Below are 56,131 nucleotides of genomic sequence, written 5' to 3'. Positions count from 1 at the left end.
TGGCGGCACCAACGGTGCGGTGCCGGTCGACAACGTGATCGGCAAGGCTCAGCTGATCGTCCTGCCGCCGACCCGCTGGCAGAGCATCCCGGAGCCGAACCCGCAGACCACCGCGCTGGGCGCGCCCGCCTGGCAGACCGGGGTGCCGTTGGGCGTCGGTTTCGCCGCGGCGTTCCCGACGCTCTGGCTGGGTCGTAGGCTCGTCGGTGTGGTGAAACAGCGACGGTCATCGGAGTGACGTCGACGTGACGGTGGCGGCGTTCCGGCCGCCGAGGTCGGTGATCCGGCGCAGCAGCGGTAATTGGGCCCTTCAGAGCGCGTTGGACCGCCGCGGCCTCGGGCCGGTGGCAGGTGTGGACGAGGCCGGGCGCGGTGCGTGCGCCGGCCCGCTCGTGGTGGCGGCGTGCGCGCTCCGCCCGGGCGACGCGCGGCGGTTCGACGGGCTGACGGACTCGAAGGTGCTCTCGGAGGCCGACCGGGAGCGCCTGTACGGCCGCATCACCGAGCGTGCCCTGAGCTGGTCGACCATCGTGATCTCGGCCGAGGACGTCGATGCGCTCGGCATCCACGTGGCGAATCTGGAGGGCATGCGGCGGGCGGTCGCGCAGCTGACCCCGCACCCCGGCTACGTGCTGACCGACGGCTTCCGGGTGTCGGGGCTCGCGACGCCCAGCGTGGCCGTCGTGAAGGGCGACCTGGTCGCGGCCTGCGTGGCCGCGGCGTCGGTGCTGGCGAAGGTGACCCGGGACCGGATGATGACCGCGCAGCTGCACACCGAGTTCCCGGACTACGGGTTCGACGAGCACAAGGGGTACAGCACGCCGGTGCACTCGGCCCGGCTGAAGCAGTTCGGCCCCTGCGTCGAGCACCGGTGGTCCTATGCGAACGTGGTGGCAGCGGCGCAGCGGCACGGGATGCGCTCGCCGCGAACCGTGACGAGCAAGCCCGGGTTGTTCGATGCTTCCGACAGGGATGTGGTGGACAATGAGGCGTTGTAGTCCGAACGGCAATGCAGAAGGGCTCGCACAGCGATGAGCGCCGAGGATCTCGAGAAGTACGAGACCGAGATGGAGCTGCAGCTCTACAAGGAGTACCGCGACATCGTCGGGCAGTTCACCTATGTCGTGGAGACGGAGCGGCGCTTCTACCTGGCCAACGCGGTGGACGTGCAGGTGCGCAACTCCGACTCGGAGGTCTACTTCGAGGTGGCGATGTCGGACGCGTGGGTGTGGGACATGTACCGCCCGGCGCGGTTCGTCAAGAACGTGCGGGTGATCACGTTCAAGGACGTCAATGTGGAGGAGCTGGACAAACCGGACCTGCGGCTGCCGGAGAGCGGCCCGTTCGGTTCCTGATCCCGGTCTCGAGGAAGCTCGGGCGGCCCGAAATCCGGCCGCCCGAGCTTTTTCATGCGCGCAGGCCGGTCGGTCGTGGCGGCGCCGCTGATCTTGCAAATTGCGCAGTGGGCAAAGCGTTTTTGGTTCGGAAGTGTGCCGTCCCCACTCGTCGGGGTGAGCCGAGTTGTCCACAGGGGATTGATTAGTCCACAGATTCCGGAATATCACTGGATATCGGCTTCGCTTCCGGGCACGTTGGATTCATCGACGTGCCCGGAACCGTTGGCGCAGTTGGCGAAAATCGCTCACATGCGCCCGGGGATACCGGCACGGGAAACCTGAATCCCGAACCGAGGAGGAAGCCGTGCGCCGGAAGAAGGTCGTGGGCCTGCTGTCGGATGACGACACCAGGGGCCGCAGACACGCGTTGGGAATCGAAGGGGAGCGGCTGGCGGCCGTGCTCCTGGAACGCCGCGGTCTGACCGTGCTGGACCGGAATTGGCAGTGCCCGCAAGGAGAACTCGACATCGTCGCCACCGACGGCAACACGGTGGTGTGCTGCGAGGTCAAGGCCCGTTCCGGCGTCGACTACGGCGGACCGGAGTACGCGCTCGTGCCGGAGAAGATCAACCGGATCAGGAACGCGGCCCGGTCCTGGCTGGCCGCGCGCCGATTGGTGGGTTGCCGGGTGCGGTTCGACGTCGTGTCGGTGCTGTGGCCACCGGGCAAGCGCCCCCGCGTCAAGCATCTCGAGGGGGTGTTCTAGATGGCGCTGCGGAAGACGTGGGCGGTCGCGCTGTTCGGAGTGGACGGCGCGCTCGTCGAGATCGAAGCCGACGTGCGCAAGGGGGGACTGCCATCGGTGCAGCTCCTCGGGCTGCCCGACACGGCCCTGCAGGAATCGAAGAACCGGGTGCGCGCGGCGATCCAGAACTGCAAGGAGGACTGGCCGGCCAGCTGCGTGACGCTGGCGTTGTCCCCGGCCGCGATGCCCAAGACCGGCACGTCGTACGACCTGGCGCTGGCCTGCGCGGTGCTGGCCGGGGCGGAACTGGTCCCGCCACACCGGCTGGCGGGCACGGTGTTGTTCGGCGAGCTGGCCCTGGACGGGCGGATCAGGCCGGTCCGCGGGCTGCTGCCGGCGTTGCTGACGGCGCGACGGGAGGGCATGCGCCGCGCGGTGGTGCCGGCCGGCGGGTTGGCCGAGGCGCATCTCGTGGAGGGCATCGACGTGCTCGGCGCCGACCACCTGCGGGACGTGGTGGCCTGGTTGCGCGACCTCGGCGAGCTCGACCGCCGCCCGCCACCGGACGCCGAGCCGCCTGCCGAGGACGATGCGCCGGACCTCTCCGACGTGCTCGGCCAGCCCGAGGCGAGGTGGGCCCTGGAGGTCGCCGCGGCGGGCGGTCACCATCTGCTGATGGTCGGGCCGCCGGGCACCGGCAAGACGATGCTGGCCAAGCGCCTGAGCGGGCTGCTGCCGAGCCTGACAGTGCCGGAGGCGCTGGAGGTCACCGCGATCCGCTCGATCGCTGGTGACCTGTCCGAGTCGGCGACGCTGATCCGGACGCCGCCGTTCGTCGCGCCGCACCCCTCGCTGTCGATCCCGGCGCTCATCGGCGGCGGCACCGGGTTGGCGAGGCCGGGTGCGGTCAGCAGTGCGCATCGCGGGGTGCTGCTGCTGGACGAGGCCTGCGAGTTGGGTGCGAAGCGGTTGGAGGCGTTGCGCACGGCGCTGGAGGAAGGCGAGGTCCGGCTGGCGCGGCGCGACGGCACGCTGCGCTACCCGGCGCGGTTCCAGCTGGTCCTGGCGACGAACCCGTGCCCGTGCGCGCCGGCTCGGGACCTCGACTGCCAGTGTCCGCCGCAGGTTCGGCGGCGCTACCTCGGCAAGTTGTCCGGGCCCCTGCTGGATCGGGTCGACCTGCGGGTCCGGATGCGCCCGATCACCGCGATGACCGTGCAGGCAGGTGCCGAGCCGGAGGGCAGCGCGGTGGTGCGCAAGCGGGTGGAGAACGCGCGAGCGGCGGCCCGGCAGCGGTGGTCCGCGCACGGGTGGCAAACGAACACGGAGGTGCCGGGGCCGGTGCTGCGGCGCGAGTTCGCGCTGCCCGCGGCGGCAACGGCGTTGCTGGACCGCGGGCTGGAGGTCGGCGCGATCACGGCGCGCGGTGCGGATCGGTGCCTGCGCGTCGCCTGGACGCTGGCCGACCTGGACGGCCGGGATCGACCGGATGCGGAGCACGTGGCTGCGGCCTTGGAGTTCCGGGACAGGAGGGCGGCGTGATGGCTCGATGGGCGTCGATGGGGGAGCGGTCGAAGCGGGAACTGCTGGTAGCCAGGGCCTTCCTGGGCGCCGTCGCCGAACCGCCGGCTCCGGCGCTGGCCAGGTTCGTCACGGAGTACGGCCCTTGCCGCGCGGTCGGCCTGATCCAGCGCGAGAAGGCGCCGGCGGATGTCACGGCGGAGGTCGAGGCGCGGCGGTGGCACGTGTCGGGTGAACAGCTGCTGGTGGCGGCCGAGGCCGCCGGTGTCCGGCTGCTCGTGCCGGAGGCCCCGGAGTGGCCGCGCGAGGCGTTCGACGGCCTGTTCGGGGCGAGATCGGTCGACCTGCCGGGGATCGCCGAGCCGATCGCGTTGTGGGTCCGCGGCAAGGCGGTGCTGGCCGAGGCGGCGGAGCAAGCGGTGGCCATCGTCGGCGCCAGAGCCGCCACCGGCTACGGCGAGCACGTGGCGGCGGAGTTCGGCCACGGGCTGGCGGCGGCGGGGTTCACGGTGGCTTCCGGGGCGGCGTACGGCATCGACGGCGCCGCGCATCGGGGCGCGCTCGCCGCGGGCGGCCTGACGGTGGCGTTCCTCGCCTGCGGCGTCGACGTCGACTACCCGGCCGGGCACGGCAGGTTGCTGCGCGCCATCGCCGAACAGGGCGCCGTCGTGAGCGAGTATCCGCTCGGCACGCCGCCGCGGAAGCACCGCTTCCTGGTGCGCAACAGGCTGATCGCCTCGTTCGGCAGCGCGACGGTGGTGGTCGAGGCGGGCGCGCGCAGCGGCGCCGCCAACACCGCGCACACCGCGGATGCCTTGGGAAGGCCCGTGCTGGCCGTGCCCGGGCCGGTGACCTCGAAGAATTCCGTTGGTTGCCACGGGATGGTGCGGTCCGGTCAGGCCGTGCTGGTCACCCGAACCCAGGAGGTCCTGGAAGCGCTGAGCCCGCTCGGCGCGCAACTGCCGGTGGAAGTCCCCGCCCAGTCGCGCCGGACCGACGCGCTGCATCCCGATGCGCGGCGCCTGCACGATGCGCTGACCGGCATCGATTGCGCCAGCGCGGACGAGCTGGCGCGGGATTCGGGGCTGCCGCTGGGCAAAGTCCGGGCGTTGCTGCCGGAGCTGGAGCTGGCCGGGTTCGTGGCGCGGTCCGAACGGGGGTGGTCGATGACGGGGTCATGACTTCGATGCAGATGCGCCTCCCGTCGCGCAAGATGATTCGCATACCGGTCAAGTGATCATGATTTCGGCGTGGCGATGCTTGACCGACGCCGGTCGAACGGCCAGCTTCGATGCATGGCCCGCATACGTTCCGCCGAACCGCGAAGACCGGATCTTCGCGCGGCTCGGGCGAAACTGCCCGAGCCGCTCGGAACCGCGGTCGACGCGTTCGAAAGACACCTCGCCGCGGAACGCGGGCTATCCGCGCACACCGTTCGCGGATACATCGGCGACATCGTCTCGTTGCTGGGGCACCTCGTCGGCTCGGCCGACGATGCAACCCTTGCTGCGCTGGACGTTTCCGTCCTGCGGGAATGGCTTTCGGCGCAGCACGCGCGCGGAGCGGGCCGGGCGACGCTCGCCCGGCGGACCGCGTCGGCCCGCACGTTCACCGGGTGGGCGTTCCGCGCCGGGCTGCTGCCCGTCGATCCGGGCCCGCGGCTCGCGGTTCCGTCGAAGCAGCGGAAACTGCCCGCCGTGCTGCGCGTTGACCAGGCAGGTTCGGCGATGCAGGCTTCGGCGGTGGGTGCGGAACAGGGGGACCCGGTGGCCTTGCGGGACCACGCGGTGCTCGAACTGCTGTATGGCACCGGAATCCGCGTCGCCGAGCTCTGCGGGCTGGACGTCGACGACGTCGATCGCGAGCGCCGGCTGGTCCGCGTGATCGGCAAGGGTGACAAAGAACGCGCTGTGCCGTTCGGCGTACCGGCGGAACAGGCGCTCGGCCGCTGGGTTTCCGCTGGTCGGCCGAGTCTGGTCCGGGAATCGTCGGGTGCCGCGTTGTTCCTGGGTGTCCGAGGTGGACGGCTCGACCCGCGTGCGGTGCGCCGCACCGTCCACGACGCGGTCGGCGTGGTTTCCGGTGCCCCGGACGTCGGTCCACATGGGCTACGTCACTCGGCTGCGACCCATTTGTTGGAGGGCGGTGCGGACCTCCGTAGCGTTCAGGAGTTGCTTGGTCACGCTACGCTCGCAACGACCCAGCTTTACACCCACGTGACCGTTGAACGGCTGAAGGCGATCCATGACCGAACCCACCCCCGTTCCTGACCACACCGGGGGCGGCGCCGACACGGTGGCCGCGAGATCGACCTCGGTACCGGTGACTGCCCGTGATCAAGGCGGTGGAACCAACGGCCACGTCGGCGACCGCCTCGCGCGCCGGCTGTCCGTGGCGACCGCCGAGCCTGCCAGGCCTGCCGCGGGCAGGGACCAGCGCAGCGGAGACGAGGTCGAGGCCGGGATAGTCGCGCTGTGGCAGGCGTTCGGCCAGCGCCGCGACCAGGAGCTGCGCGACCGGCTGGTGCTGCACTACGCGCCGCTGGTCAAGTACGTGGCGGGCCGCGTCGGCACCGGGCTGCCGTCGCACGTCGAGGTCTCCGACCTGATCCAGTCCGGGATCTTCGGGCTGGTCGACGCGATCGAGAAGTTCGAACCGGAACGCGGCCTGAAGTTCGAGACGTACGCCATGCAGCGCATCCGCGGCGCCATCCTCGACGACCTGCGGGCCCAGGACTGGGTGCCGCGGTCGGTGCGCAGCCGCGCCCGCGACGTGGAGCGGGCGCTGGAGCGCCTGGAGGCGAAGCTGCAGCGCACCGCGACCGATGCGGAACTGGCCGGCGAGCTCGAACTATCGCTCGACGAACTGCGCGAGCTGTTCGCGCAGCTGCAGATGACCAGCGTGATCGCGCTCGACGACCTGATCGGCGCGGGAACGGCGCAGGCGTCGCTGGCCGAAACGCTGCCCGACGACCGGGCCGAAGACCCGGTCGCGGCCCTGGTGGACCGGGACAGCCGGCGCCAGTTGGCCGAGGCGGTGGAGCGGCTCAGCGACCGGGACCGCGTGGTGGTGACCCTCTACTACTTCGAGAACCTGACGCTGGCTGAGATCGGGAAGGTGCTCGGCGTCACCGAATCGCGGGTCTGCCAGCTGCACACCCGCGCGGTCCTGCGCCTGCGCACCAAGCTCACCGAACAGGCCTGATCGGCGGCTCGGCGGGGACCGACGCGCCGGTCCCCGCCGAAGAACGCCACGGCACCGCTGTCACCGCCACGGCTTGAGCCGGACGTGGCCGAACCCGAGCAGGCGCAGCGGGTCGAGGTAGTTCAGGCGTTGCCGAGCGCCCCAGTGCAGGCACGCCCGCGGCGGCTCGGCGGCGCACTCCGGATGTCCCGGTTCCAGGTGGCCGATCGGCTGCCCACGGGTGACCTGGTCGCCGACCGAGACGCCCGGCGCGACCGGCTCGTAGGTGGTGCGCAGGCCGCCGGTGTGCTCGATGGAGACCAGGTTCCGGTCCACCATCCAGCCCGCGTAGACGACCACGCCGTCCCCGGCGGCCAGCACCGGTTGGCCGACCTCGCCTGCGAGGTCGACGCCTCGGTGACCCGGGCCGAAGGCGTGTGCCGGCGCCTCGAAGGGGCGAACGACGGCAGGAGGCGGCGCCAGCGGCCAGCCGAACAACGCGTTCGCCGAAGGCGAGGCGCGCAGTGGCGCGCCGGGCATCGGCAGTGCCGGCTCCGCGGCAGGCAGCCCGCGGGGCGGTTCGAGTTCGGAGGGGAGGCCGAGGGTTGCGGCGGCACCGCAGCAGACGAGTGTGGAGATCAACAAGCGCATGGTGCAACGGTGGCCGCCGGCGGTCCAGGTGAACAGGGGGAAAACCAGATCTGTGGACAAACCAGGCCGCTGTGGACAACTCGCAGTCCACGATCGGGTCAGCCGGGACGTCCAGTACACTGTCAACGCGGTTTCGTGTCCGCACGGATCGACTTCGCGTGCCCGCACGCCATGCCTGCGCAAGTGGCCCGACCTCGCGGTCGGCCGCCGAGCGGAACAGTACCGAGTTCAATGCCTCGGATGCTGCTGCTCTCGCAGGGTGCCGGTGCTCCCGCGGTCCCGAGCTCGTCGAGCGAGGGTGGGGGCGACCGGGCGGGTACCAGGGCGACGGACCACCCGGTCTGTCGCGGCAACCGAATCGCGCGCCAACCGGCGCGCCCGACTCAAGAGGTGCGAACCAGGCCATGGCCGTCGTCACCATGAAGCAGCTGCTCGACAGCGGCGTGCACTTCGGGCATCAGACCCGGCGCTGGAACCCGAAGATGAAGCGCTACATCTTCACCGAGCGCAACGGCATCTACATCATCGACCTGCAGCAGACGCTGACCTACATCGACGGGGCGTTCGACTTCGTCAAGCAGACGGTCGCGCACGGCGGGACGATCCTGTTCGTCGGCACCAAGAAGCAGGCGCAGGAAGCGATCGCCGAGCAGGCCCTGCGGGTCGGCATGCCGTTCGTGAACCAGCGCTGGCTGGGTGGCATGCTCACCAACTTCCAGACCGTCCACAAGCGTCTGCAGCGTCTCAAGGAACTCGAGACCATGGAGCAGACCGGGGGCTTCGAGGGCCGCACCAAGAAGGAAATCTTGATGCTGACCCGCGAGAAGGACAAGCTCGAGAAGACCCTCGGCGGTATCCGCGACATGAGCAAGGTGCCCAGCGCCGTGTGGATCGTGGACACCAAGAAGGAGCACATCGCCGTCGGTGAGGCCCGGAAGCTGGGCATCCCGGTCGTCGCGATCCTGGACACCAACTGCGACCCGGACGAGGTCGACTACCCGATCCCGGGCAACGACGACGCGATCCGCTCCGCCGCCCTGCTGACCCGCGTGGTCGCCGACGGTGTCGCCCAGGGCCTGATGGCCCGCAGTGGCCGCACCAACGGTGCCCCGGAGGGTGAGGAGAAGCCGGCCGGTGGCGAGCCGCTGGCCGAGTGGGAGAAGGAGCTGCTGGCCGGCTCCGGCCAGGCAGCCGGCTCCGGCCAGGCCGCCGAAGCCACCACCGAGGGCGGCGAGCAGGCCGCGCAGTCCTGAGTCCGCTTGCCGCGCGCCGGTCGTGAAGGTCGGCGCGCGGCGCGGTCCGGCTACCCGTCAGACGATCTGGCGGGTGCCACCCGGGCCGGGTTCGCATCCCCGCTGAGCTGGTTGAACGCCACGGGACGCGGCCCGGCCGATGTCTGCAAGACCTTCGAAGCTGCGTACTCAGAGGGACGGATAACGCACGATGGCGAACTTCAGTGCGGCCGACGTCAAGCGTCTTCGCGAGCTGACCGGCGCCGGCATGATGGACTGCAAGAAGGCTCTTGAGCAGGCCGACGGCGACTTCGACAAGGCCGTCGAGAGCCTGCGCATCAAGGGCGCCAAGGACGTCGGCAAGCGCGCCGAGCGCGCCACCGCCGAGGGCCTGGTCGCCGCCGATGGCGGTGTGCTGATCGAGCTGAACAGCGAGACCGACTTCGTCGCCAAGAACGACGAGTTCATCGAGCTGGCCAACAAGATCGTCGCCGCGGTCAAGGCCGCCGGCGCCGGTGACCTGGAAGCCGCCCTGGCGGCCCCGCTGGACGGAAAGACCGTCTCCGAGGTCATCCAGGAGCTGTCGGCCAAGATCGGCGAGAAGCTCGAGCTGCGCCGCGTCGCCAAGTTCGATGGCGAGGTGGCCACCTACCTGCACCGCCGCTCCGCGGACCTGCCCCCGGCGGTCGGCGTGCTGGTCGAGTTCACCGGTGGCAACGCGGACGCCGCGCGCGGTGCCGCGATGCAGGTCGCCGCGCTCAAGCCGAAGTACCTGAGCCGCGACGACGTCCCGGCGGACATCGTCGCCAACGAGCGGCGCATCGCCGAGGAGACCGCGAAGGCGGAGGGCAAGCCGGAGCAGGCGCTGCCGAAGATCGTCGAGGGTCGCCTGAACGGGTTCTTCAAGGAGAACGCGCTGCTGGACCAGCCGTCCGTGCAGGAGAACAAGAAGACCGTCAAGGCCCTGCTCGACGAGGCCGGCGTCACCGTCACCGGTTTCGTCCGGTTCGAGGTCGGCCAGGCCTGACCGGTCGCTGTTCGGCGGCACGCCGGGCGGCACCCCGATCAGGTGGTGCGCCGCCGGTTCACCGGGTGAGGTGAAACCGGTGGGGACCCGGCGGCCGCGACTCACGGCATCAGCGCCCCGCCTTCGTTCGCAAGGCGGGGCGCTTTCGCAAGATCACGGCGCCGGAACCCGGTGCCGCTGTCGGCGAGCGGAGCGATCCGCGCAAACTTAGAGCGAAACCGAACTTCGCGGGAGGAATCCAGTGACCGACGGCCCAGCGCACCGCGGCTACAGCCGGGTGCTGCTCAAATTGGGCGGCGAGATGTTCGGCGGGGGCAGCGTCGGGATCGACCCGAACGTGGTCGGCGCGGTGGCCCGGCAGATCGCCGAGATCGTCGCCGATGGCGTCGAGGTGGCCATCGTGATCGGCGGCGGCAACTTCTTCCGCGGTGCCGAACTGCAGCAGCGCGGCATGGAACGCGCGCGCGGTGACTACATGGCGATGCTGGGCACCGTGATGAACTGCCTGGCACTGCAGGACTTCCTGGAGCGCGAGCACGGCATCGACACCCGGGTGATGACCGCGATCACCATGGGGCAGGTCGCCGAGCCCTACATTCCGCGGCGCGCGATGCGGCACATGGAGAAGGGCCGCGTGGTCATCTTCGGCGCCGGCACCGGCATGCCGTACTTCTCCACCGACACCACCGCGGCGCAGCGGGCGCTGGAGATCGGCTGCGAGGTGGTGCTGATGGCCAAGGCGGTCGACGGCGTCTACACCGCCGACCCGAAGACCACCCCGGACGCGCAGCTGTTCGACAGGATCACGCACCGCGAGGTGCTGGAGCGCGGGCTGAAGGTCGCCGACGCGACCGCCTTCAGCCTGTGCATGGACAACCACATGCCGATCCTGGTGTTCAACCTGCTGGAAGAGGGCAACATCGCCCGCGCCGTCGGCGGTGAGAAGATCGGCACGCTGGTCAGCACCCCGGCCGAGCAGCAGGCCTGAGCGACGCGCATCCGAGGCCGTGCCGGGTGACCACCCGAGCGACCCGGCCCGTCGCCCCACCAGGGGTGCTGGAATCCTGATCTGGGGTGGCCCGCCCTGGGGCGGCGCTGCGCAGCAGGCGACACTACGAATGTCCACCGGTCGGCAGACTTAAGGAGCAGCCGTGATCGACGAAGCTCTTCTCGAAGGCGAGGAGAAGATGCAAAAGGCGGTGGAGGTGGCCAAGGACGACCTGGCCACCGTCCGCACCGGCCGTGCGAACCCCGCGATGTTCTCCAGCATCGTCGTCGACTACTACGGTTCGCCGACGCCGTTGAACCAGCTCGCCAGCGTCTCCGTGCCGGAGGCGCGGCTGGTGGTCATCAAGCCGTACGACGCCAGCCAGCTGGCGGCGATGGAGAAGGCCATCCGCGACTCCGACCTCGGCGTGAACCCGTCCAACGACGGCCAGCTCATCCGGGTCGCGATTCCGCAGATGACGGAGGAGCGCCGCAAGGAGATGGTCAAGCTCGCCAAGCACAAGGGCGAGGAAGGCAAGATCACCATCCGGGGCATCCGCCGCAAGGTCAAGGAAGAGATCGACCGGATCGTCAAGGACGGCGAGGCCGGCGAGGACGAGGGCACCCGCGCCGAGAAGGAGCTGGAGAACCTCACGCACCGCTTCACCGGCCAGATCGACGAGCTGGTCAAGCACAAGGAAGCAGAACTTCTCGAGGTCTGAGTGGTGACGGCCGGCCAATGCGAAGGTGAGTCCGGAATGTCCGCAGACAGCCCGGACCCGCCTTCGCGTCCTTCCCGGGCCGGACGCGATCTCCGTGCCGCCATCGGCGTCGGGGTAGTGCTCGGTGCCGCGATCATCCTTTCGCTGCTGATGGTGCGGTTCGTATTCATCGGCATCGTCGCCGCCGCGGTGGCGGTGTCCACCGTCGAGCTGGCGAACGCGCTCAAGCGCGGTGCCGACATCCGCATCTCGCTGGTCCCCGTGCTGGTGGGCGGGCAGGCGATGTTGTGGCTGTCCTGGCCGTTCGGCCTGCGCGGAACGCTGGTGGCGTTCGTCATCACCGTGCTGGCGTGCCTGGCGTGGCGGTTCCGGCACGGCGTCGACGGCTACGTGCGGGACGTGACCGCATCGGTGTTCACCGCGGCCTACGTGCCGTTGTTCGCCGCGTTCGCGGCGATGCTGGTGCGGCCGGAGGACGGTGCCTTCCGGGCGCTGTGCTTCATGATCGGCGTCGTCGCCTCGGATACCGGCGGCTACGCGTTCGGCGTGCTGTTCGGCAAGCACCCGATGGCGCCGAAGATCAGCCCGAAGAAGTCCTGGGAGGGCTTCGGCGGGTCGATGCTGGTCGGCGTGGTGGCCGGGGTCCTCTCGGTGACCCTGATGCTCGACGGCCAGTGGTGGCAGGGCGCGCTGTTCGGGGCTGCGCTGGTGTGCACCTCGACGCTGGGCGACCTGATGGAGTCGCTGATCAAGCGCGACCTCGGCATCAAGGACATGGGCAACCTGCTGCCCGGGCACGGCGGCCTGATGGACCGGATGGATTCCCTGCTGCCGTCGGCCGCGGCCGCCTGGATGATGCTCTTCTGGCTCGTCCCGGGCTGAGGAACCCCGGGTCGGGGGTACCCGATTTCAGTGGAAATCGGACCTTCGATTTCCATTGAGGTTTTTCATCCTGAAACGGCGCCCGATGTGCCGTGACCGCGCACGCTGCCGCCAAGCGCCGGAGGCGTTTTCGGATCCGCGCAACGGCGCCGCCGCGGGTTCACTGCGCCCGTGCCCTGGGGCACTCCAGGGCGAGGACGGCCCCTCCGCCGCGTATTGGACAGGGGCGCCTGCGGTCCAGGAAGCGTCTGAGGTTCCGCTACCCGCACCGCCATCCAGAACGAGGCCGGAAAGCCTCATCGAAATCGCGTCGGAGAGAGGACCGTGATGCGTACCTGGCGGAAGCAGGCGCGGCCGCAGGTGACACCGAGCCCGAACATCTGGCACTGGCCCGAGCTCTTCGAACTGGAGAACCGCGCGCAGGACTCCACCGGCGCGTTGTGGCAGGCGCTGCGGGAGCGCTGCGACTGGGACGGGCTGGACGTCGTCGACATCGGCTGCGGCGACGGCTTCCACCTGCCGCTGTTCGCCGCCGCGGCCAGGACGGTCATCGGCATCGAGCCGCACCCACCGCTGGCCGAGCGGGCCCGTGCCCGGATGGCGGGCACGCCGGGCGTGGACGTCCGCATCGCGCCCGCCCAGCAGCTGCCGCTCGCCGACGCCAGCGTCGACCTGGTGCACGCCCGCACGGCGTACTTCTTCGGTCCCGGCTGCGAACCGGGCCTGGCCGAGGCGGAGCGGGTGCTCCGCCCGGGCGGGATGATCGCGATCGTCGACCTGGACGCGTCGAGCTCGCCGTACGGTGACTGGATGCGGGCGGACGCGCCGCAGGTCGACCCGCAAGCGATCGAGTCGTTCTTCCAGCGCCACGGCTTCGACAGCGCCTCCGTGGACACGCTGTGGCGCTTCGACGACCGGGAGACCCTCGAAAAGGTGCTGGGCATCGAGTTCTCCGCGAAGGTCGCCGCCCGCGCGGTTCGCGAGGTGCCCGACCGCACGGTTCCGGTCGGCTACCGCGTCCGGACCCGCCGCAAGCCGACCGGCCTGCTGCGCGCCTGAACGATGTAATGGTTGAAGTGGCCTAGTCCCTGACGCCAGGGTGAGACCCATGCCTGCTACCAGCACGAACGGGGTCTGTCCCGGGGACCGCGCGCGGTGGGCGGTGCTGTCCCGGCACCGGACGTCGCAGGGCGAGGTCACCTACCGGGTGTGCTTCTGCGGCCGGATCGGAGTTTTCCTCGACGACCGCGAGGTGCGCTCGCCGACGAGATCTCCGGCGAGGTGATCGATGCGGTTCAACGACTACGGCGGCGAGGCGGCCTGCCTGGCGGCCGATCTCGTCAACGCGGTCGGCCCGCTGACCGCCGAAGCGCTGGAGCCGATCCTGTCCGCGCGCGGCGTCGCGGGAGGTGCGCTGGACGCCGAGCAGGTCCGCGACTTGGCGCTCTGGTGCGATCGGCTCGGCCGTTGCTTCGATCCGCAGGACCTGGAGCGGCGGTGCGGCGAGATCAACCAGTTGCTCGCCGAAACCGCGAGCCAGCCGTACATCTCGCTGCACGACGGGCACCCGCACCTGCACTACAGCGCGCCGGGTGCGGACCGGGCGGCCCACATCCGTGCGGTCACGGCTGCCGGGCTCGCCTACGTGGTCTGCTTCGCAGGGGCGGATCGCCTCGGCCGGTGTGCGCGCGAGGCCTGCGACCAGGCCTTCGTGGACACTTCCCGGAACGGCCGGCGGGCCTACTGCTCCCTGCGCTGCGCGAACAACGATGCGGTGGCCCGCCACCGGGCCAGGGTCGCGGGCCGGTACGGCATCTGAGCCGGAGCTCAGCCCTGTTCGGGCAGGTGAGCAGCGGTGATCTCGGATTCGACGGCCCAGCCGAGGGTGCGGTGGAGGGCCAGGCCCTCCGCGGTGGCCACGAGCACCGACCGCGTGGCCCCGCTCTCCGCCGCCGCGCTGCCGAGCGCTCGCATCACGTATCGGCCGAGCCCGCGCCGACGGTGCTCGACGTGTTGAGCACGAACCGAGCGCGGTGCCCCGGCGCGGGCGGACATTTCTGGCGGCTCACGACGCGGTGATGCGCAGGTACAGCGCCGCGACGGCGGCGACCGCGGCCGCTGCCGTGAAGATCGGGGCCGGGCCGAGAGCCAGCAGCGCGCCGCCGAGGAGGGTGCCCGCTCCGACGCCGAGGTAGATCGCCGACGCGTTCAGCGACACCACGATCGCCGCCTCCTGCGGCGCCGCGTCGATGAGCCGGGTTTGCTGTGGCGGCGTTTGGGTCCAGGTGCTCGCGCCCCACGCGAACACCAGGATCGCGACCGCGACCTGCGGGGTGGTGCCGGTCCAGGCGAACCACGCCAGCAGCGCCAGCGTGAGAGTCATGCTCAGGTAACCGCAGGTCAGGACCAGGGTCGGGCCCCAGCGGTCGGTCGCGTAGCCGGACAGGAGGTTGCCCAGCACCGCGCCGAGCCCGTACAGGAACAGCATCAGCATGGTCGAGTCCACCGGGACTCCGACGGCGTTCAGCGCGGGAACGCTGTAGGCGTAGACGGTGTAGCTGGCTCCCATGCCGAGCACCGTCAGCGGCAGGACCGCCAGGACGCTGCGGCGGCGCAGCAGCGCGAGCCGGTCGCGCAGCGGGACGCGGGCGCCGCCCGGCAGCGCGGGCATGATCAGGTAGACGCCGACGCAGACGAGCAGGCACAGCGCGGCGACCAGCCCCAGGGCGGCGCGCCAGCCGAACCATTCGCCGGCCAGATCGCCGAGCGGAACGCCCAACGCCGTGGCCACGGTGAGGCCGCCGACGACCACGGCCAGCGCCCGGCCGCGGAACTCCGCAGGCACCAGCGTCGCGCTGACCGCACCCGCGCTGGGCGTGTACGCGGCGGCACCGGCCGCCGCGAGCACCCGGCTGACGATCAGCACCGCCAGGTTCGGGGCGAGCGCGGAGCCGATGTTGGCGATCCCGAGCAGGACGAGGGCGGCCACCAGCAGGGCGCGGCGCGGGATCCGGGCGGTCGCGGTCGCCAGGACCGGGGCGAGGACTGCGTAGGCCACCGCGAACGTGGTCACCGACTGTCCTGCCGCGGCCGTGGTCACCTCCAGCGAGTCCGCCATGGCCGGGAGGAATCCGGCGACGATGAAGGCGTCGGTGCCGACCGCGAAGGTCCCCAGCGCCAGCACCAGGGTGGCCGTCAGACCTCGGCTCCGCGTCGAATTCGGGACATTTGACATCCAGGTTCTCCAGCTGAATAAGCCCTGCTGAGCAGGGCATTCGGAAAAAAATCAGTCCGCGTCGTGCCAGCGCCGTACTCGGCCGGCGGCGCGGGGCGGGGCGGTGGCCATCAGGTCGGCGATGGTCTGCGAGGCCAGTTCGCGGCGCCAGGCCAGCTCGGCCCGGCGCATGGCGACGTCGATGCCGCAGCGCTTGCGGAACTCGCCTGCCGGGGTACCGGTCCCGGCTCCGCGCTGCCGGATCTCGGCGCAGCGGAACGCGTCCTCAGAGCCTTCGATGGCGGCGACGACGTCCATCAGCGTGATCTTCGCCGGCGGCCTGGCCAGCCGGAAGCCGCCGCGCGCCCCCGGCGTGGAGGTGAGGATCTCGGCCCGGACCAGCGCTTGCAGGCGCTTGTTCAGGTATGCCGGGGGCAGGTCGAACTGGGCGGCGAGCCGGGCGGTCGGCACGGGTTCGTCGTCCAGCCACGCCAGCGTGAGGCAGCAGTGCAGTCCCCATTCGACGCCTTCGCCCATCCGCATACCTGGATGTTAGACGTCCAGGTTTACCGGGCGCGCGTCAGGGCTCCGCCGGCCGGATGAGCTGCTCCTGCCAGGGCATTCAGGTGCCGCGCATCATTCCCCGGTGCGCTGGGCGGTGTCGATGATGAAGAACGTGGCACCGACGACGTCCTGGATCAGGGAGAGCCGGCCGTACGGGGAATCCGACGGTTCACGCAGCACCTTGCCGCCCAGCTGGACCGCCTTCGCCGCCGCGTCGTCGGCGTTGCTGTCCGGGTTGACCTGGAAGTACAGCTGCCAGTGCGCGGGCACGTCCTCGGGCAGCGCCGAGCTGGTCTCGAACCGGCCCACCGTGGGCAGGTCGTCGACGTACCAGACGGTGTAGTCGAAGCCGTCCCCCGGCTCGCCGATCTGCTCCTGCCGGTAGCCCAGCAGTTCGGCGTAGAACGGATCGGCGGACGAGCCGTCGCGGGTGTGCAGTTCCGCCCAGCAGAGCATGCCCGCGTGGTCGCGGCCGAAGGTGCCGTTGGGCGGCGCCTCCCACAGGCCGATCGGCGCGCCGGAGGGATCCTCGGCGACCAGGAACGTCTCATCGGCGGGCGTTTCCGTCGGTGGGACCAGCACTTTGCCGCCGAGCGCGCGGATCCGCTCCACCGCGCGGCGGGCCGAGCCGCACTCCAGGTACAGCGCCCAGGCCGTCGGCGCGTCCGTCTCCGGCAGCAGCAGCCCGGCGACCGGCTTGTGCTCCTTCATCGCGATGTTGTAGTCCGGGCGCTGGATCCAGTGCCAGCCGAACAGGCCGGCGTAGAAGTCCCGGGCTTCGGTGACGTCGTGGGTGGCCAGGTCCACCCAGGCTGGGGCGCCCACTGCGATGGCCATCGCTCCTCCTCCGAAATGCACTTCGACACGAGGTGAATTCAGGGGGTATCCCCAGGGTGACCGAGGTTTCGGTCCGGAAAACACGCGTGGCGGATCAAGGGTGTTCAACCGCACGATGGCGTTACTGTTCGGTGCCTTTTCCGCAATGGGAACGCCCCCGAATGACGCCTTGATCCTGAACGGCCCGCGTGATCGACTAGTAGCGGTCACTCAGTGTGCGTATTTGCATGCCGAGCAACCCGATCGAAGCACGCACCAGGGTTACAGGAGCAGCCATGGCCAACCGCGCGGCGAAGCCGGTGACCGCGGGCCTGAGCCGGCTTGCTCAGCTGGACCGCCGGGAGCGGGCCCGCATCATCCAGCAGCTGTGCCACCAGTACCCGGCGTTCCGGTCGATGCTGAAGCGGGTCACGATCGCCCGCGGGATCGCCTTCGCCTCCGGGCTGCTGCTCGCCCTCGCGGTGATGTTCCTCGTCCAGGGCGCATCGGTGTGGTGGGTGTCCGGCCTCGTGTTCACCGGCCTCGCCGGGTTCTGCTACGTCGCCGTGGCGCTCACCGACAGCCGGTTCGACCTGCTGCTCGCGGTGCTGGGCGCGCACCGCACCGACGAGCTGCACGGGCGGCTGGTGACCGAGCAGGTCTACGGCGACGACCCGCCGTCGGATCCGCTGGAGTGGCCGGTGTCGCGCGTGGTCGCGTCCCGCACGGTCGCCTCCCGGCTCACCGACGGGGCGGGTTCACCGGTGCACGCTGATCGATAGCGCGGCCGCGATCTCGTCGCCCACGAAGTGGGTTTCGTCGTCCGGCGGCTCGCCGACGCGCACCACCAGCGGCCCGCCGAAGGGCTTGCGCTCCACGACCTCGATCCGCGAGCCCAGCGTCATGCCGTGATCTGTCAGGTAGCGCAGCAGCTCCGAATCCGTGTCCCAGACCCGCGCGATGGTGCCGACCGTGCCCGGCTCGACCTGGTCCAGCAGCAGCGTCGCGGGCTTCTCGACGGTGCCCTCCGCGGTCGGGATCGGGTCGCCGTGCGGGTCGTGGGTGGGGTTGCCGAGCTTGGCGGCGATGTGCGCGACCAGCTCGTCGGACACCGCGTGCTCCAGCGCGTCGGCCTCCCGGTGCACCTCGTCCCAGCTGTAGTCGAGCTCCTCGACCAGGAACAGCTCGATCAGCCGGTGCCTGCGCAGCACGTCGAAGGCCAGCCGGCGGCCCTCCGGGGTCAGCTCGACGCTGCGGTACCGGACGTGCGTGACCAGGCCGAGCTGCGCCAGCTTGTTGATCATCCCGGAGACCGATGACGGGCTCAGGCCGAGCCGCTGGGTCAGGGTGGCGTTCGTGACGGGCACACCCCGTTCGCAAAGCCCGTAGATCGCCCGGAGGTAGTCCTCGACGGACGACGAGGGGCGCTCGGCCATACTCGTCATACTTGCACGATACGGGCGCCGCCCGGTCGGTGGACGCACCCACCACCCGCGTGGACGCCGCGTGGCGGCCGGACCCGCGCCTCGTCCGGTGGTCGCCGCCAAGGTCGTTCCGGGGCATGGGACACTGGTGGACGCTATGTCTGCGACTTCCCTTCCGCTCGTCTTCGACGCCCCGCGCCGTGGCATGCCGCCACGGCACCTCGCCGACCTCTCCGCCGACGAACGGCGCGCCGCGGTGACCGAGCTGGGGGAGAAGCCGTTCCGCGCCAAGCAGCTCGCGCACCACTACTTCGGCCGGCTCAACGCCGACGTGGAGTCGATGACCGACATCCCGGCGGCCAGCCGCGCGAAGCTCGGCGAACACCTGCTGCCGGCGCTGCTCAGCCCGGTCCGCCACCTGAACACCGACGACGGCACCACCCGCAAGACGCTCTGGCGCGCGCACGACGGCACGCTGCTGGAAAGCGTGCTGATGCGGTATCCGGACCGCGCCACGGTGTGCATTTCCAGCCAGGCGGGCTGCGGGATGGCCTGCCCGTTCTGCGCCACCGGCCAGGGCGGTCTGCAGCGCAACCTGTCGACCGCGGAGATCGTCGACCAGGTGCGCTCGGCCGCGGCGGCGATGCGCGACGGCGACGTCCAGGGTGGGCCCGGCCGGCTGTCGAACGTCGTGTTCATGGGCATGGGCGAGCCGCTGGCCAACTACCGGCGGGTGATCAACGCGGTGCACCGGATCTGCGACCCGGCCCCGGACGGGCTGGGCCTCTCGCAGCGGTCGGTCACCGTGTCGACGGTCGGCCTGGTGCCCGCGATCAAGAAGATGACCGCGGAGGACCTGCACGTCACGCTGGCGGTGTCGCTGCACACCCCGGACGACGAGCTGCGCGACACGCTGGTGCCGGTGAACAACCGCTGGAAGGTCGCCGAGGTGCTGGAGGCGGCTCGCGGCTACGCCGACCACACCGGGCGCCGGGTGTCGATCGAGTACGCGCTGATCCGCGACATCAACGACCAGCCATGGCGCGCCGACCTGCTCGGCAAGCTGCTGCGCCGGCACCTCGGGCAGTTCGCGCACGTCAACCTGATCCCGCTGAACCCGACGCCGGGCAGCAAGTGGGACGCCAGCCCGAAGCCGGTGGAACGGGAGTTCGTCCGCCGGGTCCGCGAAGCGGGCGTCTCCTGCACGGTCCGGGACACCCGGGGCCAGGAGATCGCGGCGGCCTGCGGCCAACTCGCGGCCGAGGAATGAGCGTTCGGCGGACCGCCTCGGGCCGCGATTTCCGCGCCTGATCTCCGGTATCTTGCCGGGGATCCGCGGGATCGGGGCGGTCCGGTCCCCGCGCCGGCGGACCGGGGGAGCGCGATGTCAGGCGAGACCGAGTACGGGCCGGTGGTCGTGAACAGGCCCGGGGCCGATCCTCGGGTCGGCTACTACGACGACGATGACCACGACCTCGAGCGGGACTGCCCGCAGGCGATCGTGTACTACTGCGAGCCGCCGTTCACCGCGGCTTCCGGCTACCACTTCGCGGATCATTCGTGGCTGGCCCCGGTCGACACCGAATCCCTCTGGAACCGGCGGCTGAAGCTCCAGCGGATCCTGGCGGACCGGAACATCGCGGCGTTCGAACGCCGGAAGCCGTCCTGTTCGTACAAGCGCTTGTACGAGTTCTCCATTGGCGCGCTGGTCCGCCGGTGCGGTTTCCGTGAACGCAATGAACAGAATGATGACGGCCGGACCCGCGTGGTCCCATGATCCTCGCACCCGAACTCGATCGAGGTGGGAGGCAATGGTGCCTGGCCGTGCGAAGCGAGGTCTCGTCCGCCGAGCCGCCCGATCTGTCCTAAGTGGACGAATTCCGGCGGTGTTCGCCGCGGTGGGTCTGGCCGCGTTGCTCGGCGGAGTGCCGGCGCAGGCCGAATCCCGGATCGATCGCTCGCCGTCCGCCGGCTGCGGCGCGGCCGCGGTGCCCGGGACGTCGGAGACCCGCACGATCGTTTCGGGCGGGATCGCCCGCAGCTACCTGCTGCACGTGCCGGCGGACTACCGGCAGGACGAGCCGACCCCGGTGGTGCTGTCCTTCCACGGCCACTCGCGGACTTCGGAGTACCAGGAAGAGCTGTCCGGCTTCTCCGGCACCGACGCCATCGCGGTGTACCCGCAGGGCCTCGTCGGCACGGACGGCGAAACCGCCTGGCAGGGCGCGCCGTACTCCGCCGCTGCCGACGACGTGCTGTTCACCGGCGACCTGCTCGACCGGTTGGAGCGGGATTTCTGCGTCGATCGCGCGCGGATCTACGCCGCGGGCAAGTCCAACGGCGGCGGCTTCACGGGCGTGCTGGCCTGCCGGATGAGCGACCGCATCGCCGCCTTCGCGCCGGTGTCCGGCGCGTTCTACCCGCAGGGCGGCGAGTGCGAGCCGGAGCGCGCGGCGCCGGTCCTGGACTTACACGGCACCGACGACCAGACGATCCCGTACCCCGGGAACCCGGAGAAGGGCCTGCCGCCGATCCCGGAATGGCTCGCGGGCTGGGCCGATCGCAACGACTGCGGCGACACCCCGATCGTCCGCGACGAGGGCAACGGGGTGCAGGTCAGCAAGTGGATCGGCTGCGACCGGGGCGGCAACGTCGTGCACTACCGGATCGAGGGCCTGGGGCACGACTGGCCGAGCACGCGGCCGAACCCGGACTCCGACCAGCCGTCGGTCGTCGACGCGACGCCGATCATCATGCAGTTCTTCGCCGAGCACCGGCTCCGCTGAGAAGACCCGGGCCGGAGCGGAAGCTCCGACCCGTGCCCGGCCGGTGCGCGCCGCCCAGCCCCCCGAACGGCGCGCACCGGTTCGTGCGCAACGGTCATTCCGCCTCCCGAGCCGCCGCCGGTCGCCGGTCGCTGATCACCTCGACTTGAATCGTCGCGCCCGTGGCGTCAGCGGGTGTGTTCGCGGATGGCGCCTTCCAGGACCGTCAGGCCTTCTTCGAGGAGGGCCTCGTCGATGACCAGCGGCGGGAGGAGGCGGATCACGTTGCCGTAGGTGCCGCAGGTGAGGATCACCACGCCCTGGGCGTGGCAGGCCTTGGCGATCCGCGAGGTCACCTCGGGGTCCGGTTCCGCGGTGCCCGGCTTGACGAACTCGATGCCGATCATGGCGCCCCGGCCCCGCACGTCGAGGATCGCGTCGGTGGTCTCGGCGAGCGCGCGCAGGCGGGGGAACACCAGGTCGCCGATCTCGCGCGCCGCGGTGGCCAGGTCGCGTTCGCGCATCGCGCGGATCGCGCCGAGCGCTGCCGCGCACGCGACCGGGTTGCCGCCGTAGGTGCCGCCCAGGCTGCTCGGCGGCATCGCGTCCATCAGCTCCGCGCGGCCCGTGACCGCGGCCAGCGGCAGCCCGCCTGCCATGCCCTTCGCCGTGGTGATCAGGTCGGGCACCACGTTCTCCTGGTCGCAGGCGAACCAGGCGCCGGTCCGGCAGAAGCCGGTCTGGATCTCGTCGGCGATGAACAGCACGCCGTTGTCGGTGCACCACCGCGAGATCGCGGGCAGGAATCCCGCCGCGGGCTCGATGAATCCGCCCTCGCCCTGGATCGGCTCGATCAGCACCGCCGCCACCGAATCGGCGCCGAGCTGCTTCTCGATGCGGTCGATCGCCTCCCGGGCCACCTGCTCGCCGGTGCGCGGATCGCGCGCCGGGTAGGACATCGGCACTCGGTAGATCTCCGGCGCGAACGGACCGAACCCGTGCTTGTACGGCACCGACTTCGCGGTCAGCGCCATGGTCAGGTTGGTGCGGCCGTGGTAGGCGTGGTCGAACACCACGATCGCCTGCCGCCCGGTGGCCCGGCGCGCGATCTTGACGGCGTTCTCCACCGCTTCCGCGCCCGAGTTGAACAGCGCGCTGCGCTTGTCGTGGTCGCCGGGGGTGAGCGCGGCGAGTTCCTCGCAGACCTGCAGGTAGTTCTCGTACGGCGTCACCATGAAGCAGGTGTGCGTGAACTCGCCGACCTGGCGGCGCACGGGCTCGACGACCTCCGGCGCCGCGTTGCCGACGTTCGTGACCGCGATACCCGAACCCAGGTCGATCAGCGAGTTGCCGTCGACGTCGTGCAGCACGCCGCCGGCCGCCTCGGCGATGAAGACCGGCAGCACGCTGGACACGCCGGTCGACACCGCCGCCGCGCGCCGCCGCTGGAGTTCGCGGGAGTTCGGGCCGGGGATCTCGGTGCGCAGCACGCGCGCCTGGGGCAGTGCCGCCTGGGCCGGGGAAACCGTCACGGTGGTGACCTCCTGAAAAGTCTTGAAAGTGGCCTGCGTAGCGGTGCGGGTAGCGGAACCCCGCGGCGGTGCAAGCTGCGTCCCACACCGCAAGCGGCCTTCGCCGCTCGGAAGGGGCTCTGGCCGTGTTGTCCTGCGAACAGGTTCGCCCCGCCGCCCGCAACCGAACAGTGGACGATCTGGTTAACTCGGGTTTCAGGATTCGACACACTGTCAGGAGGTTCTCCGGTGCCGTTGACGGTGCGCGACCTGGTCGCCGACGCCGCGCTGGGGCTCGTCGCGCGAGCCGGTCAACGCTCCCTCGACCGCCCGATCGCGTGGGCGCACACCAGCGAACTGGCCGATCCGGCGCCGTTCCTGGAGGGCGGCGAGCTGCTGCTGACCACCGGCCTCGCGCTGCGCGCCGAGGACTGCGCGGGGCTGGTCGAGCGGCTCACCGCCGTCGGCGTCGCGGGCCTGGGGTTCGGCATCGGGCTGAGCCACCGGCAGGTCCCGGCCGAGCTCGTGACGGCGGCGGAACGAGCCGGGCTGCCGCTGCTCGAAGTGCCCCGGCCGACGCCGTTCATCGCGATCAGCAAGGCGGTTTCGCGCGCCGTCGCGGCGGACGAGTACGCGAGCCTGCGGCGCACCAGCCGCGCCCAGCACGAACTCGCGCAGGCGGCCGGCACCACCAACGGCGTGGCCGCGCTGGTCCGGAAGCTCGCGCTGCTGCTGGATTCGTGGGTGCTGCTGCTCGACGCGGGCGGCCGGCTCCTGCACAGCTCACCGGCGACGGCCGGTTCGCGGCTGCCGGACCTGGAGCCGGCGGTGGCGAAGGTGCGGGCGAAGCGAGGCCTGGCCGCAGCCGGGTTCTCGCTCGGCGACCAGGAGGTGAGCATGCAGGCGCTCGGCGGCCGGGCGCGCGGGTTCCTGGTGGTGGGTCGCGGCGAGCCGTTCGCCACCACCGACCACCACGTGATCAACTCCGCCGCCTCGTTGCTGACGCTGGCGCTGGAGCAGGTCGAGGCGCTCGCTTCCGCCCGGCGCCGGCTCCGCGCGGACTTCCTGGCGTTGATGTTGCGCGGCGAACAGGTGCAGGACGTGCTCGCCGACCTGCACGCCGAGTTGCCGCCCGAGCCGTTCCGGGTGGTGGTGCTGGCCGGTGCACTCGATCGCGACGAGCTGCTGTCCCGGCTCGCGGCGGACCAGCCGAGCGCCCCGGCCTACCTGGCCGAGCACGGCGACGTGGTGGTCGGGCTCGTCGGCGCCGGCGCGCTCGACTGGCTCACCGGGCAGGCCGGCGTCGCCATCGGGGTGTCCGAGCCGTGCGAGCTGGCCGGGCTCGCCGAAGGGCTGCGGCAGGCGCAGCAGGCGGCGCGGGCGGCGAAGCGCGGCGACACCGTGGTGCACTTCGCCGACCTCGCCGGATATGGCCTGCTGAACCTGGTTCCCGGCGCCGACGCGCAGGCGTTCGCCGAGGCCGTTCTCGCCCCGCTGCGCGGGCAGGGAGTGCTCTTGGAGTCGCTGCAGACGTGGTTGGCGCACCATGGGCAGTGGGATCCGGCGGCGAACCGGCTGGGCGTGCACCGGCACACCCTGCGCAACCGGGTGCGAAAGGTGGAGGAGTTGCTCGGGCGCAGCCTCGACCAGCCAGGCGTGCGCGCGGAGCTGTGGCTGGCGCTGCAGGTCCTGGACCGGCCCGGCGAGTGACGGAGGTGGCGCGGTGCTCGTCGAAGATCTGCTGAACCGTCCGGAACTGGCCCTGCAGGTGCGGGTGCGCGGCCGGGTGGACCGGCCGATCCGCTGGGTGCACACCATCGAGATCAAGGCCCCCGGCCGGTTCCTGCGCGGCGGCGAGGTGGTGCTCACCGCCGGGGTGTGGCGCAGCGCCGGGACCACGCCGGAGGCCTTCATCGCAGACCTTGTCGCCGCCGACGTCGCGGCGGTCGGATACGGCCTGGTGCCACCGGAGACCCAGGTCCCCGAGGCGTTCGTCGACGCGGCGCGCGAGCACGGGCTGACCTGCTTCGTGGTGCCCGTGGAGGTCGCGTTCCTGCAGATCGTCGAGGCCTTCGTGAACACCAAGCGCGCCGAGTGGGAGCGCCCGCTGCGCCGCCACCTGGCGCAGCACGACGCGATCGTCGCGGCGCTGCGGCTGCGGCGCGGCGTCGAGACGGTGCTGGACACGCTGGCCAAGCAGCTGGGCGAAGCCGTGGCGGTGCAGGTCGCCGGAGGCGTGGTGGCGGGTACCGCGCCGCAGCCGAACCACCCGTTGCCGCTGGTGGGCGAGGGCCTGGCCGAGGCCGAGCTGCTGCTGCCGCGGCCGCTGGCGGATCTCGACGTGGAGCAGCACGCGGCGGTGGTGCAGGCGATGCCGTTCATCGCGCTGGAGATCGAACGCACTCGCGCGGTGCGGGCGACGGAACTGCGCTACGCGTGGGAACTCTTCGAATGGGTCCACAGTGGAACGGTCGGGATCGACACGGTGCGCACGCGGCTGCACGCGCTCGGCCTGCAGCCGGACGGGCCGCTCGCCGCCGTCGTGGTGCGCACGTCGAGCCCCGGCGCGGATTCCGCGCGGCTGGGCGATCTGCTGGGCACGGACGGGGTCGCGGCGCAGCGCGGTGGCGACGTCGTCGCGTTCGCCCAGGTCCGCGACACCGTGGCGGAGCTCGCGCGGCGCATCACCGATGCGCTGGCCAGCGGTGTCGTCCACGTCGGCGTCGGCAAGCCGGGCACCGCGTCCGAGCTGCGTGTGAGCCTGCTGCAGGCGGCGCACGCCGCCGAGGCGGTGTCGTCGCGGGCGGAGCTCGGCTGGATGACGCACGAGCAGCTCAGCAGCCCGGCGCTGCTGCTCTCCGCGCAGGACCCGGAGCTGCTGGCGGCCACTTCCCGGGCGCTGCTCGGGCCGGTGCTCGACCACGACGAGCGGCGGGGCAGCGACCTGGTGCCGTCGCTGGCGGTGTTCCTCGACGCGGGCGGCCGCTGGCAGGAGGCGGCCCAGCGCCTCCACGTGCACATCAACACCCTGCGGCACCGGATGAACCGGGTCGAGGAGCTCACCGGCCGAAGCCTCTCCAGCACGGCGGACCGCGTCGACCTCTTCCTCGCGCTCCGCGCCCTCCAGGCCTGACGAGAGGCTCCCAATTTTAGGCAAAATTGGAATTCCCCTTGCGCCACGGGAAGACTCCAATTTTAGGCAAAATTGGGATTTCGCTTTGGCGTGGTGATGCGCTGGGGTTTCCAATTTTAGGCAAAATTGGGCACCGCGAAAGCGTGATTTCGCATGGTGGAGATCTTCCGGGCCTGGGCTCGCCAAGTCTTGGGGCGACTGCGCGTTGTAGGAACGTCCAATGGTGGTTGTGGACTTCGGACGATCGGTGACTACCTCCGGCTGGTGACCCGGCCCACTCTTGGTCGGTGCCGCGCGGCTCAACGCTCCCGCCATCCGCCAAGGAGGTCAACGGATGACCCCAGATCCGCCACCGGCCGCGCGCGTCGGCATCGAGACGCACGGCGTCGACACCATCCCCGAGGCCGATCGCACCGGCCGCCCCCGCGATGTCGCCGGCATCCTGCTCGGCTCCAACATGTGCCTCGGCGTGGTCGTCTTCGGCTGGTTGCCCGCCTCGTTCGGGCTGTCGTTCTGGCCGGCCGTCACCTCGATGATCGCCGGGACGCTGCTCGGCACGTTGCTGGTCGCGCCGCTGGCCCTGGTGTCGCTGAAGACCGGCACGAACCTGTCCACCAGCAGCGGCGGCACCTTCGGCGTGCGGGGCCGGTTGATCGGCTCGGTGATCGGCCTGCTGCTCTCGCTCGGCTACGCCGCGCTGACGGTGTGGACCGGCGGGGCCGCGGTGGTGGGTCCGCTGCACCGGCTGTTCGGGCTGCCCGACGACGGGATCAGCCACAGCGTCACGTACGCGGCGCTGGCGGTGCTCTCGGTGCTCGTGGCGATCTTCGGCTACCAGCTGATGACCCGGATGAGCAAGTGGGTCGCGGTCGGCACCGTGGTGCTGATGGCGGCCGGCCTGTTCGCCTACGGCGACCAGTTCCGGACCGGGCCGGTCACCGACGCCGGCTACCTGCTCGGGGACTTCTGGACGACGTGGGCGCTGTCCACAGTGGCCGCCGGGCTGAGCGGGCCGATGGCGTTCATCACGCTGCTCGGCGACTACAGCCGCTACGTCTCGCCGAAGCGCTACTCGTCCCGGAAGGTGTTCGCCGCGACCTGCGCCGGCATGCTCCTCGGGCTGCTGATCCCGCAGCTGTTCGGCACCTTCACCGCGTTCGCGGCCCGCGCCGCGGACGATTACGTCGGGCCGCTGGTGGCCGCCGCGCCGCTGTGGTTCCTGCTGCCGCTGCTGCTCAACGGCGTGTTCGGCACGATCGGCAACGCCGGGGTGCTGATCTACAGCATGGGGCTCGACCTGGATGCGATCGTGCCGCCGCTGTCGCGCGTCAAGGCCACCATCCTCACCTCGGTGCTGTCGACGGTGCTGGTGTTCCTCGGCTACTTCGTCTGGGACGCCCAGGACGCGGTCACCGCGTTCGTGCTGCTGCTGACCGCTATCGGCACACCGTGGGCCGTGATCACGCTGATCGGCTTCGCACGCTGCCGCGGCCTTTACGACCCGGACGCGCTGCAGGTCTACAACCGCCGGGCGCGGGGCGGCATCTATTGGTACACCGGCGGCTGGAACATCCGGGCGGCGGCCGCCTGGCTGACCGGTTCGGCGGTCGGCCTGCTGGCCGTGGACACCGCCCTGTACAAGGGGCCGCTGCTGGAGCTCACCGGCGGCATCGACCTGAGCTTCCTGCTGGCCGCCGCGGCCACGGCCGCCACCTACCTGCTGCTGTGCATCGGCAGTCCGCAGCCGATGCCGCGGCAACCCGACGTTCGAGTCGCAGCGAGCGTCTGAATCCCGTTACGAGTCAAGGAAGTGCGAGCAATGGATCGTTACGACGTCGTCGTCATCGGCGCGGGTTTCGCCGGCCTGACCGCGGCCCGCGAGCTGCGGGAAGCGGGCAAGGACGTGCTGGTCCTGGAGGCCCGCGACCGGATCGGCGGCTCCACCTGGTACCAGCCGGAGGGCTTCGACGGCTTCGGGCTGGAGATGGGCGGCACCTGGATCGTGCCGCAGCAGACGCACGTGTGGGCCGAGGTGCAGCGCTACGACGTCCCGATCAAGGACAGCGAGCTGCCCGGCCGGATGACCTGGTCCGACCACGGCAAGGTGCTGGACACGCTGCTGCCCGTGCCCCCGCAGGAGTACGAGCAGCTGGAACACGCGGTGCGGGCGCTGATCGAGGCCGCCTCCCGGTTCGACCCGCTGCGCCCGCTGTCCGAACAGGACGTCGCCGACCTCGACGTGCCGATCCGCGAGTGGGCCGAGAACGTCGGGCTGACCGGCAACGCCAAGGAACTGATGATGTCCTGGTTCTGCGGCTGCGCGAACGCCAGCGAGGACACCGGTTCGGCGCTGGACATCCTCCGCTGGTGCTCCTCGATGGACAACTCGCTGTGGGGCATGGTGCAGGCCAGCGTGCTGGGCTTCACCTTCGTCAACGGCACCGCCTCGCTGGCGCGGGCGATCCAGGCCGACGGCGGGGCCGAGCTGCGGCTGTCCAGCCCGGTGCGCAAGGTCGAGGCCGGTGACGACGGCGTGACGGTCACCTACGACGGCGGCGCGGCGCGCGCCGACCGGGTGCTGATGACCACGCCGGTCGGGATCTGGCAGGACGTCGAGTTCAGCCCGGCGCTGCCCGCCGACAAGCTCGCCATCTCGCGGGAGAACCACGCCGGGCAGGGCCAGAAGGTCTGGGCGCTGGCCCGCAACGTCCCCGAGGACATCAGCGGTTTCGGCTGGGGCACCAGCTTCGACTACGTCGGCGCGATGGAGACCACCGATCGCGGCGTGGTGCTGGTGTGCTTCGCCCCGGAGCACGACCGCGTCGACGCCGGCGACCTCGCCGACGTGCAGCGCGCGGTCCGCGAGTTCGCGCCGGACGCCGAGGTCGTCGACGCCCGCTCGCACGACTGGGTGCACGACGAGTTCTCCAAGGGCACCTGGGCGACGTTCGCCGCCGGGCAGTTCGCGAAGTACGAGCTGTGCGTGGGGCGTCCGGAGGGCCGGGTGCACTTCGGCGGCTCGCACACCGCCCGCCGCTGGCGCGCGTTCATCGACGGCGCCATCGAATCCGGCAAGCGCTCCGCGGCGGAGATCCTGGCGGCCGAGAAGTGACGTCGTGAGTGCGAAAACGGCCCCAGCCCGCTTGCGCACTCACGAAAAGTGGAGGAATGCATGAACAACCCGATCGGTCCGGTGGACGCCACCAAGGTGCCGCGCTACGGCGGCGACACCACATTCGCCCGGCTGCCCCGGCTGACCGACGTGCCCGACGCCGACGTGCTGATCTGGGGCGTGCCGTTCGACACCGGCGTCAGCTACCGGCCCGGCGCGCGCTTCGGCCCCAACCACGTCCGGCAGAGCTCGCGGCTGCTGCGGCCGTACAACCCGGCCAACGGCGTCGAACCGTTCGCGGCGCGGCAGGTGGCCGACGCCGGGGACATCGGCGTGAACCCGTTCGACATCGGGGAGGCCATCGACACCATCGAGGCCGGTGCGCGGGAGCTGTCCGGGACGCGCCGCACCCTGCTCACCATCGGCGGCGACCACACCATCGCGCTGCCGCTGCTGCGCGTGCAGCACGAGCGGCACGGGCCGATCGCGGTGCTGCACTTCGACGCGCACCTCGACACCTGGGACACCTACTTCGGCGCGCCGTACACGCACGGCACCCCGTTCCGGCGCGCCGCCGAGGAGGGCCTGATCGACTTCGAGCACTCGATGCACGTGGGCCTGCGCGGCCCGCTGTACTCGAAGCTCGACCTCGACGAGAGCGAGCGGATGGGCTTCGCGGCGCTGCACAGCCGCGAGTTCGCCCGGACGCCGCTGGACACCATCATCGACCGGATCCGCACCCGGCTCGGCTCGCGCCCGGTGTACCTGTCCATCGACATCGACGTGCTGGACCCGGCCTTCGCGCCGGGCACCGGAACCCCCGAAGCCGGCGGGCTGTCCAGCCGCGAGCTGCTCGAAGTGGTGCGCGGCCTGGCCGACCTGAACGTCGTCGGCGCGGACGTGGTGGAGGTCGCCCCGGCCTACGACCACGCCGAGATCACCGGCATCGCCGCCGCTCACGTGCTGTACGACCTGCTGTGCATCCTGCCGGGAGGACGCTGATGCGCCAGATCCGCAACATCATCGACGGCCGGCCGGTCGACGCGGCCGACCGCCGGACCACCGACCTGGTCGATCCCTGCAGCGGCAAGGTGTTCGGCACCGCGCCGCTGTCGTCCGCCGAGGACGTCGAAGCGGCGTACGCCGCCGCGCAGCGGGCCTTCGAGCACTGGCGAACCACCACGCCCGCCGACCGGCAGCGGCTGCTCCTGCGGCTGGCCGACGAAATGGAGCGGCGCACCGAGGACTTCGTCGCGGCGGAGGTGGAGAACACCGGCAAGCCGGTCGCCGCCACGCGCACCGAAGAGGTGGGCGCCGCCATCGACCAGATCCGGTTCTTCGCCGGGGCGGCCCGCGTCCTGGAGGGCACCGCGGCGGCGGAGTACACCCCGGGCCACACCTCCTACGTGCGGCGCGAACCGGTGGGCGTGATCGGCCAGGTCGCGCCCTGGAACTACCCGCTGCTGATGGCGGTGTGGAAGATCGCGCCGGCGATCGCCGCGGGCAACACCGTCGTGCTCAAGCCTTCCGACACGACGCCGGCGACCGCCGCGCTGCTCGGCGAGGTGGCCGCCGGGATCCTGCCGCCGGGCGTGCTCAACGTCGTGTGCGGCGACCGGGAAACCGGCCGCGCGGTGGTGGCGAACCCGGCGTCGGCGATGGTGTCGATCACCGGGTCCACCCGGGCGGGCCGGGAGGTGGCGGCAGCGGCGGCCGAGGACGTCAAGCGCGTGCACCTGGAGCTGGGCGGCAAGGCCCCGGCCCTGGTGTTCGCCGACGCCGATCTCGCCGCGGCCGCCGCGGGCATCGCCGCCGCAGGCACGTTCAACGCCGGGCAGGACTGCACCGCGGCGACCCGGGTCCTGGTGGCCGAGTCGGTCGCCGAGGAGTTCACCCGGCTGCTGGTCGAGGAGGTCGCGGCGCTGCGCTGCGGCCCACCGTCCGATGTGGACTCAGTTGTCGGCCCGCTGAACAACGCCGCGCAGCTGGCGCGGGTGCAGGACATCATCGGCCGGCTGCCCGCGCACGCGCAGGTGCTCACCGGCGGGCAGCGCATCGGCGACGAGGGGTGCTTCTTCGCGCCGACCGTGCTCGGCGGCGTCCGGCAGGACGACGAGGTCGTGCAGGAGGAGATCTTCGGGCCGGTGCTCACGGTGCAGACGTTCCGCGACGAGCCGGCGGCGCTGAGCATGGCCAACGGCGTGAACTACGCGCTCGCGTCGAGCGTGTGGACGCGCGACCACGGGCGAGCGCAGCGGCTCGTGGCGAGCCTGGACTTCGGGTGCGTGTGGGTGAACACCCACATGGTGCTGGTCGCGGAGATGCCGCACGGCGGCTTCAAGCACTCGGGCTACGGCAAGGACCTCTCCCGCTACGGCTTCGAGGACTACACCCGCATCAAGCACGTCATGCACAACCACGCCTGACCGGCGACGCGGACCCGGCACGGCCGGCGAGGTGCCGGTTCGGCCAGGTCGGGGGCCGGGGGTGGCCAGATTGGCACTCCCGGCCCCGACAGCGGGCTCGTAGCGTCGCGGCGAGGACGAAAACGACAGGAGGCAGCCGATGGCATCGGTCACCGGGAACTGGATCGCAGGCGAGCTGGTCACCAGCGACGAGACCTTCGAGGTGCGGCACCCCTACGACGGTTCGGCGGTCGCCACCGCGTGCTACGCCACCGACGCCGACGTGGAGCGCGCCGTCGCGGCCGCGCACGCGGTCCGCCGCGAGTTCGCGACGCTGCCCGCGCACGCCCGCGCCGCGGCGCTGGACCACGTGAGCCGCCGCCTCACCGAGCGGGCAGAGGAGATCGCGCAGCTGATCACCGCCGAGAACGGCAAGCCGATCACCTGGGCGCGCGCCGAGGTCGCCCGCGCCGCCTCCACCTTCCGCTGGGGCGCGGAGGAGGCCCGCCGCTTCTCCGGCGAGCTGCAGCGGCTGGACACCGATGCGGGCGCGACGGGCCGGATGGCCCTGATCCGCCGGGTCCCGCGCGGGCCGGTGCTCGGCATTTCGCCGTTCAACTTCCCGCTGAACCTGGTGGCGCACAAGGTCGCCCCGGCGATCGCCGCCGGCACCCCGATCGTGCTCAAGCCCGCGCCGAAGACCCCGCTGTCCGCGCTGCTGCTCGGCGAGATCCTGGCCGAGACCGAGCTGCCCGCCGGGACCTGGTCGGTGGTGACGACCACCAACGAGAAGGCCGCCGAGCTCGTCGCCGACCCGCGGCTGCCGGTGGTGTCCTTCACGGGCTCCGGGCCGGTCGGCTGGGGCATCCGCGACTCGGCGCCGCGCAAGCACGTCACCCTCGAACTCGGCGGCAACGCCGCGGTGATCGTCGACTCGGAGTGGTCGGACCTCGACTACGCCGCCGACCGGATCGCGACCTTCGCGATGTACCAGGGCGGCCAGTCGTGCATCTCGGTGCAGCGCGTCTACGTGCACCGCGACAGCTACGACGACCTGACCGCCCGCGTGGTCAAGGCGGTCGAGGCGCAGGGCACCGGGGACCCGAAGGACCCGGCCACCAAGGTCGGGCCGCTGATCGACGTGGCGGCCGCGGAGCGGGTGGAGCAGTGGGTCGGCGAAGCCGTCGCGGCGGGCGCCCGGGTGCTCACCGGCGGCACCCGCGAGGGCGCGACGTACGCGCCGACGGTGCTGGCCGACGTGCCGGAGGACGCGAAGGTCTCGTGCGAGGAGATCTTCGGCCCGGTGCTGGTCATCTCGCCGGTCGGCTCGGTGGACGAGGCGTTCGAGAAGGTCAACGCCTCCCGCTACGGCCTGCAGGCCGGCGTGTTCACCCGCGACCTGCAGCTGGCCTTCCGCGCCTCGTCCGAGCTGGAGGTCGGCGGCGTGGTCATCGGCGACGTGCCGAGCTTCCGCGCCGACCAGATGCCCTACGGCGGGGTGAAGGAGTCCGGCGTCGGCCGCGAAGGCGTCCGAGCGGCGATGACGGACCTCACCGAAGAGCACGTCACGGTCCTCACCGGCATCAATCCGTGACATCAGAGCAGGTCGAAGCCCGTGTGCACTTTGTGCTGCTGTAGCGACTGAAGAGCTGCTGTAGCGACACAAAGTGCACACGGGCCTGATCAGGCGCGCACAGAAAAACGCCGCCCCGGTGACCGGGGCGGCGCTTTCGTTGCTTCGGTGCGTCAGCGGCGCCAGGCGGTCCGCTTCCGGCGCAGGTCGATCAGCAGGCCGATGACCAGGATCGCCGCGATCACGACCAGGTAGCCGTCTTCGGTCTTGAAGTGCCCGCCACCGCTGATGATGCCGCCGTGGTTGCCGATCAGCATGGCCAGGCACGCGATGACCGAGAACCAGCCCATGAACTGGGTGCCCTTCGGGAAACCGCCGTGCCAGCCCCACTCGACCGACGGTTCCTCGGCCGGGTCGATGGCCTGGCTGGGCTTCTTCTCCAGCTCGGTGCTCGCCACGTTCCCCTCCTGTGCCACGCCGGCCGCGCGGGCCGGAAGACAGTGCTCGGTGCGCGGATCACCGACCGGCGATCCACATTGCCCTCATCCTCGCACACGCCCTGCGCGGCCGAACGCGCGCCCACCCGGCACGAGCAGCGAAAAGGGGTGTTGCGGAAAGAGATTTCCGCAACACCCCGAAAGCGTCCGCTCGCGCCGGCGCTACCGCTGCACCGCCTTGCGGCCGACGATCACCCGGTAGACGCCCAGCACGATGACCGAGCCGGCGATCGCCAGGAGCCAGGTGCTCAGCGACCAGAACCGGTCGATGCCGACGCCGAAGATCCAGTTGCCGATCAGCCCGCCGATGAACGCGCCGACCACGCCCAACAGCATGGTGACCAGGATTCCGCCCGGGTCCTTGCCCGGCATGATCGCCTTCGCGATGGCGCCCACGATCAGGCCGAGAACGATCCATCCGATGATGCCCATGGTTGTTCTCCTCACGTCCTGTGCCGCACCCTGCCGGGCCGACCACCTGATCGTGAGCCCCGAAAGTGATTTGCGCACCGCGAGCGACGGGGGCTCACCTTCTTCGGGGACAATGGCCGGTGATGCACGCCGACACCCCGAATCAGAGCGCACCCAGCGAACCGGGTCCCCGCACCGTCCTGGTGCTCGGCTCGACCGGTTCCATCGGAACCCAGGCCCTGGACGTGATCCGGCACAACCCCGGCCGGTTCCGGGTCGCCGGGCTGGCCGCGGGCGGCAGCGACCCGCAGGCGCTGGCGGCGCAGGCACTGGAGTTCGACGTCCCGGCCGTCGCCGTCGCCAAGGGCACCGCTGTCGAGGACGTCCAGCTCGCCCTCTACGCCGAGGCCCAGCGGCGCGGCTACGCGGCCGGGGAGTTCCGGCTGCCGCGGCTGCTGGCCGGGCCGGACGCGGTCACCGACCTCATCGAATCCGCCCCCGCCGACGTGGTGCTCAACGGCGTCGACGGCTCGCGCGGCCTCAAGCCGACGCTGGCCGCGCTGGCCACCGGCGCGACGCTGGCCCTGGCCAACAAGGAGTCGCTGATCGCCGGCGGCCCGCTGGTGCTCGACCGCGCCGCGCCCGGCCAGATCGTGCCGGTGGACTCCGAGCACTCGGCGCTGGCGCAGTGCCTGTTCGGCGGGCGCGCCGACGAGGTGGAGCGGCTGGTGCTGACGGCCTCCGGCGGGCCGTTCCGCGGCCGCAAGCGCGACGAGCTCGTCGACGTCACCGTGGAGCAGGCGCTGGCCCATCCGACCTGGTCGATGGGCAGCGTGGTCACGATCAACTCCGCCACGCTGGTGAACAAGGGCCTGGAGCTGATCGAGGCGCACCTGCTGTTCGGCATCGGCTTCGACCGCATCGACGTCGTCGTGCACCCGCAGTCGATCGTGCACTCGATGGTCACCTTCGTGGACGGCTCCACGATCGCGCAGGCCAGCCCGCCGAACATGCGGATCCCGATCGCGCTGAGCCTGGACTGGCCGCGCCGGGTGCCCGGCGCCGCCCCGGCGCTGACCTTCGAGAAGGCCCAGGAGTGGACCTTCGAGCCGGTCGACGACGAGGCGTTCCCGGCCGTCGAGCTGGCCCGCGCGGCGGGCTCCGGCGGCGGCTGCCTGCCCGCGATCTACAACGCGGCGAACGAGGAGGCGCTGGCGGCGTTCGTCGAGGGCCGCCTCGGGTTCACCGCGATCGTGCAAACTGTGGGTGAAGTGCTCGCCGGCGCCGACCAGTGGCGCAGCGATCCGGCGGGCTTGGACGAGGTCTTCGCGGCCGAGGACTGGGCACGCACTCGGGCTCGCGAGCTCGTGGGGAAGGCGGAGTAGATGCTGGTCGTAGTTGGCATCCTGATCTTCTTCCTCGGGCTGCTGTTCTCCATCGCATGGCACGAGCTGGGGCACCTGGCGGCCGCGAAGCTGTTCGGGATCAAGGTCACCCAGTACATGGTCGGCTTCGGCCGCACCATCTGGTCCCGCAAGAAGGGCGACACCGAGTACGGCCTGAAGCTCATCCCGTTCGGCGGCTACATCCGGATGATCGGCATGTTCCCGCCCAAGAAGGACGAGAAGTACGGCCGCACCACGTCGTCCGCGCCGTGGCGGGCGATGATCGAGGACGCCCGTCAGATGTCCGCCGAGGAGATCACCCCGGAGGACGCGCACAAGCAGTTCTACCAGCGCAGCCCGTGGAAGCGGGTCGTGGTGATGATGGCCGGGCCGTTCATGAACCTCATCCTGGCGGTCGGCATCTTCACGGCGATCCTGATGGGCCACGGCATCGCGACCCCGACGACCACGGTCGCCAACGTCAGCGCGTGCGTGCTGCCCGCCACCGCGCCGAACACCGAGGTCTGCCCGGCCGACGCTGCGCCGTCGCCCGCCGCGGCCGCGGGATTCCGGCCCGGCGACCGGATCGTGGAGTTCAACGGCAAGCCCTACGCCTCGTGGGACGAGCTGCAGCTGGCGATCCGCGAGTCCAGCGGCTCGGTGCCGGTGGTGGTCGAGCGCGACGGGCAGCGGGTCCCGCTGCAGGCCGACCTGATGCAGACCGACCGGCCGAAGCTGACCTCGACCAGCGAGTACGAGAAGGTCGGCTTCCTGGGCCTGACCCCGACATCGGTGCTGGTCAAGCAGGACATCGGTGGCGTGGCGAGCACCATCGGCGGCTTCGTGAGCCTCACCGCGCAGAAGGTCGTCGAGCTGCCGCAGCGGGTGCCCGACCTGGTCGCCGCGATCTTCGGCGGCGAACGGCACCAGGACTCGCCGGTGGGCATCGTCGGCGCGAGCCGGCTGGGCGGCGAGGTGCTGGCCTCGGACGACTTCGGCGTGGACGCCCGGATCATCATGATGTTCAACCTGCTCGCGGGCGTGAACCTGTCGCTGTTCGTGTTCAACATGCTGCCGATCCTGCCGCTGGACGGCGGGCACGCCGTCGGCGCGATCTGGGAGGGCATCCGCCGCAAGCTCGCCAAGCTGGTGCGCCGGCCCGACCCGGGGCCGTTCGACACGGCGCGGCTGATGCCGCTGGCGTACGCGGTGAGCCTGATCTTCATCGCGTACTCGCTGCTGGTCCTGGTCGCCGACGTGGTGAACCCGGTGAAGCTGTTCTGACGTTTTCGCGCGAAACCGGCGCTCGGCACGCGTGGCGGGCGCCGTTTTCGCGCGAAAACGGCGGGGATTTCACCCGCGTGGCCCAACGGCTGTGGGGAAGCGGAATCCGCGTCGGCGCGGCCGAACGAGCTTCGGCGCGCGCCGCGTCCGTTACCTGAATCGAGTGGTGGCGGGCACGCGACGCTCGCTCGAACGAGACGTGAACGGGCGCTGATGATCACCGAACGTGACTCGGGTGACCATGACGACGTCCGGCCGGATGAAATGCCGCCGGTATCGTGGAGCGCGGGCGGTGCAAGCCGTCCGAAAAACACCAGAAGAGGTGGAGAGGAATCGATGACCGTCGATCTGGGCATGCCCGCGGCCCCGGCTCCGGTGCTCGCGGAACGGCGCAAGACCCGGCAGTTGCAGGTCGGACCGGTCGGAGTGGGCAGTGAATCGCCCATCTCCGTGCAGAGCATGACCACGACCGTCACCGCGGACGTCAACGCCACGCTGCAGCAGATCGCCGAGCTGACCGCCGCAGGCTGCGACATCGTCCGGGTGGCCTGCCCCAGCGCGGACGACGCGGAGGCGTTGCCCGCCATCGCGAAGAAGTCGCAGATCCCGGTCATCGCCGACATCCACTTCCAGCCGAAGTACGTGTTCGCGGCGATCGAGGCCGGTTGCGCCGCGGTGCGCGTCAACCCGGGCAACATCAAGAAGTTCGATGACAAGGTCAAGGAGATCGCGCAGGCCGCCAGGGACCACGGCACGCCGATCCGGATCGGCGTCAACGCCGGTTCGCTGGACCCGCGGCTGATGCAGAAGTACGGCAAGGCGACCCCGGAGGCGCTGGCCGAGTCGGCGCTGTGGGAGGCGAGCCTGTTCGCCGAGCACGACTTCCACGACCTGAAGATCTCGGTGAAGCACAACGACCCGGTCGTGATGGTGCGCGCCTACGAGATCCTCGCCGAGCAGTGCGACTACCCGCTGCACCTCGGCGTCACCGAGGCGGGCCCGGCGTTCCAGGGCACGATCAAGTCCGCGGTCGCCTTCGGCGCGCTGCTGCGGCAGGGCATCGGCGACACCATCCGCGTGTCGTTGTCGGCGCCGCCGGTCGAGGAGATCAAGGTCGGCACCCAGATCCTGCAGTCGCTGAACCTGCGGCCGCGGAAGCTGGAGATCGTGTCGTGCCCGTCGTGCGGCCGGGCGCAGGTCGACGTGTACAAGCTGGCCGAGGAGGTCACCGCCGGGCTCGAGGGCATGGAGGTGCCGCTGCGGGTCGCCGTGATGGGCTGCGTGGTCAACGGGCCGGGCGAGGCCCGCGAGGCGGACCTGGGTGTCGCCTCGGGCAACGGCAAGGGCCAGATCTTCGTCAAGGGCGAGGTGATCAAGACGGTGCCGGAGCACCAGATCGTCGAGACCCTGATCGAGGAGGCCATGCGCATCGCCGAGGACATGGAGCCCGCCGACGACGCGGCCGGGGCGCCGGTCGTCACCGTCAGCTGATCTAGCGCGACCGGCCGTCCCCGGTTCAGGGGGCGGCCGGTTTCGCTTTTCCGGTCTTCTGCGCGCCGCGCCCGCGGTGAATCCGCGGCTATCCGTCGACCGGGCTACTCCGAATGGGTGAGTGCGGTTCGGGGCGGTGTGGTGCACACCGGCCGGTGGGGCTCTTCACCCCGGGTTTCTGGCAGTCTTGGCAGGTGCTCAAGCTCGCCGGTGCACGGCTGTTGGAGGAACGCGACGCGGTGCTGGTCCGTTCCGTGCTGGATTCCGCCCCCGTCGCGGCCTGCATGGTGGCCGCGCGCGTCGAGGAGGCCGGCATCCACCCGTTGCGCCTCGGCGGCGAGCTCTGGGGCTACGGCGGCAAGCTCACCGGGATGTGCTTCTCGGGCGCGAACCTGATCCCGCTGCGCGGCGGACCGGCCGCGATGCGCGCCTTCGCCGACCGCGCGCTGCGCCGGCGCCGCGTCTGCTCGTCGCTGGTCGGCCCCGCCGAGCAGGTGCTCGCGCTCTGGAACGAGGTCGCGGCGCAGTGGGGCCCGGCGCGCGAGGTGCGCGCCGATCAGCCGCTCATGGCGCTGTCCGAGCCGCCCTGGGTGGCCCCGGACCCGCTGGTGCGCCCGGTCCGGCCGGACGAGCTGGACCGCTATCTGCCCGCGGCGATCGCGATGTTCACCGAGGAAGTCGGGGTGGACCCGTCCAGCGACGGCGGCGCGGCGAGCTACCGGGCGCGGGTCGCCGACCTGATCGCCGGCGGCCGGGCGTTCGCCCGCTTCGAGGGCGGCGAAGTGGTGTTCAAGGCCGAGATCGGCGCGCTGTCCCGCACGGTCGGGCAGATCCAGGGCGTCTGGGTGCACCCGGACCGGCGCAGCACCGGGCTGGGCACGGCGGGAACGGCCGCGGTCGCGGACCGGCTGGTGCGCGGCCTGGGCCGCACGGCGAGCCTGTACGTCAACGGCTACAACACCGCGGCCCGGGTGGCGTACCAGAAGGTCGGCTTCCGCCAGGTCGGCTCCTTCGGCACGGTCCTCCTCTGAAAGTCCACTATGGACCTTTGATCGGCGGTTTCAATTGAAACTGCAGGCCGCTCGCGGTGCCCGGCCCGCAGTTTCAACTGAAACCGTGGTCTCCCGTGCGGCGTGCGTTGACCGAACGGGCAACGGGTCGAAAAAGGGGTGTGGACGTTTCGGGGCATTTCGGCATACTCGCGGGCATGGTTTCCTCGCGGATCTTGGCCGGCGTGGCGGCGCTCCTGCTGCTGCCGCTGGCCGCTTGCAGCACCGGGCCGTCTGAAGAGGACGTCGCCGCCTCCTTCGTGAACGCGGTGGCGGCGGGTGACGCGGTCGGTGCGGCGAACCAGACCGACGCCCCCGACCAGGCCAAGCAGGCGCTCGAAGCGGCCCGGCGGAACCTGGCGCCGACGGCCGCGCACGCGACGGTCCGCGAGGTGACCGAGGACGCGCAGGGAACGCCGACGGCCCGGTTCGACATGTCTTGGGACTTCGGCGGGGGCAAGGTCTGGAACTACTCGAACGAGCTCAAGCTCGTCGAGCAGGAGCAGGGCTGGAAGGTCCGCTGGGCGCCTGCGGTGCTCCACCAGCAACTGGCGGCCGGGCAGACCCTCTCCTACCGCGAGCAGCGCCCGGACCCGGCGCCGGTGCTGGACCGCGACGGCAAGCAGCTCATGGGGCCGGAGCAGCTGATCACGGTGAGCCTGAGCGCGCAGGAGGCCGGGGACGTGCCCGGCGTCTCGGCCTCGCTGGCGAACGCGCTGAAGACCATCGAACCCGCGATCACCCAGCAGTCCATCCTGGACGGCGTGGCGAAGACGCCGCAGGGCCAGCCCTACGCGGTGGTCACGCTCCGGCAGGGCGACTACGAGCAGGTCAAGTCCCGGATCTACGACCTGCCGGGCGTGCGCTTCCCGGCCCAGACGCGGCTGGTCACCACCGAGCGCGGGTACGGCACGCAGGTGCTCGCGGGGGTGGCGCGCGTCGTCGACCAGCAGGTCCAGGCGAACGCAGGGTGGCGCGTCGTGGCGCTCGACGCGGCCGGTCAGGAGGCCGCGGAGCTGCACGGCGTCGCGGAGCGGCCGGTCGCGCCGACCAACGTGACCCTCGGCGACCGCGCGCAGCGGGCCGCCGAGCAGGCGGTGGACCCGGTTCCGCAGGCCGCGATGCTGGTGGCCATGCAGCCGTCGACCGGCGAAGTGCTCGCCGTGGCGCAGAACGCGCCCGCCGACACGCAGGGCCCGGTCGCGCTGTCCGGGCAGTACCCGCCGGGTTCGACGTTCAAGACGGTGACCGCGACCGCAGCGCTGGGTTCCGGGAAGGCGGGCATCGACACCCCGGTGGAATGCCCGGCCGAGAGGGTGTTCGACGGTCGGCCGCTGCCGAACGACAAGAAGTTCGACCTCGGTGTGGTGCCGCTGCGGACGGCCTTCGCGCACTCCTGCAACACGTCGTTCGCGCAGCTCGCGGTCGACATGCCCGGGGAGGCCCTGACCGACGCGGCGCACCAGCTCGGCCTCGGCGTGGACTTCGAGATGGCCGGCGCGACCACCATCACCGGGAAGGTGCCGCCGGGCGGCAGCACGGTGCAGCGCGCGGAGAACGGCATCGGGCAGGGCACGGTGCTGGCCAGCCCGTTCGGCATGGCGCTGGTGACCTCGTCGATCGCAGAGGGGCGGATGCCGGTGCCGACGCTGGTCCGGGGCGCGCAGACCAAGGCGGACGCCACCCCGCAGCCGCCGGCGCCGCAGACCCTCGACCAGCTCCGCACGATGATGCGCGAGGTGGTCACCGGCGGGACGGCGACCGCGCTGAACGGCTCCGGCGACGTCCGGGGCAAGACCGGGACCGCGCAGTTCGGCGACGGCACCCACTCGCACGGCTGGTTCGTCGGCTACCGCGGCGACCTGGCCTTCGCGGTGCTGGTGACGGACGCGGGCTCGTCGGGGCCGGCCGTCGAGGCGGCGAAGCGCTTCCTGGCGGGCACCTGATCGCTTCACGTGATCGGGTGATCACCAGGGGTCAGCGTGGTGCTACGTTGTAGCTCATGGAGCGGATCGGCGTCCGCGAGCTGCGGCAGCACGCCAGTCGATACCTGAAGCGCGTCGCCGCCGGGGAATCGATCCTGGTGACCGATCGGGGTCGCGCAGTCGCCGTGCTCAGTCCGCCCACGCGTGACCAGGCCCTGTACGACGAACTCGTCGCCGCTGGGGAGCTCGTGCCCGGCGAAGGCGGTGAGCTCCCCGAACCGTTGCCGGCAGCACCGACCCCGAACGTCTCCGACCGGCTGCTGCGCAGGCGTGAACAGGAGCGGTTTTGATCTACTTCGATTCCTCCGCGCTGATCAAGCTGATCGCCCCCGAGCCGGAGAGCAAGGCGCTGAGCCAGTGGGTCCGCGAGCGCTGGGAGCAACCCCGCGTCACCAGCGCGTTGTCGAAGGTGGACGTGCTGCGCACGTTCCGCGAGGTCGGCCCGGCCGCCGAGGACCTGGCGTCGATCATCGTGTCCAAGATCGACCAGCTGCCGGTGAAGCAGGACGTGCTGGACGTGGCCACCGAACTGCGCTGCAACGTCGGCCCGGTGGACGCCATCCACCTGGCCTCCGCCTACAAGATCAAGGACGGCCTGCACGCCTACGTCTCCTACGACCCGGGGCTGCTGGCGGCGGCCGCCGAGGCAGGCCTGACCACGGCCTCCCCAGGCACGAGCTGACACCGACCCGCCGCAATTTCCATTGAAATCGAACCCTCGATTTCAATGGAAATTGCGGTCCGGCGGCGGGGGGATCGGGCGTGGAGCGCTCGTGACCGCCACCCGGAGTTCGGGCTGGCATCGCGGTTACAGTGGTGGGCATGCCGGTTCGAGCTCCGTTGAAGCCAGGCGTGCAGACGCCGCGTCGCCCAGTCCCTGCGCACATCGAGCGCCCCGAGTACGTCGACAAGCCGGCTCCCAAGCGCAACACCGACCCGTACGTGCAGCCGCCCGAGGTCATCGAGGCGATGCGGGTGGCGGGCAAGCTCGCCGCGCAGGCCCTGGTCGAGGCCGGCAAGGCGGTGCAGCCGGGCGCGACCACCGACCAGGTCGACGCGGTCGTGCACGAGTTCTTCTGCGACCACGGCGTCTACCCGTCGACCCTGGGCTACCGGGGCTTCCCGAAGTCCTCCTGCACGTCGCTGAACGAGGTGATCTGCCACGGGATCCCGGACTCGACGGTGATCGAGGACGGCGACATCGTCAACGTCGACGTCACCGGCTTCATCGGCGGCGTCCACGGCGACACCAACGCGACGTTCCTGGCCGGCGAGGTCTCGGAGGAGGTGCGCCTGCTGGTGGAGCGCACCCACGAGGCGCTGATGCGCGGCATCAAGGCGGCCAAGCCGGGGCGGCAGCTCAACGTGATCGGCCGGGTCATCGAGTCCTACGCCAAGCGGTTCGACTACGGCGTGGTCCGCGACTTCACCGGGCACGGCATCGGCCGCGCATTCCACAGTGGACTGGTGATCCTGCACTACGACGAGCCGTCGGTGCAGACCGTCCTGGAGCCGGGCATGACCTTCACCATCGAGCCGATGATCACCCTCGGCACCCACGAGTACGACATGTGGAGCGATGGCTGGACGGTGACGACGAAGGACAAGAGCTGGACGGCCCAGTTCGAGCACACCATCCTGATCACCGAAGACGGCAACGAAATCCTGACCCTGCCCTGATTCAGGGGTTCCAGGCTCGTTCTGCGTGGCGGTGCGGGTAGCGGAACCTCAGAAGCCTTCTCGACTCCGGGATCCCCGACTTGCGTATGACCAATACGCGGCGTCGGGGCTGTCCTCGCGAGAAGGCTTCTGAGAACCCGCGGCGGTGCGGGTTGCGAGAGTGGGTTAAGCGGCTGCGCCGCTTGCGGCGGCTATTGGTCGTGAGATTCGAGCGCCGCGGTGGCGGTTGTGCGTTCGCGGTGCGCACCTTCGGCTGTCCGCATCGGCCTTTGGTTTGGCCGGCGATTTCGCGCGAAATCGCCGGCTGCCCTGTCTGCGTCAGGTGCCCGGCATCGACGCCGGTGTGTCTTGGGTGGTGCCTGTGTCTGTGCAGGTGGGTGGTCGTGAGCAGTTTTGGTCGGCATAGCCGCTAAAAGCACTCACGGGCACTCATCTGGGGAGACGTTCAGGCTGCTGGTTTCGCGCGGGTGTGCCGGTGTTCGGTGGTGCCTTCGGGTGAGCTCGGGTGATGGGGTAGGAACTTCGTGTGAATGCGGTGCTGATCGCCGGGACCACCTCCGATGCCGGGAAGAGCGTGGTCACCGCCGGGATCTGTCGTTGGCTGGCGCGCGGCGGCGCTCGGGTTGCGCCCTTCAAGGCGCAGAACATGTCCAACAACTCCGTGGTCACGCCCGATGGCGGCGAGATCGGGCGGGCTCAGGCCGTGCAGGCCGCCGCGTGCGGCGTCGAGCCCTCGGTGCGGTTCAACCCAGTGCTGCTCAAGCCCGGCAGCGACCGCAGTTCGCAGGTCGTGGTGCTGGGGCGGGTCGCAGGCGAGGTGACCGCGATGTCCTACCGGGCCCGCAAGGCGGCCCTGCTGGACACCGTCGTGTCCACGCTGGAAGGGCTGCGCGCGGAGTACGACTACGTCGTGTGCGAGGGCGCCGGGTCGCCGGCCGAGATCAACCTGCGGGCCAACGACATCGCCAACATGGGGCTCGCGCAGGCCGCCGGGCTGCCGGTGCTGGTGGTCGGCGACATCGACCGCGGCGGCGTGTTCGCCCAGCTCTTCGGCACCCTCGCGCTGCTGGACGCGGCGGATCAGGCGTTGGTCACCGGATTCCTGATCAACAAGTTCCGCGGCGACCCGGCGTTGCTGGAACCGGGCCTGGACCAGCTGCGCGCGTTGACCGGTCGCCCGGTGCACGGCGTGCTGCCGTGGGCCGAGGACCTGTGGCTCGACGCCGAGGACTCACTGTCCTATGTGGCCGATGGGGTGATCGGGCGGCCTGCGCCTCCGAAGGGCGCGCAGTGGTTGCGGGTCGCGGTGCCGAGGCTGCCGCGGATCTCCAACGCCACCGACGTGGAGGCGCTGGCCGCGGAACCCGGTGTCGCGGTCCGGTTCGTCACCGAGCCGTCGCGGCTGGCCGACGCGGATCTGGTCGTGCTGCCCGGCTCGAAGTCGACGGTCGCGGATCTGGACTGGCTGCGGCGCAGCGGCCTGGCCGAGGCGATCCGTGGGCACGCCCGCGCCGGGCTGCCGGTCGCCGGCATCTGCGGCGGTTTCCAGATGCTGACGCGGCGCATCGTCGACGAGGTGGAGTCCGGTAGCGGCGCGGTCGACGGGCTGGGGCTGCTCGACCTGGAGATCGAGTTCGCGCCGCGCAAGACGCTGGCCCGGCCGCGCGGCCAGGCCTTCGGCGAGCCCGTCCAGGGCTACGAGATCCATCACGGCGCCGCGATCCGCCGTGGAGACCTCGCGCCGCTGGTCAGCTTGCCCGACGGGGAGGTCGAGGGCGGTGTGACCGAGTCCGTTCTCGGCACCCACTGGCACGGGCTGTTCGAGAACGACGCCTTCCGCCGGGCCTTCCTGCGCTGGGCCGCGCGGCGCGCCGGGCGGGACGGCTTCGAACCGGCCGTTGGCACGGTCTTCGCCGAGATCCGGGCCGGGCAGCTCGACCTGCTCGGCGATCTGGTGGAGAAGCACCTGGACACCGACGCCCTGCGCCGACTGCTCGACGACGGCGCACCGACCGGCCTTCCGTTGCTGCACCAGGAACTCCGGTGACCCGTTGCGCACCGCAACCCGTGTGACCCGGGTAACGTCGTAGCCATGGCCGAGTTTTCCGTTGATGAAGCCCGCGAGCGGCTGGTGGAGCTGCTCGATCGCGCCGAATCGGGGGAGGAGATCGTCATCACGCGGTTCGGCGCGCCGTCGGTGTGGCTGCAGCCCGCGCGCGGCGGATCGACCGGCGGTGGTTTCGCCGCCGGAGTGATCGCGGCGTCGTGGGTGGCCCCGGCCGCTGGTGACGCGTTCGACGTCGGGACCGACTACTGGCCGGACTCCTCTGCCTGATCAGGATCTGAACCCACCTGGCTGAGCAGTTCGTCGAGGAACCCGCCCGCCTCTTCGGCCGCCCGGCGCGGATCGCCGTCGCGCACCGCTTCCAGCAGCCCGGCGTGCGAGACGTGCTGCTCCGGTGGGATCTCGGGGTTGAAGGTGGTCGCCACGCTGGAGGCCACCGTCTCGCGGATCCCGTCGTAGAGCGAGATCAGCACCGGGTTGTGCGAGGCCGCGACCAGCAGCCGGTGGAACTCGGCGTCGGTGACGATGACGTCCGCGCTGTCCAGGCGCTGCACCGCCTCGTTCCGGCTGTCCAGGCAGGCCGTCAGCTCGCGCAGGTCCTCATCGGTGCGCGCCCCGGCGGCGAGCCGGGCGCCCTCCACCTCCAGCGCGCGCCGGACCTCCAGGACCTGGCGCAGCTCCGGGCCGCACAGCTTGCGCACCGCCCCTGAGATCTCGTTGGTGGCGCGCACGAACGTGCCGTCGCCCTGCCGCACTTCCAGCAGCCCGGCGTGCGAGAGCGCGCGCACCGCCTCGCGGACGGTGTTGCGGCCGACGCCGAGGGCGTTCACGAGCTCGGTCTCGGGCGGGATCTTCTCGCCCAGCGGCCATTCCCCGGACGCCACGAGCTCGCGCATCTGGGCGATGACCTGATCGACCAGCCCGGTCCGTTTGGCAGTGACCAAAGGCACTGACAGGTCCTTTCGTCCAAACATCCTACGTTTGACATAATAGGCCGTGATGTCTACGAAGTCACGACCCCAGCATGTCCCCGACCAGGTGGCTGACCAGGATGCCACGCGACTCGCCGCCGGACGCCATCCGGATGGCTTCTCCGCCGAGAACCAGGGCGCCGCGGAGCCGGTCTTCCCGAACCGGCACGTCGCCGTCGCCGGTGGGGGACTGCTGCTCGCCGGCGTGGCGCTCGCGGCGGCGAACATGCGCCCGGCGGTCACGAGCCTGGCGTCGGTGCTCGGCGAGGTCCGAGACTCGCTCGGCACCTCGACGACCTGGGCGAGCGTGGTGACTTCGGTGCCGACGCTGTGCTTCGGGATCGCCGGCATCGGCGCTCCGCTGCTGGCGAGGCGGATGGGCATCAACAAGGTCATCGGCGCGTCGCTGGCGGTGCTGACGCTCGCGATGCTGCTGCGCGTCGTCGACGGTCCGTGGACGGTGCTGGGCGGGACCGTGCTGGTCTGCGCCGCGATCGCGATGTGCAACGTGCTGATCCCGGTGGTGGTCAAGGAGTCGTTCCCGACCCGCGTCGGGATGGCCACCGCGCTGTACACCACCGCGATGGCGGCGGGCGGCTCGACCGGCTCGGCCCTCACGCCGTACCTGAACTCCACCACCGGCAGCTGGCGTCTGTCGCTGGCGACCTGGGCGGTCGTGGCGCTGGCCGCGTTGTGCGTGTGGGTGCCGGCGACGGCTCGCCGCTCCTCGACGCGGCAGGTGTCGGGCAACGCGTCGACGAGTCCGCGGCGTTCGCTGATGCGCAGCCCGCTGGCGTGGGTGATCACCGTCTACTTCGCCCTGCAGTCGCTGGTCGCCTACGTCGTGATGGGCTGGATGCCAGAGGTCTTCAAGGGCGCCGGGATCGACAGCACGACCGCGGGCATGCTGCTCGGTCTGCTGCTGCTGATCGGTGTGCCGATCAACATGATCCTGCCGCCCCTGGTGACCCGGACCCGCAGCCAGTCCTGGTGGGCCGTCGGGCTCGCGGTGCTGACCCTCACCGGACTGCTCGGGCTGCTGCTGGCGCCGCAGGCGCTGCCGGTGGTGTGGGCCCTCGCGATCGGCATCGGGATGAGCGCGTTCCCGCTGGCGCTGGTGCTGATCTCGCTGCGGACCGCCAACGCCGCCGACACCGGGTCGCTGTCCGCGATGTCGCAGAGCGTCGGCTACCTGATCGCGTCCTTCGGACCGTTCCTGTTCGGCGTGCTGCACGACGTGACCGGCACCTGGTCGGCGTCGCTGACGGCGATTGTGGTGATCGTCGCGATCCAGGCGGTGTTCGGCGTCATCGCGGGTCGCCCCCGCACCATCTGACACCCCGCGGTTCTGCGAAGGGCGTCTTCGGCCGATCTGGTCGGAGACGCCCTTCGCGTCCGGCGGACTGCGCCGATGGTGTGAACGGTGCCGAATCGGATTTGCGGGCGGGCCGGCCCTGACACCATTGATCGCCGTGGGTGGTGTCGCGGGAACGCGGCGCCGCCGGGAGACCCGGCTCGCTGCCGTTGATCCCCGGCCTTCGGCAACGGGTCGCGCGGCTGGCCGGCACATCGCCCCTCGGCGCGCCGGCCAGCCGCACCCGTTCGGTCAGACGAGGCCGAGGCGGAGCATCGCGTCGGCCACGTTGGTGAAGCCCGCGATGTTCGCGCCAGCGACGTAGTTGCCCGGCATGCCGTACTCCGCCGCCGTGGCGTAGCAGCGGGCGTGCACGTCCTTCATGATCTCCTCGAGGCGCTTCTCGGTGAACTCGAAGCTCCAGCTGTCGCGGGACGCGTTCTGCTGCATCTCCAGCGCCGAGGTGGCCACGCCGCCCGCGTTGGCGGCCTTGCCGGGGCCGAACGCGATGCCGGCTTCCTGGAAGCTGCGCACCGCCTCCGGCGTGGTGGGCATGTTCGCGCCCTCACCGACCGCAATGCAGCCGTTGGCGATCAGGGTGGCCGCGTCGGCGCCGGTGAGCTCGTTCTGGGTCGCCGACGGCATCGCCACGTCGCACGGCACTTCCCAGACGCTGCGCTGCGCGACGAACTTCGCGCCCGGGCGGCGCTCGGCGTAGGTCGCGATGCGGCCGCGCTCGACCTCCTTGATCTGCTTGATCAGCTCGACGTCGATGCCCTGCTCGTCGACGACGTAGCCGGAGGAGTCCGAGCAGGCCACCACGGTGCCACCGAGCTGGTGGACCTTCGCCATCGTGTAGATGGCCACGTTGCCCGATCCCGACACCACGACCTGCTTGCCGTCGAACGACTGGCCGCGGGCCGTCAGCATCTCCTGCACGAAGAAGGCGCAGCCGTAGCCGGTGGCCTCGGTGCGGACGCGGGCGCCGCCGAAGGACAGGTGCTTGCCGGTCAGCACGCCGGACTCGTAGCGGTTGGTGATCCGCTTGTACTGGCCGAACAGGTAGCCGATCTCGCGGCCGCCGACGCCGATGTCACCGGCCGGCACGTCGGTGTACTCGCCGATGTGCCGGTGCAGCTCGGTCATGAAGCTCTGGCAGAACCGCATGACCTCCCGGTCGGAGCGGCCCTTGGGGTCGAAGTCCGAGCCGCCCTTGCCGCCGCCGATGGGTTGCCCGGTCAGGGCGTTCTTGAAGATCTGCTCGAAGCCGAGGAACTTCACGATGCCCTGGTAGACCGACGGGTGGAAGCGCAGGCCGCCCTTGTACGGGCCGAGGGCGCTGTTGAACTCCACCCGGAAGCCGCGGTTGATCTGCACCTCGCCGCGGTCGTCCTCCCACGGCACGCGGAAGACGATCTGCCGCTCCGGCTCGCAGATCCGCTCGATGATCTTCTGCTCGGCGTACTCGGGATGCTTGTCGATCACCGGACCGATGCTTTCCAGCACTTCCCGGACTGCCTGGTGGAACTCGTCTTCGCCGCGGTTGCGCTGGACCACGTTCTCGTAGACCGGTTCGAGGCGTTCGTGAAGCACGGGCAAACTCCTTTGTCCGACGACGTTCCGGGCCGCCCGGGCCCGCTCCGCCACGGCGGGAGCGCAACAGCGAGCAGCCCGATCCTCCTAAGGTGACCCGTTAAACTGGAACTACTCAAGATGACGCCCGACACATCGGGCACAACCGTCACTTCAGCGGCAGGTTGAGCAGCGCGTTCTCGACGAGCTCCGGCATGCCGGGGTGGATCCAGTACTGGCCGCGGGCCATGGTCCGGGCGTCCAGGCCGAACTGCATCGCCTGGATCAGCGGCTGCAGCAGCGTCGGCGCCTGCGGGCCGATGATGTGGGCGCCGAGCAGCTGTCCGGTGTCCGGATCCGCCAGGAGCTTGGCGAAGCCGGTCTTGTCCTCCAGCGCCCAGCCGTAGGCGATGCCCGCGTAGTCCTGGATCGAGGTCACGTAGCTGACGCCGCGCTGCTGCGCCTCCTGTTCGGTGAGGCCGACCGCGGCGATCTGCGGCGCGGAGAACACCGCGTGCGGCACGAACCGGTGGTCGGACTCGACCGGCTCGTCCGGGTGCAGCAGGTTGTGCTGGACGACGCGCATCTCGTGGTTCGCGACGTGCTTGAGCTCGTGCTCCGAGCTGATGTCGCCCATCGCCCACACGCCGTCCACCGAGGTCAGCTGGGTCGCGTCGGCCTTGATCTTGCCGTCGGCGGTGAGTTCGAGACCGCCTGCGGCGGCGTCCAGCAGGTCGGAGTTGGGCACCCGCCCGATCGCGATGAGCAGCGCCTCGGCCTCCACCGCCTCGGCGCCCTCCGGGCCCTCCAGGTGCAGCCGGACGAGGTCGCCGTCGCGCTCGACCGAGATCTCCTTGCGGTTCAGCCGCAGGTCCCAGCGCGCGGCCGCGAGCTCGGTGAACCGCTCGGAGATGTCGGTGTCCTCGGCACGCAGCACCCGGCCGGAGCGCCCGATCATGGTCACGTCGACGCCCAGCGCGCTGAACACGTGCGCGAACTCGGCGCCCACGAAGCCGGTGCCCATGATGATCATCCGGGCGGGCAGCTCGTCGAGCCGCATCACCGTGTCGCTGGTGTAGTAGCCGACCTGGTCCAGGCCGGGGATGTCCGGGATCGCCGGGCGGCCGCCGGCGGCCACCACGAAGCGGTCCGCGGTGATCGTCTCCGGGCCGGTGGCGGTCTCCACGGTCAGCTGCTTGACCCCGGTGAACCGGGCGACGCCCGCGTAGAGGGTGACGTTCGGGCTGCCCTCGGCGCGGTACCGGCGGCCGCCGGTGGAGATCTCGTCGATCCGCCCGAAGATCCGGTCCCGGATGTCGTGCCAGCGCACGTCGCGCAGTTCGAGGTCGACGCCGAGCTTCGCGCCGCCCGCCGGGGCCGCGGCCACGTCGGCGGTGTGCACGAACATCTTCGTCGGGATGCAGCCGACGTTCAGGCAGGTGCCGCCGTAGGCGTCGTTGGGGCCGATGCCCTTCTCGACCACGGCGACGTCCCAGTCGGCGAACCGGTCGTCGAGGATCGAGTTTCCGGAGCCGGAACCGATGATGACTAGATCGAAGTGCCGCACTGGTCCATCCTGCCTCAAGTCGGGCGCACCAGGTCCGGCGCGCCGTGGCTTCTTCGGGCGTCGATCATCTCCAACCCGGCGACCAGCCCCGTGATTCCGCGGTGATCTCGGGTTCTGGTCACACTCCAGGCGTGCGCGGTGCACCACAACACGCCGAGCACGGCACCGGGTTCCCCGAACGTTCCCTCGGTCACGCCCTGTGCCACGGCCAGCCCGCCGATGCCGGCGGCCCACCGCAGCAGCGTCGCGGCCGGCGGCGGGCGGCCGTCGGGCGCTCTGGCACGCAGCATCACCACGTGCTGGCCGAGTGAGGTGCCGTGCCCGAGCAGTGTCGTGACCAGCAGCAACGCCGCCGGGGCGAGCCACAGCGCGGCCGCCTCCCACCACCGCGTCGGGGCGGTGCCGGTGAGCCGCAACGCGATGTCCGCGGCCCGGGCGCAGGCCACGCCGAGCAGCCACAGCACCAGGACGTCGCAGCACATGCCCAGCAGCCGCCGGGCGGCGGTGACGGGGCGCGGCTGCGTCGCCGGACGTCCGCTGGTGCCGGCCGGCAGCCGCTGCCGCAGCGGCGCGAGCAGGCCACCGAGCAGCGCGCCCGCGGTGTTCGCGATGACGTCGTCCACGTCGAAAACCCGGTACGGGCAGGGGAAGGCGAACCAGAACCCGGTCAGCTGGGTCAGCTCGATCAGCACCGATGTCGCCGCCCCGGTCAGCACTGCTGCCGACCGGCCGCCCCGCACGAGAGCGCCCAGCGGGACGAAGAGCGCGACGTTGCACGCGAACTGGGCCAGCATCGCGGGGCTGGTCAGTCCGGCGAGCGGTCGCCACTGCGGCGCGAAGCAGGCCGCGTCGGACGGGAACGGCAGGAACACGTAGGAGAACAGCCCGAAGGCGTAGAGCAGGACGGCGAAGCGCTGCAGCGCGATGCCCACGCGCAGCTCGCCGTGCCGCCGGTGCTCGCCGGCGACGAACGGCGCGAACAGCAGCGCGGCCACCCCGGTGGCGGCCAGCGCGGCGAACGAACCCGGCAGCACGCTCATCTCGGCCTCCTGACTCCCGAAATACCTCCCGCAGATAAAGAGGAGCGAGGTGCCGATTCAGATACATCTCGATCGGGCGATCCCGGTACGCGAAAGGGCCGCACCTCCCGGGGGAGGCGCGGCCCTTTCGCGTACCGGCTCTGCAGCTGTGGAAGCCTGGACGGGGCAGCAGTGGCGTAGGGCAAGCGGCGAGGCCGCTTTTTCCTTCCCCGACTTCGCAACTTGCACCGCCGCGGGTTCTCAGGCGTCGCCCCGGGAGGACAGCCCAGCGCTGTGTGTTGGACATGCACCGAGGGGGCGTCTGAGGTTCCGCCACCCGCACCGCTACGCAGGGCGAGCGCGGTCCATAGAACGTCAGTGCTGGTACGTCGGAGTGAGAACGGCTCGGGCGACGGTGTGGAAGGCCAGGTTGAAGCTGACCACCGCCGGGCTCGCCTTCTCGTCCACGCCAAGCTTCTCGGTGTCGACCGCGTGCACCACGAAGTAGTAGCGGTGCGGACGGTCGCCGGGCGGCGGGGCGGCGCCGGCGAACGCGTGCTCGCCGAGGTCGTTGGCGACGTGGAAGGCCCCGGCCGGGATGCCGTGGCCGTTGCGGTTGCCCGCGTCGGCGGCCAGCTCGGTCACGTCGGCGGGCACGTCCACCAGGGTCCAGTGCCAGAAGCCGCCGGGAATGGGCGCGTCGGGGTCGAAGCAGGTCACCACGAAGCTCTTGGTGGTGTCCGGGAAACCGGTCCAGCGCAGCTGGGGCGAGCGGTTCTCGCCGTCGGCGCCCATGCCGTCGTAGGCGTGGGCCTGCGCCATCGGCCGGCCGTCGGTCACGTCGTCGGAGGTGACGGTGAAGGCCGGAACCGCGGGCAGCAGCGAGTACGGGTCCGGATCGATCGGGCGCTCCAAGCTCATTCGAGCATCCTCCCTTTCCTGGGGTGTGATCACCGGATTCCCAGCCTAGTTGGCCGCCGGTGCGCGAGCCGGAACCAGTGCGTTGCAAGATGTGCAACGGGGATGTGCATTTCGCAGCATCGAGCGGTTAAGCTGTCCGGCGACGAATGCCGCGGGACCGAGGAGGCGAAGGTGGCGGAGTCCGGCAACGACCCCGAGGTGCTGTGCCTGGGGGAGACGATGTCGCTGGTCGCCCCGGCCGTCCCGGTGTCCCTGGAGCAGGCGCGGACGTTCACGCTCTCGGCCGGCGGCGCCGAGTCCAATGTGGCCATCCACCTGGCGGCGCTGGGCCATCGCGTCGGCTGGGCGAGCCGGGTCGGCGACGATCCCCTCGGTCGCCGGATGCTCGCGGTCATCGCCGCCGCCGGGGTGGACACCGGCCTGGTGGAGGTGCGCCCGGACGCGCCGACCGGCGTCTACTTCAAGGATCCCGGCCCCGCCGGCACCAAGGTCTACTACTACCGGGCGGGCTCGGCGGCGTCCACAATGGACGAGAACTTCCTGGCCGACGAGCGGCTCGACGCGCCCCGGCTGCTGCACCTCAGCGGTATCACCCCGGCGCTGTCCGACGGCTGCGACCGGCTCGTCCGGCGGCTGCTGACCCGCGAGCGCCGCGCCCGGATCACCTTCGACGTCAACTACCGCCCGGCGCTGTGGCCGGTCGAGCAGGCCGGTCCGCGGCTGCGCGAGCTCGCCCAGCTCGCCGACGTGGTGTTCGTCGGCCTGGACGAGGCGGCCACCCTCTGGGGCGTGGAAACCGCCGAGGACGTGCGGAAACTCCTGGACGGGCCGGACGTCGTCGTGGTCAAGGACGGTGCCGACGCCGCCTACGCCCTGAGCACCGAGACGGTGATCGTGCCCGCCCCGGCGGTCCAGGTCGTCGAGCCGGTGGGTGCCGGTGACGCCTTCGCCGCCGGATACCTCTCCGGCGTGCTGCGCGGCGAGGACGGCATCCGCTGCCTGCGGCTCGGGCACATCCTGGCCGCGCACAGCCTGCTCAGCACCGAGGACCACATGCCGCTGCCGGATCGCGGCGCGGTGGCGGAATGGCTGGGCTGCGACGAGGAGCAGTGGCGCAACCTCAGCTTCGGCGGCGGTGTTGCATCCAGCGGTGTTGCATCCAAAGGGGGGGAGTGATCGTGGGTTTCTTCGACGAGCTCTTCAGCGGCCCGGTGATGGCGATCCTGCGCGGGATGGACCCGCAGCGGACCGTCGAGCTGGCCGAACGGGCCTGGGACCTGGGCATCGAGGCGGTCGAGGTGCCGATCGAGACCTCGCGCGCCGAGCCGTCGCTGCGCGCGGCGGTGGAGGCCGGGACGCGGCGAGGCCGGCCGGTGGGTGCCGGGACCGTGGTGAGCACGGAGCAGGCGCACACCGCCAAGGAGCTGGGCGCGGCGTTCACCGTGGCGCCGGGGCTGGACCCCGACGTGGTGCGGCTGAGCGCGGAGCTCGGCGTGCCGCACCTGCCCGGCGTGGCCACGCCCAGCGAGATCCAGCACGCCCACCGGCTCGGGCTGTCGTGGGTCAAGGCCTTCCCGGCGGCCGAGCTGGGCGCCGGGTGGTTCAAGGCGATGCACGGCCCGTTCCCCGGGCTGCGGCTGGTGGCCACCGGCGGGATGAACGCGCGCAACGCGCCGGAATTCCTCTCCGCCGGGGCCGCCGTGGTGGCCGTCGGTTCGGCGTTGGAGGATGCCGAGCAGTTGCCCGCGCTGGCGAAGCTGGTCGAGAGCTCGTGAGTGCTGGTTCCGGTTCTTACCGGAACCAGCACTCACGAGCCGACCCGGCCCGAGCCGAGATGGAGAAGTCGTGAAGGTCCACATTGGTCCGGTCGCCCCGCCGGAGCTCACGGCGGCCGTCATCGGGGCAGGCGCCGAGATCGGCCCGGCGGCGCAGGCGTCCGCGCTGGTCTGGTACGGCAGCGGCCCCGAGCGGTTCGCCGAGTTGGACCACCCTGGCCTGGAATGGGTGCAGCTCCCGTCGGCAGGCATCGAGACCTGGGTGACCGCCGGCGCGCTGCGCGACGGGATCACCTTCACCTCCGCGGCGGGCACCTACGCCCAGACCGTCGCCGAGCACACGCTCGGCCTGATGCTGGCCGGGGCGCGGCAGCTGCACGTGGTGGCCCGCGCGGACCACTGGGCGCGACCGGCCGGCATCCGCAGCCTCACCGGGGCCACGGTCGGCATCGTCGGTGCGGGCGGCATCGGCCGGGCGTTGATGGACCTGCTGCGGCCCTTCGGTGTCCGGGTGCTGGCGGTGAACCGCTCCGGGAAGCCGGTGGACGGGGCCGCTTGGACGTGCTCGGCCGACGACGCGTCCGGGGTGCGGCGGGTGCTGGCCGAGTCGGACTTCGTCGTGGTGGCCGCGCCCGCCACGGCCGAGACGGCGAAGCTGATCGACGCCGACGCGCTGTCCCTGATGAAGCCCGACGCCTGGCTGGTCAACGTCGCGCGCGGATCGCTGGTCGACACCGACGCGCTGGTCGCGGCGCTGGACGCGGAGAGCATCGGCGGCGCGGCACTGGACGTGACCGACCCGGAACCGCTGCCCGCCGGGCATCCGCTGTTCCAGCACCCGCGCGCGATCATCTCGCCGCACTCGGCCAACCCGAAGTCCTTGCTGATCCCGGCCCTGGCCCGGCGGGTGGCGGACAACGTCCGGCGGCGCCTCGCCGGCGAGCCGCTGCTCGGCGTCGTCGACCTCACCGCGGGCTACTGAGCTCTTCCGATTTCGCCTGGGACTGGACTTTTCGCTCCGTGACCGCCGGAAGCGGCTGCGGGGGCGGGCTTTCCGGTTTTGCCTAAAATGGGGAACGCCTGCTCACGCCTCCGCGGCCGACCTGAAGTGGATCTCGCCGTCTGGCGGTGTCGCAACCGGGCGATCTCGCGATGGTGGCCACAGTGGACTGTCTGGTCAGGCTTGGTCGCGCGTGCGGGGGCTGATGGCGCGATGATGCTCTTCGTGCGGCTTGCCCGGGATTGCGAAGTGCGGTTGGGGAACCGCGCTTCGCGCAAGCGTGGGACTACTCGCTTCCCGGTACGGTGATCGCTCGAGTAGCATATGTCCTATTTGGACAGTCTAGGTAGACCGTTCGGGTGGTAAATGGGCGGATTTTCCACCCGAACGGATTGCCTTGCTTAACTCAGGTGTATCCAAAAACGGGTTCTGATCCTCTTTCTCATGGACACTCTTGGTCGAGCCGGAGGTGGCAGGTCGAACGACGGCGTGCCGATGGCTCCGGGGGAGGAGGCAACGTGATGGCAGACATCAGGCGCCGGATGTGGTCGGGGGCCGCGCTGCTGGCGGCGGCGACGCTGTCGTCGGGCTTGCTGACGACGGCGGCGAACGCGTCGGACCGCGATTCATCGGCGGCGAAGGCCCCACCGATCGTGGGCGGGCAGCCCGCCAAGATCGCCGATCACCCGTGGGTGGTGTACCTGACGGACGCCCAGGGCAACCAGTTCTGCGGCGGCACTCTCGCCAAGGCCAACAAGGTCGTGACCGCGGCGCACTGCGTCTCCGGTGAGAAACCGGAGACGGTCCAGGTCGTGGCCGGGCGGGAGGACAAGCAGACCAGCGAGGGCAAGGTCGCCAAGGTCACCGGCATCTGGGTGCATCCGAACTTCCAGAACGCCAACAGCGGCGCCGACGTCGCCGTGCTGACCCTGGACCAGGAGCTCCCGCAGCAGCCGCTCGCAGTGGCCGGCAAGGGGGACACCTCGCTCTACGAAGTGGGAAAGACGTCCGCGGTGCTCGGCTGGGGAGCCACCGCCGAAGGCGGCCAGGCGTCGCAGACCCTGCAGAAGGCCGAAGTGCCGCTGGTCAGCGACCAGGATTGCCAGAAGGCGTACCCGCAGTACAAGTCCGACGCGATGGTGTGCGCCGGGCTCCCGCAGGGCGGCGTGGACAGCTGCCAGGGCGACTCCGGCGGGCCGCTGGTGGTCGAGAACAAGCTGGTCGGCATCGTGTCCACGGGCAACGGCTGCGCCCGGCCCAACGCACCGGGCATCTACACCCGCGTGGCGACCTACCACGAC

At 71.0% G+C, this 56,131-nt stretch carries 56 protein-coding genes (2 of these 56 cut by a window edge); 42 read left to right on the top strand and 14 right to left on the bottom strand.

The features are described 5' to 3' along the window. From lepB to whiG, 8 genes are all read left to right on the top strand, one after another. Positions 1-238 carry the 3' end of a signal peptidase I gene (gene lepB / locus AC07EQ_RS13385; protein ID WP_478388233.1) on the top strand. Its footprint begins 677 nt before the window's first position, so 238 of the gene's 915 nt are visible here — the last part of the coding sequence; its start codon lies beyond the left edge, outside the window; it ends in the stop codon at positions 236-238. A 7-nt stretch (positions 239-245) separates the two neighbouring features. Beyond that, on the top strand, positions 246-998 hold the full coding sequence (locus tag AC07EQ_RS13380) for a ribonuclease HII (protein WP_358582143.1): 753 nt from the start codon (positions 246-248) through the stop codon (positions 996-998). 33 nt (positions 999-1,031) lie between these two features. Continuing rightward, complete coding sequence (locus tag AC07EQ_RS13375; protein ID WP_009943624.1) at positions 1,032-1,355, top strand: DUF2469 domain-containing protein; 324 nt, start codon at positions 1,032-1,034, stop codon at positions 1,353-1,355. 346 nt (positions 1,356-1,701) lie between these two features. Next, positions 1,702-2,103: a YraN family protein gene (locus tag AC07EQ_RS13370; RefSeq protein ID WP_478388232.1), complete on the top strand. Its 402-nt coding sequence runs from the start codon at positions 1,702-1,704 to the stop codon at positions 2,101-2,103. Further along, positions 2,104-3,624 (top strand): YifB family Mg chelatase-like AAA ATPase, encoded by a 1,521-nt coding sequence (locus tag AC07EQ_RS13365; RefSeq protein ID WP_478388231.1) that lies wholly within the window; start codon positions 2,104-2,106, stop codon positions 3,622-3,624. Beyond that, a complete protein-coding gene (gene dprA / locus AC07EQ_RS13360) occupies positions 3,624-4,784 on the top strand; it encodes a DNA-processing protein DprA (protein ID WP_478388263.1) in 1,161 nt (386 codons plus the stop codon). The genes AC07EQ_RS13365 and dprA overlap by 1 nt, the downstream gene beginning before the upstream one ends. 114 nt (positions 4,785-4,898) lie before the next feature. Next, positions 4,899-5,873: a tyrosine recombinase XerC gene (locus tag AC07EQ_RS13355; protein ID WP_478388230.1), complete on the top strand. Its 975-nt coding sequence runs from the start codon at positions 4,899-4,901 to the stop codon at positions 5,871-5,873. Then, positions 5,848-6,807: an RNA polymerase sigma factor WhiG gene (gene whiG, locus AC07EQ_RS13350; RefSeq protein ID WP_478388229.1), complete on the top strand. Its 960-nt coding sequence runs from the start codon at positions 5,848-5,850 to the stop codon at positions 6,805-6,807. Before AC07EQ_RS13355 ends, whiG begins: the two co-directional genes overlap by 26 nt. Before the next feature lie 60 nt (positions 6,808-6,867). On the opposite strand, the gene AC07EQ_RS13345 is transcribed toward whiG, so the two are convergent. Continuing rightward, positions 6,868-7,437, bottom strand: a complete 570-nt coding sequence (locus tag AC07EQ_RS13345; protein ID WP_478388228.1) for a M23 family metallopeptidase — start codon at positions 7,435-7,437, stop codon at positions 6,868-6,870. A gap of 404 nt (positions 7,438-7,841) precedes the next feature. On the opposite strand from AC07EQ_RS13345, the gene rpsB reads away from it, so the two are divergent. From rpsB to AC07EQ_RS13305, 8 genes are all read left to right on the top strand, one after another. Then, positions 7,842-8,690, top strand: a complete 849-nt coding sequence (rpsB, locus tag AC07EQ_RS13340; protein ID WP_132484898.1) for a 30S ribosomal protein S2 — start codon at positions 7,842-7,844, stop codon at positions 8,688-8,690. A 190-nt stretch (positions 8,691-8,880) separates the two neighbouring features. Continuing rightward, the gene (gene tsf, locus AC07EQ_RS13335; RefSeq protein WP_132484900.1) at positions 8,881-9,696 is read left to right on the top strand and encodes a translation elongation factor Ts; all 816 of its coding nucleotides are present in this window, start codon (positions 8,881-8,883) and stop codon (positions 9,694-9,696) included. A 241-nt stretch (positions 9,697-9,937) separates the two neighbouring features. Then, the gene (gene pyrH / locus AC07EQ_RS13330; RefSeq protein WP_093262788.1) at positions 9,938-10,684 is read left to right on the top strand and encodes a UMP kinase; all 747 of its coding nucleotides are present in this window, start codon (positions 9,938-9,940) and stop codon (positions 10,682-10,684) included. Positions 10,685-10,847: 163 nt separating this feature from the next. After that, positions 10,848-11,405: a ribosome recycling factor gene (gene frr, locus AC07EQ_RS13325; RefSeq protein WP_132484902.1), complete on the top strand. Its 558-nt coding sequence runs from the start codon at positions 10,848-10,850 to the stop codon at positions 11,403-11,405. Between the two features lie 36 nt (positions 11,406-11,441). After that, the gene (locus AC07EQ_RS13320) at positions 11,442-12,287 is read left to right on the top strand and encodes a phosphatidate cytidylyltransferase (RefSeq protein WP_358582128.1); all 846 of its coding nucleotides are present in this window, start codon (positions 11,442-11,444) and stop codon (positions 12,285-12,287) included. A 327-nt stretch (positions 12,288-12,614) separates the two neighbouring features. Beyond that, on the top strand, positions 12,615-13,346 hold the full coding sequence (locus tag AC07EQ_RS13315) for a class I SAM-dependent methyltransferase (RefSeq protein WP_478388227.1): 732 nt from the start codon (positions 12,615-12,617) through the stop codon (positions 13,344-13,346). Positions 13,347-13,395: 49 nt separating this feature from the next. Further along, complete coding sequence (locus AC07EQ_RS13310; RefSeq protein ID WP_478388226.1) at positions 13,396-13,572, top strand: hypothetical protein; 177 nt, start codon at positions 13,396-13,398, stop codon at positions 13,570-13,572. A 3-nt stretch (positions 13,573-13,575) separates the two neighbouring features. After that, positions 13,576-14,106 carry a CGNR zinc finger domain-containing protein gene (locus AC07EQ_RS13305; protein WP_478388225.1) on the top strand — a complete coding sequence of 177 codons (531 nt, stop codon included), beginning with the start codon at positions 13,576-13,578 and terminating at the stop codon, positions 14,104-14,106. 8 nt (positions 14,107-14,114) lie between these two features. Here the strand turns inward: AC07EQ_RS13305 and AC07EQ_RS13300 are convergent, their stop codons facing one another. The 4 genes from AC07EQ_RS13300 to AC07EQ_RS13285 form a co-directional block, all read right to left on the bottom strand. Next, positions 14,115-14,342: a GNAT family N-acetyltransferase gene (locus tag AC07EQ_RS13300; protein ID WP_478388224.1), complete on the bottom strand. Its 228-nt coding sequence runs from the start codon at positions 14,340-14,342 to the stop codon at positions 14,115-14,117. 10 nt (positions 14,343-14,352) lie between these two features. Continuing rightward, positions 14,353-15,522 (bottom strand): MFS transporter, encoded by a 1,170-nt coding sequence (locus tag AC07EQ_RS13295; protein ID WP_478388223.1) that lies wholly within the window; start codon positions 15,520-15,522, stop codon positions 14,353-14,355. Positions 15,523-15,573: 51 nt separating this feature from the next. After that, positions 15,574-16,044, bottom strand: coding sequence for an RrF2 family transcriptional regulator (locus AC07EQ_RS13290; protein ID WP_478388222.1), 471 nt, complete (start codon positions 16,042-16,044; stop codon positions 15,574-15,576). Positions 16,045-16,137: 93 nt separating this feature from the next. Continuing rightward, positions 16,138-16,902 carry a VOC family protein gene (locus AC07EQ_RS13285; protein ID WP_478388221.1) on the bottom strand — a complete coding sequence of 255 codons (765 nt, stop codon included), beginning with the start codon at positions 16,900-16,902 and terminating at the stop codon, positions 16,138-16,140. Between the two features lie 275 nt (positions 16,903-17,177). Here AC07EQ_RS13285 and AC07EQ_RS13280 point away from each other — a divergent pair, with 275 nt between their 5' ends. Next, positions 17,178-17,663 carry a hypothetical protein gene (locus tag AC07EQ_RS13280; RefSeq protein ID WP_478388220.1) on the top strand — a complete coding sequence of 162 codons (486 nt, stop codon included), beginning with the start codon at positions 17,178-17,180 and terminating at the stop codon, positions 17,661-17,663. On the opposite strand, the gene AC07EQ_RS13275 is transcribed toward AC07EQ_RS13280, so the two are convergent. Continuing rightward, positions 17,640-18,317, bottom strand: a complete 678-nt coding sequence (locus AC07EQ_RS13275; RefSeq protein WP_397530904.1) for a metal-dependent transcriptional regulator — start codon at positions 18,315-18,317, stop codon at positions 17,640-17,642. The genes AC07EQ_RS13280 and AC07EQ_RS13275 overlap by 24 nt on opposite strands. A 145-nt stretch (positions 18,318-18,462) precedes the next feature. Here AC07EQ_RS13275 and rlmN point away from each other — a divergent pair, with 145 nt between their 5' ends. The 3 genes from rlmN to AC07EQ_RS13260 all read left to right on the top strand — a co-directional run bounded on the left by rlmN (position 18,463) and on the right by AC07EQ_RS13260 (position 21,091). Next, positions 18,463-19,575 (top strand): dual-specificity RNA methyltransferase RlmN, encoded by a 1,113-nt coding sequence (rlmN, locus tag AC07EQ_RS13270; RefSeq protein WP_478388219.1) that lies wholly within the window; start codon positions 18,463-18,465, stop codon positions 19,573-19,575. A gap of 114 nt (positions 19,576-19,689) precedes the next feature. Then, positions 19,690-20,082, top strand: a complete 393-nt coding sequence (locus AC07EQ_RS13265) for a hypothetical protein (protein ID WP_478388218.1) — start codon at positions 19,690-19,692, stop codon at positions 20,080-20,082. A 37-nt stretch (positions 20,083-20,119) separates the two neighbouring features. Then, positions 20,120-21,091, top strand: coding sequence for a CE1 family esterase (locus AC07EQ_RS13260; protein ID WP_478388262.1), 972 nt, complete (start codon positions 20,120-20,122; stop codon positions 21,089-21,091). Between the two features lie 167 nt (positions 21,092-21,258). On the opposite strand, the gene gabT is transcribed toward AC07EQ_RS13260, so the two are convergent. Further along, a complete protein-coding gene (gene gabT / locus AC07EQ_RS13255; protein WP_478388217.1) occupies positions 21,259-22,602 on the bottom strand; it encodes a 4-aminobutyrate--2-oxoglutarate transaminase in 1,344 nt (447 codons plus the stop codon). Between the two features lie 228 nt (positions 22,603-22,830). Here gabT and AC07EQ_RS13250 point away from each other — a divergent pair, with 228 nt between their 5' ends. From AC07EQ_RS13250 to AC07EQ_RS13220, 7 genes are all read left to right on the top strand, one after another. Then, positions 22,831-24,291 (top strand): PucR family transcriptional regulator, encoded by a 1,461-nt coding sequence (locus AC07EQ_RS13250; protein ID WP_478388216.1) that lies wholly within the window; start codon positions 22,831-22,833, stop codon positions 24,289-24,291. A gap of 13 nt (positions 24,292-24,304) precedes the next feature. Then, entirely contained in the window at positions 24,305-25,714 is a 1,410-nt protein-coding gene (locus AC07EQ_RS13245) for a helix-turn-helix domain-containing protein (RefSeq protein ID WP_478388215.1), read from the top strand. Between the two features lie 334 nt (positions 25,715-26,048). Beyond that, complete coding sequence (locus AC07EQ_RS13240; RefSeq protein WP_478388214.1) at positions 26,049-27,503, top strand: purine-cytosine permease family protein; 1,455 nt, start codon at positions 26,049-26,051, stop codon at positions 27,501-27,503. A gap of 30 nt (positions 27,504-27,533) precedes the next feature. Further along, positions 27,534-28,826, top strand: coding sequence for a flavin monoamine oxidase family protein (locus tag AC07EQ_RS13235; protein ID WP_478388213.1), 1,293 nt, complete (start codon positions 27,534-27,536; stop codon positions 28,824-28,826). Between the two features lie 60 nt (positions 28,827-28,886). Then, entirely contained in the window at positions 28,887-29,828 is a 942-nt protein-coding gene (gene speB / locus AC07EQ_RS13230; RefSeq protein WP_397530868.1) for an agmatinase, read from the top strand. Beyond that, complete coding sequence (locus tag AC07EQ_RS13225; RefSeq protein WP_478388212.1) at positions 29,828-31,252, top strand: aminobutyraldehyde dehydrogenase; 1,425 nt, start codon at positions 29,828-29,830, stop codon at positions 31,250-31,252. Before speB ends, AC07EQ_RS13225 begins: the two co-directional genes overlap by 1 nt. Before the next feature lie 139 nt (positions 31,253-31,391). Continuing rightward, positions 31,392-32,825: an aldehyde dehydrogenase family protein gene (locus AC07EQ_RS13220; RefSeq protein WP_478388211.1), complete on the top strand. Its 1,434-nt coding sequence runs from the start codon at positions 31,392-31,394 to the stop codon at positions 32,823-32,825. Positions 32,826-32,977: 152 nt separating this feature from the next. On the opposite strand, the gene AC07EQ_RS13215 is transcribed toward AC07EQ_RS13220, so the two are convergent. Both AC07EQ_RS13215 and AC07EQ_RS13210 read right to left on the bottom strand, forming a co-directional pair. Continuing rightward, positions 32,978-33,262, bottom strand: a complete 285-nt coding sequence (locus tag AC07EQ_RS13215; protein WP_132494179.1) for a DUF2631 domain-containing protein — start codon at positions 33,260-33,262, stop codon at positions 32,978-32,980. A 201-nt stretch (positions 33,263-33,463) separates the two neighbouring features. Then, positions 33,464-33,733, bottom strand: a complete 270-nt coding sequence (locus tag AC07EQ_RS13210; protein ID WP_132494180.1) for a GlsB/YeaQ/YmgE family stress response membrane protein — start codon at positions 33,731-33,733, stop codon at positions 33,464-33,466. A 122-nt stretch (positions 33,734-33,855) separates the two neighbouring features. Here AC07EQ_RS13210 and dxr point away from each other — a divergent pair, with 122 nt between their 5' ends. From dxr to AC07EQ_RS13160, 10 genes are all read left to right on the top strand, one after another. Further along, positions 33,856-35,097 (top strand): 1-deoxy-D-xylulose-5-phosphate reductoisomerase, encoded by a 1,242-nt coding sequence (gene dxr / locus AC07EQ_RS13205; protein WP_478388210.1) that lies wholly within the window; start codon positions 33,856-33,858, stop codon positions 35,095-35,097. Then, positions 35,098-36,381 carry a M50 family metallopeptidase gene (locus tag AC07EQ_RS13200; RefSeq protein ID WP_478388209.1) on the top strand — a complete coding sequence of 428 codons (1,284 nt, stop codon included), beginning with the start codon at positions 35,098-35,100 and terminating at the stop codon, positions 36,379-36,381. It abuts the gene before it with no gap. 336 nt (positions 36,382-36,717) lie between these two features. Beyond that, on the top strand, positions 36,718-37,872 hold the full coding sequence (ispG, locus tag AC07EQ_RS13195; RefSeq protein WP_397530863.1) for a flavodoxin-dependent (E)-4-hydroxy-3-methylbut-2-enyl-diphosphate synthase: 1,155 nt from the start codon (positions 36,718-36,720) through the stop codon (positions 37,870-37,872). A 194-nt stretch (positions 37,873-38,066) separates the two neighbouring features. Further along, on the top strand, positions 38,067-38,903 hold the full coding sequence (locus AC07EQ_RS13190) for a GNAT family N-acetyltransferase (RefSeq protein ID WP_478388261.1): 837 nt from the start codon (positions 38,067-38,069) through the stop codon (positions 38,901-38,903). A gap of 176 nt (positions 38,904-39,079) precedes the next feature. Continuing rightward, positions 39,080-40,867 (top strand): penicillin-binding transpeptidase domain-containing protein, encoded by a 1,788-nt coding sequence (locus AC07EQ_RS13185; RefSeq protein WP_478388208.1) that lies wholly within the window; start codon positions 39,080-39,082, stop codon positions 40,865-40,867. A gap of 56 nt (positions 40,868-40,923) precedes the next feature. Next, positions 40,924-41,196 (top strand): type II toxin-antitoxin system Phd/YefM family antitoxin, encoded by a 273-nt coding sequence (locus tag AC07EQ_RS13180; protein ID WP_132494125.1) that lies wholly within the window; start codon positions 40,924-40,926, stop codon positions 41,194-41,196. After that, entirely contained in the window at positions 41,193-41,588 is a 396-nt protein-coding gene (locus AC07EQ_RS13175) for a type II toxin-antitoxin system VapC family toxin (protein WP_478388207.1), read from the top strand. Before AC07EQ_RS13180 ends, AC07EQ_RS13175 begins: the two co-directional genes overlap by 4 nt. Before the next feature lie 140 nt (positions 41,589-41,728). Next, on the top strand, positions 41,729-42,586 hold the full coding sequence (map, locus tag AC07EQ_RS13170) for a type I methionyl aminopeptidase (protein ID WP_478388206.1): 858 nt from the start codon (positions 41,729-41,731) through the stop codon (positions 42,584-42,586). Between the two features lie 526 nt (positions 42,587-43,112). Then, on the top strand, positions 43,113-44,633 hold the full coding sequence (locus tag AC07EQ_RS13165) for a cobyric acid synthase (protein WP_478388205.1): 1,521 nt from the start codon (positions 43,113-43,115) through the stop codon (positions 44,631-44,633). Positions 44,634-44,678: 45 nt separating this feature from the next. After that, positions 44,679-44,921, top strand: a complete 243-nt coding sequence (locus tag AC07EQ_RS13160; protein WP_132494121.1) for a type II toxin-antitoxin system Phd/YefM family antitoxin — start codon at positions 44,679-44,681, stop codon at positions 44,919-44,921. Here AC07EQ_RS13160 and AC07EQ_RS13155 read toward each other — a convergent pair. After that, positions 44,897-45,601 carry a FadR/GntR family transcriptional regulator gene (locus AC07EQ_RS13155; protein WP_478388204.1) on the bottom strand — a complete coding sequence of 235 codons (705 nt, stop codon included), beginning with the start codon at positions 45,599-45,601 and terminating at the stop codon, positions 44,897-44,899. The two genes, AC07EQ_RS13160 and AC07EQ_RS13155, sit on opposite strands and share 25 nt — an antisense overlap. A gap of 88 nt (positions 45,602-45,689) precedes the next feature. Between AC07EQ_RS13155 and AC07EQ_RS13150 the strand changes: the two genes are divergently transcribed. Beyond that, positions 45,690-46,958 carry a CynX/NimT family MFS transporter gene (locus AC07EQ_RS13150; protein WP_478388203.1) on the top strand — a complete coding sequence of 423 codons (1,269 nt, stop codon included), beginning with the start codon at positions 45,690-45,692 and terminating at the stop codon, positions 46,956-46,958. Positions 46,959-47,228: 270 nt separating this feature from the next. Here AC07EQ_RS13150 and gdhA read toward each other — a convergent pair whose 3' ends face one another. From gdhA to AC07EQ_RS13130, 4 genes are all read right to left on the bottom strand, one after another. Beyond that, positions 47,229-48,575, bottom strand: a complete 1,347-nt coding sequence (gene gdhA, locus AC07EQ_RS13145) for an NADP-specific glutamate dehydrogenase (protein ID WP_478388202.1) — start codon at positions 48,573-48,575, stop codon at positions 47,229-47,231. A 142-nt stretch (positions 48,576-48,717) separates the two neighbouring features. Further along, entirely contained in the window at positions 48,718-50,115 is a 1,398-nt protein-coding gene (locus tag AC07EQ_RS13140; RefSeq protein ID WP_478388201.1) for a mycothione reductase, read from the bottom strand. Between the two features lie 14 nt (positions 50,116-50,129). Next, positions 50,130-51,155 (bottom strand): VanZ family protein, encoded by a 1,026-nt coding sequence (locus AC07EQ_RS13135; RefSeq protein WP_478388200.1) that lies wholly within the window; start codon positions 51,153-51,155, stop codon positions 50,130-50,132. A gap of 354 nt (positions 51,156-51,509) precedes the next feature. Then, positions 51,510-52,055, bottom strand: coding sequence for a YbhB/YbcL family Raf kinase inhibitor-like protein (locus AC07EQ_RS13130; RefSeq protein ID WP_478388199.1), 546 nt, complete (start codon positions 52,053-52,055; stop codon positions 51,510-51,512). A gap of 171 nt (positions 52,056-52,226) precedes the next feature. On the opposite strand from AC07EQ_RS13130, the gene AC07EQ_RS13125 reads away from it, so the two are divergent. From AC07EQ_RS13125 to AC07EQ_RS13110, 4 genes are all read left to right on the top strand, one after another. Then, the gene (locus tag AC07EQ_RS13125; RefSeq protein WP_478388198.1) at positions 52,227-53,231 is read left to right on the top strand and encodes a sugar kinase; all 1,005 of its coding nucleotides are present in this window, start codon (positions 52,227-52,229) and stop codon (positions 53,229-53,231) included. A 2-nt stretch (positions 53,232-53,233) separates the two neighbouring features. Further along, positions 53,234-53,830: a bifunctional 4-hydroxy-2-oxoglutarate aldolase/2-dehydro-3-deoxy-phosphogluconate aldolase gene (locus AC07EQ_RS13120; RefSeq protein WP_478388197.1), complete on the top strand. Its 597-nt coding sequence runs from the start codon at positions 53,234-53,236 to the stop codon at positions 53,828-53,830. A 70-nt stretch (positions 53,831-53,900) separates the two neighbouring features. Then, the gene (locus AC07EQ_RS13115; protein ID WP_478388196.1) at positions 53,901-54,812 is read left to right on the top strand and encodes a D-isomer specific 2-hydroxyacid dehydrogenase family protein; all 912 of its coding nucleotides are present in this window, start codon (positions 53,901-53,903) and stop codon (positions 54,810-54,812) included. Between the two features lie 539 nt (positions 54,813-55,351). Beyond that, positions 55,352-56,131, top strand: the 5' portion of a protein-coding gene (locus AC07EQ_RS13110; protein WP_478388195.1) for a S1 family peptidase. It continues 27 nt past the right edge of the window; only the first 780 of its 807 coding nucleotides appear in the window; it begins with the start codon at positions 55,352-55,354; its stop codon lies beyond the right edge, outside the window.

The organism is Saccharopolyspora sp. NPDC045839 (assembly GCF_056431645.1).
This window is presented reverse-complemented; position numbering and strand designations above follow the sequence as displayed.

Excerpts from the sequence above, each read along its gene's own strand:
- AC07EQ_RS13375 (WP_009943624.1), top strand. The coding sequence starts at position 1,032 with ATGAGCGCCGAGGATCTCGAGAAGTACGAGACCGAGATGGAGCTGCAG.
- AC07EQ_RS13365 (WP_478388231.1), top strand. The coding sequence starts at position 2,104 with ATGGCGCTGCGGAAGACGTGGGCGGTCGCGCTGTTCGGAGTGGACGGC.
- dprA (WP_478388263.1), top strand. The coding sequence starts at position 3,624 with ATGGCTCGATGGGCGTCGATGGGGGAGCGGTCGAAGCGGGAACTGCTG.
- AC07EQ_RS13355 (WP_478388230.1), top strand. The coding sequence starts at position 4,899 with ATGGCCCGCATACGTTCCGCCGAACCGCGAAGACCGGATCTTCGCGCG.
- whiG (WP_478388229.1), top strand. The coding sequence starts at position 5,848 with ATGACCGAACCCACCCCCGTTCCTGACCACACCGGGGGCGGCGCCGAC.
- AC07EQ_RS13345 (WP_478388228.1), bottom strand. The coding sequence starts at position 7,437 with ATGCGCTTGTTGATCTCCACACTCGTCTGCTGCGGTGCCGCCGCAACC.
- rpsB (WP_132484898.1), top strand. The coding sequence starts at position 7,842 with ATGGCCGTCGTCACCATGAAGCAGCTGCTCGACAGCGGCGTGCACTTC.
- tsf (WP_132484900.1), top strand. The coding sequence starts at position 8,881 with ATGGCGAACTTCAGTGCGGCCGACGTCAAGCGTCTTCGCGAGCTGACC.
- AC07EQ_RS13320 (WP_358582128.1), top strand. The coding sequence starts at position 11,442 with ATGTCCGCAGACAGCCCGGACCCGCCTTCGCGTCCTTCCCGGGCCGGA.
- AC07EQ_RS13315 (WP_478388227.1), top strand. The coding sequence starts at position 12,615 with ATGCGTACCTGGCGGAAGCAGGCGCGGCCGCAGGTGACACCGAGCCCG.
- AC07EQ_RS13310 (WP_478388226.1), top strand. The coding sequence starts at position 13,396 with ATGCCTGCTACCAGCACGAACGGGGTCTGTCCCGGGGACCGCGCGCGG.
- AC07EQ_RS13305 (WP_478388225.1), top strand. The coding sequence starts at position 13,576 with ATGCGGTTCAACGACTACGGCGGCGAGGCGGCCTGCCTGGCGGCCGAT.
- AC07EQ_RS13300 (WP_478388224.1), bottom strand. The coding sequence starts at position 14,342 with ATGTCCGCCCGCGCCGGGGCACCGCGCTCGGTTCGTGCTCAACACGTC.
- AC07EQ_RS13295 (WP_478388223.1), bottom strand. The coding sequence starts at position 15,522 with ATGTCAAATGTCCCGAATTCGACGCGGAGCCGAGGTCTGACGGCCACC.
- AC07EQ_RS13290 (WP_478388222.1), bottom strand. The coding sequence starts at position 16,044 with ATGCGGATGGGCGAAGGCGTCGAATGGGGACTGCACTGCTGCCTCACG.
- AC07EQ_RS13285 (WP_478388221.1), bottom strand. The coding sequence starts at position 16,902 with ATGGCCATCGCAGTGGGCGCCCCAGCCTGGGTGGACCTGGCCACCCAC.
- AC07EQ_RS13280 (WP_478388220.1), top strand. The coding sequence starts at position 17,178 with ATGGCCAACCGCGCGGCGAAGCCGGTGACCGCGGGCCTGAGCCGGCTT.
- AC07EQ_RS13275 (WP_397530904.1), bottom strand. The coding sequence starts at position 18,317 with ATGGCCGAGCGCCCCTCGTCGTCCGTCGAGGACTACCTCCGGGCGATC.
- rlmN (WP_478388219.1), top strand. The coding sequence starts at position 18,463 with ATGTCTGCGACTTCCCTTCCGCTCGTCTTCGACGCCCCGCGCCGTGGC.
- AC07EQ_RS13265 (WP_478388218.1), top strand. The coding sequence starts at position 19,690 with ATGTCAGGCGAGACCGAGTACGGGCCGGTGGTCGTGAACAGGCCCGGG.
- AC07EQ_RS13240 (WP_478388214.1), top strand. The coding sequence starts at position 26,049 with ATGACCCCAGATCCGCCACCGGCCGCGCGCGTCGGCATCGAGACGCAC.
- AC07EQ_RS13235 (WP_478388213.1), top strand. The coding sequence starts at position 27,534 with ATGGATCGTTACGACGTCGTCGTCATCGGCGCGGGTTTCGCCGGCCTG.
- speB (WP_397530868.1), top strand. The coding sequence starts at position 28,887 with ATGAACAACCCGATCGGTCCGGTGGACGCCACCAAGGTGCCGCGCTAC.
- AC07EQ_RS13225 (WP_478388212.1), top strand. The coding sequence starts at position 29,828 with ATGCGCCAGATCCGCAACATCATCGACGGCCGGCCGGTCGACGCGGCC.
- AC07EQ_RS13220 (WP_478388211.1), top strand. The coding sequence starts at position 31,392 with ATGGCATCGGTCACCGGGAACTGGATCGCAGGCGAGCTGGTCACCAGC.
- AC07EQ_RS13210 (WP_132494180.1), bottom strand. The coding sequence starts at position 33,733 with ATGGGCATCATCGGATGGATCGTTCTCGGCCTGATCGTGGGCGCCATC.
- dxr (WP_478388210.1), top strand. The coding sequence starts at position 33,856 with ATGCACGCCGACACCCCGAATCAGAGCGCACCCAGCGAACCGGGTCCC.
- AC07EQ_RS13200 (WP_478388209.1), top strand. The coding sequence starts at position 35,098 with ATGCTGGTCGTAGTTGGCATCCTGATCTTCTTCCTCGGGCTGCTGTTC.
- ispG (WP_397530863.1), top strand. The coding sequence starts at position 36,718 with ATGACCGTCGATCTGGGCATGCCCGCGGCCCCGGCTCCGGTGCTCGCG.
- AC07EQ_RS13185 (WP_478388208.1), top strand. The coding sequence starts at position 39,080 with ATGGTTTCCTCGCGGATCTTGGCCGGCGTGGCGGCGCTCCTGCTGCTG.
- AC07EQ_RS13180 (WP_132494125.1), top strand. The coding sequence starts at position 40,924 with ATGGAGCGGATCGGCGTCCGCGAGCTGCGGCAGCACGCCAGTCGATAC.
- map (WP_478388206.1), top strand. The coding sequence starts at position 41,729 with ATGCCGGTTCGAGCTCCGTTGAAGCCAGGCGTGCAGACGCCGCGTCGC.
- AC07EQ_RS13160 (WP_132494121.1), top strand. The coding sequence starts at position 44,679 with ATGGCCGAGTTTTCCGTTGATGAAGCCCGCGAGCGGCTGGTGGAGCTG.
- AC07EQ_RS13135 (WP_478388200.1), bottom strand. The coding sequence starts at position 51,155 with ATGAGCGTGCTGCCGGGTTCGTTCGCCGCGCTGGCCGCCACCGGGGTG.
- AC07EQ_RS13130 (WP_478388199.1), bottom strand. The coding sequence starts at position 52,055 with ATGAGCTTGGAGCGCCCGATCGATCCGGACCCGTACTCGCTGCTGCCC.